Annotated in this window: 56 protein-coding genes and 1 tRNA gene (1 of these 57 running past the window's edge); 18 read left to right on the forward strand and 39 right to left on the reverse strand. The window is 64.7% G+C overall.

Annotated features, from left to right (window positions below; translation table 11 throughout):
* Positions 1 to 95 precede the first annotated feature (95 nt).
* A tRNA-Tyr gene (locus MUG94_RS14125) sits at positions 96 to 177 on the reverse strand.
* A gap of 123 nt (positions 178 to 300) precedes the next feature.
* Entirely contained in the window at positions 301 to 657 is a 357-nt protein-coding gene (locus tag MUG94_RS14130) for a hypothetical protein (protein WP_227906711.1), read from the reverse strand.
* Between the two features lie 128 nt (positions 658 to 785).
* Between MUG94_RS14130 and MUG94_RS14135 the strand changes: the two genes are divergently transcribed.
* A complete protein-coding gene (locus MUG94_RS14135) occupies positions 786 to 1277 on the forward strand; it encodes a YajQ family cyclic di-GMP-binding protein (protein WP_104101679.1) in 492 nt (163 codons plus the stop codon).
* 31 nt (positions 1278 to 1308) lie between these two features.
* Here the strand turns inward: MUG94_RS14135 and MUG94_RS14140 are convergent, their stop codons facing one another.
* The 4 genes from MUG94_RS14140 to MUG94_RS14155 form a co-directional block, all read right to left on the reverse strand.
* Positions 1309 to 2430, reverse strand: a complete 1122-nt coding sequence (locus MUG94_RS14140) for a tyrosine-type recombinase/integrase (RefSeq protein ID WP_227906712.1) — start codon at positions 2428 to 2430, stop codon at positions 1309 to 1311.
* Positions 2431 to 2478: 48 nt separating this feature from the next.
* Positions 2479 to 2928, reverse strand: a complete 450-nt coding sequence (locus MUG94_RS14145) for a hypothetical protein (RefSeq protein ID WP_227906715.1) — start codon at positions 2926 to 2928, stop codon at positions 2479 to 2481.
* Positions 2925 to 3350, reverse strand: coding sequence for a helix-turn-helix domain-containing protein (locus tag MUG94_RS14150; RefSeq protein ID WP_227906717.1), 426 nt, complete (start codon positions 3348 to 3350; stop codon positions 2925 to 2927). The genes MUG94_RS14145 and MUG94_RS14150 overlap by 4 nt, the downstream gene beginning before the upstream one ends.
* 544 nt (positions 3351 to 3894) lie before the next feature.
* A complete protein-coding gene (locus MUG94_RS14155) occupies positions 3895 to 4752 on the reverse strand; it encodes a hypothetical protein (RefSeq protein ID WP_227906719.1) in 858 nt (285 codons plus the stop codon).
* 380 nt (positions 4753 to 5132) lie between these two features.
* On the opposite strand from MUG94_RS14155, the gene MUG94_RS14160 reads away from it, so the two are divergent.
* The gene (locus MUG94_RS14160) at positions 5133 to 5801 is read left to right on the forward strand and encodes a DUF3800 domain-containing protein (RefSeq protein ID WP_227906721.1); all 669 of its coding nucleotides are present in this window, start codon (positions 5133 to 5135) and stop codon (positions 5799 to 5801) included.
* Between the two features lie 625 nt (positions 5802 to 6426).
* Here the strand turns inward: MUG94_RS14160 and MUG94_RS14165 are convergent.
* From MUG94_RS14165 to MUG94_RS14175, 3 genes are all read right to left on the reverse strand, one after another.
* On the reverse strand, positions 6427 to 7119 hold the full coding sequence (locus MUG94_RS14165; protein WP_227906723.1) for a histidine phosphatase family protein: 693 nt from the start codon (positions 7117 to 7119) through the stop codon (positions 6427 to 6429).
* A 63-nt stretch (positions 7120 to 7182) separates the two neighbouring features.
* Positions 7183 to 8055 (reverse strand): zinc metalloprotease HtpX, encoded by an 873-nt coding sequence (htpX, locus tag MUG94_RS14170; protein WP_104101682.1) that lies wholly within the window; start codon positions 8053 to 8055, stop codon positions 7183 to 7185.
* 76 nt (positions 8056 to 8131) lie between these two features.
* The gene (locus MUG94_RS14175) at positions 8132 to 9403 is read right to left on the reverse strand and encodes an MFS transporter (RefSeq protein WP_227906724.1); all 1272 of its coding nucleotides are present in this window, start codon (positions 9401 to 9403) and stop codon (positions 8132 to 8134) included.
* Positions 9404 to 9521: 118 nt separating this feature from the next.
* On the opposite strand from MUG94_RS14175, the gene MUG94_RS14180 reads away from it, so the two are divergent.
* The gene (locus MUG94_RS14180; RefSeq protein WP_227906727.1) at positions 9522 to 10265 is read left to right on the forward strand and encodes an MBL fold metallo-hydrolase; all 744 of its coding nucleotides are present in this window, start codon (positions 9522 to 9524) and stop codon (positions 10263 to 10265) included.
* On the opposite strand, the gene MUG94_RS14185 is transcribed toward MUG94_RS14180, so the two are convergent.
* A complete protein-coding gene (locus MUG94_RS14185) occupies positions 10262 to 10963 on the reverse strand; it encodes an esterase/lipase family protein (protein ID WP_227906729.1) in 702 nt (233 codons plus the stop codon). The genes MUG94_RS14180 and MUG94_RS14185 overlap by 4 nt on opposite strands.
* Positions 10963 to 11718: an alpha/beta fold hydrolase gene (locus MUG94_RS14190; protein WP_227906730.1), complete on the reverse strand. Its 756-nt coding sequence runs from the start codon at positions 11716 to 11718 to the stop codon at positions 10963 to 10965. The genes MUG94_RS14185 and MUG94_RS14190 overlap by 1 nt, the downstream gene beginning before the upstream one ends.
* Positions 11719 to 11824: 106 nt before the next feature.
* On the opposite strand from MUG94_RS14190, the gene MUG94_RS14195 reads away from it, so the two are divergent.
* Together MUG94_RS14195 and MUG94_RS14200 are read left to right on the forward strand one after the other, a co-directional pair.
* Positions 11825 to 12274 carry a Fur family transcriptional regulator gene (locus MUG94_RS14195; RefSeq protein WP_227890364.1) on the forward strand — a complete coding sequence of 150 codons (450 nt, stop codon included), beginning with the start codon at positions 11825 to 11827 and terminating at the stop codon, positions 12272 to 12274.
* 32 nt (positions 12275 to 12306) lie between these two features.
* On the forward strand, positions 12307 to 13797 hold the full coding sequence (locus tag MUG94_RS14200; RefSeq protein WP_227906732.1) for a catalase: 1491 nt from the start codon (positions 12307 to 12309) through the stop codon (positions 13795 to 13797).
* 308 nt (positions 13798 to 14105) lie between these two features.
* Here the strand turns inward: MUG94_RS14200 and MUG94_RS14205 are convergent, their stop codons facing one another.
* From MUG94_RS14205 to MUG94_RS14230, 6 genes are read right to left on the reverse strand one after another with little or no spacing between them, the layout of a single operon-like run.
* Complete coding sequence (locus tag MUG94_RS14205; RefSeq protein ID WP_227890365.1) at positions 14106 to 14993, reverse strand: prenyltransferase; 888 nt, start codon at positions 14991 to 14993, stop codon at positions 14106 to 14108.
* Entirely contained in the window at positions 14990 to 15355 is a 366-nt protein-coding gene (locus MUG94_RS14210) for a lycopene cyclase domain-containing protein (protein ID WP_227906734.1), read from the reverse strand. The genes MUG94_RS14205 and MUG94_RS14210 overlap by 4 nt, the downstream gene beginning before the upstream one ends.
* A complete protein-coding gene (locus tag MUG94_RS14215; protein ID WP_227906736.1) occupies positions 15352 to 15702 on the reverse strand; it encodes a lycopene cyclase domain-containing protein in 351 nt (116 codons plus the stop codon). Before MUG94_RS14215 ends, MUG94_RS14210 begins: the two co-directional genes overlap by 4 nt.
* A complete protein-coding gene (gene crtI / locus MUG94_RS14220) occupies positions 15702 to 17360 on the reverse strand; it encodes a phytoene desaturase family protein (RefSeq protein ID WP_227906739.1) in 1659 nt (552 codons plus the stop codon). The genes MUG94_RS14215 and crtI overlap by 1 nt, the downstream gene beginning before the upstream one ends.
* The gene (locus MUG94_RS14225; protein ID WP_227906741.1) at positions 17357 to 18250 is read right to left on the reverse strand and encodes a phytoene/squalene synthase family protein; all 894 of its coding nucleotides are present in this window, start codon (positions 18248 to 18250) and stop codon (positions 17357 to 17359) included. The genes crtI and MUG94_RS14225 overlap by 4 nt, the downstream gene beginning before the upstream one ends.
* A 21-nt stretch (positions 18251 to 18271) precedes the next feature.
* On the reverse strand, positions 18272 to 19339 hold the full coding sequence (locus MUG94_RS14230; protein WP_227890370.1) for a polyprenyl synthetase family protein: 1068 nt from the start codon (positions 19337 to 19339) through the stop codon (positions 18272 to 18274).
* 36 nt (positions 19340 to 19375) lie between these two features.
* Between MUG94_RS14230 and idi the strand changes: the two genes are divergently transcribed.
* On the forward strand, positions 19376 to 19939 hold the full coding sequence (idi, locus tag MUG94_RS14235) for an isopentenyl-diphosphate Delta-isomerase (protein ID WP_227890371.1): 564 nt from the start codon (positions 19376 to 19378) through the stop codon (positions 19937 to 19939).
* Here the strand turns inward: idi and MUG94_RS14240 are convergent.
* On the reverse strand, positions 19894 to 20679 hold the full coding sequence (locus MUG94_RS14240) for a glycosyltransferase family 2 protein (RefSeq protein ID WP_227906743.1): 786 nt from the start codon (positions 20677 to 20679) through the stop codon (positions 19894 to 19896). The genes idi and MUG94_RS14240 overlap by 46 nt on opposite strands.
* Before the next feature lie 100 nt (positions 20680 to 20779).
* Here MUG94_RS14240 and MUG94_RS14245 point away from each other — a divergent pair, with 100 nt between their 5' ends.
* Positions 20780 to 21418 carry a DUF2238 domain-containing protein gene (locus MUG94_RS14245; RefSeq protein WP_227906745.1) on the forward strand — a complete coding sequence of 213 codons (639 nt, stop codon included), beginning with the start codon at positions 20780 to 20782 and terminating at the stop codon, positions 21416 to 21418.
* Here MUG94_RS14245 and MUG94_RS14250 read toward each other — a convergent pair.
* The 11 genes from MUG94_RS14250 to exaC form a co-directional block, all read right to left on the reverse strand.
* Positions 21377 to 22159 (reverse strand): ABC transporter permease, encoded by a 783-nt coding sequence (locus MUG94_RS14250; protein ID WP_227906747.1) that lies wholly within the window; start codon positions 22157 to 22159, stop codon positions 21377 to 21379. The two genes, MUG94_RS14245 and MUG94_RS14250, sit on opposite strands and share 42 nt — an antisense overlap.
* On the reverse strand, positions 22159 to 22977 hold the full coding sequence (locus MUG94_RS14255; protein WP_227890375.1) for an ABC transporter permease: 819 nt from the start codon (positions 22975 to 22977) through the stop codon (positions 22159 to 22161). Before MUG94_RS14255 ends, MUG94_RS14250 begins: the two co-directional genes overlap by 1 nt.
* A complete protein-coding gene (locus tag MUG94_RS14260) occupies positions 22974 to 23825 on the reverse strand; it encodes an ABC transporter ATP-binding protein (RefSeq protein WP_227906749.1) in 852 nt (283 codons plus the stop codon). Before MUG94_RS14260 ends, MUG94_RS14255 begins: the two co-directional genes overlap by 4 nt.
* Positions 23826 to 24896 carry an ABC transporter substrate-binding protein gene (locus MUG94_RS14265; protein WP_227890377.1) on the reverse strand — a complete coding sequence of 357 codons (1071 nt, stop codon included), beginning with the start codon at positions 24894 to 24896 and terminating at the stop codon, positions 23826 to 23828.
* Between the two features lie 169 nt (positions 24897 to 25065).
* Positions 25066 to 26253, reverse strand: coding sequence for a TerC family protein (locus MUG94_RS14270; protein ID WP_227890378.1), 1188 nt, complete (start codon positions 26251 to 26253; stop codon positions 25066 to 25068).
* 143 nt (positions 26254 to 26396) lie between these two features.
* Positions 26397 to 27056 carry a nucleotidyltransferase family protein gene (locus MUG94_RS14275; RefSeq protein ID WP_227906755.1) on the reverse strand — a complete coding sequence of 220 codons (660 nt, stop codon included), beginning with the start codon at positions 27054 to 27056 and terminating at the stop codon, positions 26397 to 26399.
* Positions 27057 to 27060: 4 nt separating this feature from the next.
* Positions 27061 to 27366 (reverse strand): DUF4193 domain-containing protein, encoded by a 306-nt coding sequence (locus tag MUG94_RS14280; RefSeq protein WP_227890380.1) that lies wholly within the window; start codon positions 27364 to 27366, stop codon positions 27061 to 27063.
* Between the two features lie 199 nt (positions 27367 to 27565).
* Entirely contained in the window at positions 27566 to 27979 is a 414-nt protein-coding gene (locus MUG94_RS14285; protein WP_227906757.1) for a YtxH domain-containing protein, read from the reverse strand.
* Between the two features lie 137 nt (positions 27980 to 28116).
* Positions 28117 to 28551: a DUF779 domain-containing protein gene (locus MUG94_RS14290; protein ID WP_227906758.1), complete on the reverse strand. Its 435-nt coding sequence runs from the start codon at positions 28549 to 28551 to the stop codon at positions 28117 to 28119.
* Positions 28551 to 29561, reverse strand: coding sequence for an alcohol dehydrogenase AdhP (adhP, locus tag MUG94_RS14295; protein WP_227890515.1), 1011 nt, complete (start codon positions 29559 to 29561; stop codon positions 28551 to 28553). Before adhP ends, MUG94_RS14290 begins: the two co-directional genes overlap by 1 nt.
* Before the next feature lie 70 nt (positions 29562 to 29631).
* Positions 29632 to 31155 (reverse strand): acetaldehyde dehydrogenase ExaC, encoded by a 1524-nt coding sequence (gene exaC, locus MUG94_RS14300; RefSeq protein ID WP_227906759.1) that lies wholly within the window; start codon positions 31153 to 31155, stop codon positions 29632 to 29634.
* Positions 31156 to 31329: 174 nt separating this feature from the next.
* Here exaC and MUG94_RS14305 point away from each other — a divergent pair, with 174 nt between their 5' ends.
* Complete coding sequence (locus tag MUG94_RS14305; protein WP_227906762.1) at positions 31330 to 32997, forward strand: DHA2 family efflux MFS transporter permease subunit; 1668 nt, start codon at positions 31330 to 31332, stop codon at positions 32995 to 32997.
* Between the two features lie 17 nt (positions 32998 to 33014).
* Here the strand turns inward: MUG94_RS14305 and MUG94_RS14310 are convergent, their stop codons facing one another.
* Together MUG94_RS14310 and MUG94_RS14315 are read right to left on the reverse strand one after the other, a co-directional pair.
* Positions 33015 to 34364 (reverse strand): GAF domain-containing protein, encoded by a 1350-nt coding sequence (locus MUG94_RS14310; RefSeq protein WP_227906764.1) that lies wholly within the window; start codon positions 34362 to 34364, stop codon positions 33015 to 33017.
* A 145-nt stretch (positions 34365 to 34509) separates the two neighbouring features.
* Positions 34510 to 35931 carry an FAD-dependent oxidoreductase gene (locus MUG94_RS14315; protein WP_227906765.1) on the reverse strand — a complete coding sequence of 474 codons (1422 nt, stop codon included), beginning with the start codon at positions 35929 to 35931 and terminating at the stop codon, positions 34510 to 34512.
* A 176-nt stretch (positions 35932 to 36107) separates the two neighbouring features.
* Here MUG94_RS14315 and rarD point away from each other — a divergent pair, with 176 nt between their 5' ends.
* Positions 36108 to 37175, forward strand: coding sequence for an EamA family transporter RarD (rarD, locus tag MUG94_RS14320; RefSeq protein WP_423724274.1), 1068 nt, complete (start codon positions 36108 to 36110; stop codon positions 37173 to 37175).
* Positions 37176 to 37265: 90 nt separating this feature from the next.
* Here the strand turns inward: rarD and MUG94_RS14325 are convergent, their stop codons facing one another.
* The 3 genes from MUG94_RS14325 to MUG94_RS14335 all read right to left on the reverse strand — a co-directional run bounded on the left by MUG94_RS14325 (position 37266) and on the right by MUG94_RS14335 (position 42192).
* The gene (locus tag MUG94_RS14325) at positions 37266 to 38960 is read right to left on the reverse strand and encodes a CAP domain-containing protein (protein WP_227906767.1); all 1695 of its coding nucleotides are present in this window, start codon (positions 38958 to 38960) and stop codon (positions 37266 to 37268) included.
* Positions 38961 to 39335: 375 nt separating this feature from the next.
* Complete coding sequence (gene gabT, locus MUG94_RS14330) at positions 39336 to 40691, reverse strand: 4-aminobutyrate--2-oxoglutarate transaminase (protein ID WP_227906769.1); 1356 nt, start codon at positions 40689 to 40691, stop codon at positions 39336 to 39338.
* 70 nt (positions 40692 to 40761) lie between these two features.
* Positions 40762 to 42192, reverse strand: coding sequence for a gamma-aminobutyraldehyde dehydrogenase (locus MUG94_RS14335; RefSeq protein ID WP_227906771.1), 1431 nt, complete (start codon positions 42190 to 42192; stop codon positions 40762 to 40764).
* A 158-nt stretch (positions 42193 to 42350) separates the two neighbouring features.
* On the opposite strand from MUG94_RS14335, the gene MUG94_RS14340 reads away from it, so the two are divergent.
* The 4 genes from MUG94_RS14340 to MUG94_RS14355 all read left to right on the forward strand — a co-directional run bounded on the left by MUG94_RS14340 (position 42351) and on the right by MUG94_RS14355 (position 45480).
* On the forward strand, positions 42351 to 43811 hold the full coding sequence (locus tag MUG94_RS14340; protein WP_227906773.1) for a PucR family transcriptional regulator: 1461 nt from the start codon (positions 42351 to 42353) through the stop codon (positions 43809 to 43811).
* A 15-nt stretch (positions 43812 to 43826) separates the two neighbouring features.
* On the forward strand, positions 43827 to 44459 hold the full coding sequence (locus MUG94_RS14345) for a putative glycolipid-binding domain-containing protein (RefSeq protein ID WP_227906775.1): 633 nt from the start codon (positions 43827 to 43829) through the stop codon (positions 44457 to 44459).
* A gap of 80 nt (positions 44460 to 44539) precedes the next feature.
* Complete coding sequence (locus MUG94_RS14350) at positions 44540 to 44965, forward strand: hypothetical protein (RefSeq protein WP_227890392.1); 426 nt, start codon at positions 44540 to 44542, stop codon at positions 44963 to 44965.
* A gap of 23 nt (positions 44966 to 44988) precedes the next feature.
* Positions 44989 to 45480 carry an HIT family protein gene (locus tag MUG94_RS14355; RefSeq protein ID WP_227890393.1) on the forward strand — a complete coding sequence of 164 codons (492 nt, stop codon included), beginning with the start codon at positions 44989 to 44991 and terminating at the stop codon, positions 45478 to 45480.
* A 53-nt stretch (positions 45481 to 45533) separates the two neighbouring features.
* On the opposite strand, the gene MUG94_RS14360 is transcribed toward MUG94_RS14355, so the two are convergent.
* The 4 genes from MUG94_RS14360 to MUG94_RS14375 form a co-directional block, all read right to left on the reverse strand.
* On the reverse strand, positions 45534 to 46520 hold the full coding sequence (locus MUG94_RS14360) for a hypothetical protein (protein ID WP_227906777.1): 987 nt from the start codon (positions 46518 to 46520) through the stop codon (positions 45534 to 45536).
* A 141-nt stretch (positions 46521 to 46661) separates the two neighbouring features.
* Complete coding sequence (locus MUG94_RS14365) at positions 46662 to 47723, reverse strand: polyprenyl synthetase family protein (RefSeq protein ID WP_227906779.1); 1062 nt, start codon at positions 47721 to 47723, stop codon at positions 46662 to 46664.
* Positions 47716 to 49065 (reverse strand): geranylgeranyl reductase family protein, encoded by a 1350-nt coding sequence (locus MUG94_RS14370; RefSeq protein ID WP_227890396.1) that lies wholly within the window; start codon positions 49063 to 49065, stop codon positions 47716 to 47718. Before MUG94_RS14370 ends, MUG94_RS14365 begins: the two co-directional genes overlap by 8 nt.
* Positions 49066 to 49773 carry a demethylmenaquinone methyltransferase gene (locus MUG94_RS14375; protein ID WP_227906781.1) on the reverse strand — a complete coding sequence of 236 codons (708 nt, stop codon included), beginning with the start codon at positions 49771 to 49773 and terminating at the stop codon, positions 49066 to 49068.
* A 143-nt stretch (positions 49774 to 49916) separates the two neighbouring features.
* Here MUG94_RS14375 and MUG94_RS14380 point away from each other — a divergent pair, with 143 nt between their 5' ends.
* The 5 genes from MUG94_RS14380 (at position 49917) to MUG94_RS14400 (ending at position 54808) form a co-directional block, all read left to right on the forward strand.
* Positions 49917 to 51242: an isochorismate synthase gene (locus tag MUG94_RS14380; RefSeq protein WP_231704833.1), complete on the forward strand. Its 1326-nt coding sequence runs from the start codon at positions 49917 to 49919 to the stop codon at positions 51240 to 51242.
* A 188-nt stretch (positions 51243 to 51430) separates the two neighbouring features.
* Positions 51431 to 52222 (forward strand): basic amino acid ABC transporter substrate-binding protein, encoded by a 792-nt coding sequence (locus MUG94_RS14385; protein WP_227906782.1) that lies wholly within the window; start codon positions 51431 to 51433, stop codon positions 52220 to 52222.
* A 144-nt stretch (positions 52223 to 52366) separates the two neighbouring features.
* Entirely contained in the window at positions 52367 to 53155 is a 789-nt protein-coding gene (locus MUG94_RS14390) for a transporter substrate-binding domain-containing protein (RefSeq protein WP_227890399.1), read from the forward strand.
* Between the two features lie 88 nt (positions 53156 to 53243).
* Entirely contained in the window at positions 53244 to 54029 is a 786-nt protein-coding gene (locus MUG94_RS14395) for an amino acid ABC transporter permease (protein ID WP_227890400.1), read from the forward strand.
* A 5-nt stretch (positions 54030 to 54034) separates the two neighbouring features.
* Positions 54035 to 54808 carry an amino acid ABC transporter ATP-binding protein gene (locus MUG94_RS14400; RefSeq protein ID WP_227890401.1) on the forward strand — a complete coding sequence of 258 codons (774 nt, stop codon included), beginning with the start codon at positions 54035 to 54037 and terminating at the stop codon, positions 54806 to 54808.
* 79 nt (positions 54809 to 54887) lie between these two features.
* Here the strand turns inward: MUG94_RS14400 and menD are convergent, their stop codons facing one another.
* A protein-coding gene (gene menD / locus MUG94_RS14405; RefSeq protein WP_227906784.1) for a 2-succinyl-5-enolpyruvyl-6-hydroxy-3-cyclohexene-1-carboxylic-acid synthase crosses the window boundary here: on the reverse strand, positions 54888 to 56548 show its 3' portion. Its footprint extends 88 nt past the window's final position; 1661 of the gene's 1749 nt are visible here — the last part of the coding sequence; its start codon lies off the right edge, out of view; it ends in the stop codon at positions 54888 to 54890.

A 56548-nucleotide genomic window follows, 5' to 3' on the forward strand; every position in this document is an offset into this window, starting at 1 on the left:
CTCTGCGGTGAAGGCGGCCGCGCCCCGACCGGTCTCAGGGCAAGAAAAAACCCGCTCCGTCCAGTTTCCTGGTGGAGCGGGCTCTTCCTGTTCGGTGGCAGATACTGGATTCGAACCAGTGAAGGCGTTGCCAGCTGATTTACAGTCAGCCCCCTTTGGCCGCTCGGGTAATCTGCCGAACATCTTCGTGATGAAGACTGCCGCAAGCGACTGCGGCTCAAACAACTTTACAGAACTTTTGCCCAAGATACGAATCGGCGCCGTGAATTGATCCCGGCCCCGGTCGAACAGCCGCCAGGGCTAGAGTCCGCGGGCAATGCGCGACTGCATTTGGGCGTAAAAACCATCAGCCTGCGCCTGCGTCACGGAGCCCCAGGCGACAGCGTTGGCCAGGTCCTCCCGGATGCCCAGCAGACGCCGCTCAGGCGTAGTCCGGGGAGCAGCCCCGGAATCCTCTGCGCCGGCTGCGGCGGTGTCCAGTCCTTGAAGCGGCGCCAGGAAGGAGCGCAGCTCCGATGCCTGCGCCGGGCCCGCCGCAGCCCCCACGCCCGTGATGGAAACCGCGGCCAGAACGGATCCTGCCGCAGCGGTGCGGAGTTTGCTCATGGAGGTACGGCGGTGGCGGATTTCTGCCGGAGGGTTTGCTGTGTTGCTCACCCCAATACTGTCGCCCGGCAAGATGGGACCATTCCCGGTGTTGGCTGGGTGCAGCCTGTGAGGGCTGCCACGGATGCCCGGACCTACTAGGCTGGATGCAGGAGAAATAACTACGGCAAGGAGCGCCCATGGCCAGCGAGTCATCATTTGATGTTGTAAGCAAGATCGACAAACAGGAAGTTGCCAACGCCCTGAACCAGGCGCAGAAGGAACTGTCCCAGCGGTACGACTTCAAGGGCGTAGGCGCCGAGGTGGATTTCAGCGGGGAGAAAATCCTCATGAAGGCCAACTCGGAGGAGCGGGTCATGGCGGTCCTGGACGTTCTGCAGTCCAAGCTGGTCCGTCGCGGCATTTCCCTGAAGTCCCTGGACGCCGGCGAGCCGTTCGCTTCGGGCAAGGAGTACCGGATTGAAGCCTCCATGAAGGAAGGCATCGCCCAGGACCAGGCCAAGAAGATCAACAAGATCATCCGCGATGAAGGCCCCAAGGGCGTGAACTCCCGGATCCAGGGCGACGAGCTGCGCGTGACGTCCAAGTCCCGCGACGACCTGCAGGCGACGATGGCACTGCTCAAGGGTGCCGACGTGGACGTGGACCTGCAGTTCATCAACTTCCGCTAGGTCACATACATATGGCCTAGTCAGACCGGAATCAGTTGTACTGAGTCCGCACTGAGTCCGCAGGATTATCGAGGACCGCAGCCATCAGACCATCGGCTGCGGTCCTCGTCTTGTCCTCAGCAGTCGGCCAGAGGTGGCTGTAAGTGTTCAGCGTGATCGTTGCCTGGGCATGACCCAGCGCCCGCTGCACGGTCACGACGGCGCAGCCAGAGGCGATCAGAGCAGAGGCGTAGAAGTGCCGGAGGCCATGCAGCGTGAAGTCATCAAGCCCGCAGGCTGCCCGGGCCTCGCGCCAGTAATAGCCGGCCATCCCCCGGTTCCACAGATGCCCACCAGTGGAGAACAGCCACGCCTCGTCACCATGGACGCCGACCTGCTCCACGTGGCGGGCGATCATTTCCGTGAGGCGGGCCGGGATGTATACGACGCGCTCAGAGCCATGCTTGGGCCCTACGACTTCCGCGTTCTTCCGGTTCTCACCCTGCACCTGCCTATTGATCGTAAGGGTACGGCGAAGGAAGTCGACATCCCCCACCTGCAGGCCGGACGCCTCACCGAGCCTGAGGCCCGCAAATGCGCAGACTCCGATATAGGCCTCGAACCACTCCGGTGCCGCCGCCAGAGCGGCCGCCACCTGCGCTGTCGTCGGGATGGTCATGGCCGCTTCGCTGCGGCGCTCCCTGGGTAGCTCGATGTTGTCGGAGGGATCCAGAGGGATGACCCGATCCGCCACTGCGGCCTTGAAAGCCGAGCGCACGATGTTATAGCGGACCTTCACCGTCGAGGGAGCCAGACCCGTCTGCCGCGTCTCCGCCGGCAGCGTCATGGTCTTGACCCATGACTGCAGGTGCGACGGCATGATCCGCTTCATTTGAACGTCGGCAAATGTCGTTGACTGCAGCGCTTGGGCAGCCGAGATCTTGGTTCCACGGGCCCATATCTGCCGCTCTTCCCACTGCGTGAACCATTGGGCGAACGTGATGGTTCCAGCGCGAGGGTCCACATAGGTGCCGTTGGTGACGGACGTCGTCACCTCGTTGAGCCACCTCTGCGCGTCGATCTTCCGCGGGAAGTGCCGGGCGTGTTCCTTGCCGGCGTCATCCCGGTATCGAGCTCGCCAGGAGCCGTTATCTCTCTTCTGGCGAAGGCTCAACCTTGGAAGGTTGAGCCTTCGTCTACACATGCAGGGGCACCTGAGCTACTAGTCAGATGGTGATACTTCACTAGCCTCGTCAGAGTCCGTCTCTTCGCCTTCATCCTTGAATGCGGAGACTTCAGCGTCCGGAGCTGCGGACGGGAGGTCCAACTCGATTCGCAGCATGCCCATAAGCGTGCGCGCATGCATTCGAACCACATCGTATAGGGTCTCCAGGGCCAGCGAGCTTCCTACAATGTTCGCTAATTCCTCGTCCCGTGCAGCTAAGGCGCTCCGGCTAGAAGCGACGAACACGGAGCCGGCCGTGATGGTCAGTTCCGCATCTTCATCACTCACATAGAGCGTGGCCACCACGAGTCGTGATCGGTTTTTCGGCTCCTCTTCATACGTGGCGTGCCACATGATGTGGTAATCGTCCGGTGCCGGCCGCCTCGTAGCCGTGACATCGAATATCTTTGGGTCCGCGAGTGAGAAGCGCAGATCCGGCCCCTTCATCGAAGCGCCACAAAGGAGGGTCGGCCAAACTGAGCACGAACCGTGCGGTGGAAGGCGCCCATATTTGGGGTAGCAGCATCGTGACGAGATCTTTCATCGGCTCCGGGCCGCGTCCGCTCGACCATCTCAAATACAACGTCCTGCCGATCCTCCGGCTTGTAGACGGTGTGTCGGACATGGGCTCGGATGGCGAGGGCATACCGGCGTATCGCTGAGAGTCTAGGGTCGGAATCGTACCGTTCGAAAGCGGCCACACTCGGCCTGCTGATCTGCAACCGATCTGCTACTTCTTGTTGTGTCATTGTCTCGCGACGGATCTGTACCAGATCGGCCAGCAGATCGTCATCCTCCCGTAGGAGTTCTCGTGCAAGCCGCTGGACAGGGTCATCCGTCTTAATCCCGAGAAGATCATCGAGATCCATCGTTCCCCCTAATTTGTCAGTCTCTGACTACATTTTTGACTATAAAAGACAGTACATCACTTCACTCGGGCTTGAGTCCATGCCAGGTAACGCTCGCCCGCCTCGTCGATGTGTGTGTCTTGGACCTCCAACCCAAGCTCCGTTGCGGGGGCCTTGCCGAACTTGAGTCCCAGGAGCAGCCTCATCTCCACCGTTGGCTCAGCGAAATATAAGCGAAACTTGTGCCCTACGCCGTCAGGACCGAATGCCCGATGCCCTAGGCGAAGCTCGAGCATGTCGGGCTCCCTGAAGATTTCCCTCACATCCTCACTTTCCCCGAAACGTAATGTTCCTTCCGCAGCCTTTGACAAGCCGAGACGAAGCTCTTCCTTGAGCATCACGTTCTCCACAGACGTCTCAGGGGTCGTCAGTGCAAAGATCTCTAGCGAACAAACGGCGCTCCCTTCAGCATCCCGGTACAGCTGCCAGTAACCACCGTCTCGTGTTGCTCGGCATCCTCGATAATGCCCCTGCATCGACCTGCCACTCAATACGTTCCCCAACTTCATGAATTCACGACATAGTCATGTGGTACCGGGCTAATCAGACAAGAGCATCGTACACATATAGTCAAGAAGGGCCCGCCGACGGGCCTTCCTTCACCTGCCGCGGCCCAGCGGACCGGTTCTCCGCGCCGTTTGTGCCAGGGGATGAACGGATAGTCAAGCTTCCGACGCAGGCGCTTGGCGTCCCGCTCCCTGCCCGCCTTTTCCAAGACCGTGAGAGCCTCATTCATGAGGCCGGCTAGGCGGGCGTTATCGCCGCGGAGGTAGAGTATTTCGTCCCATTTTCCGAGCGCTTCCTCTCCGCACCACTGTCGGATTTGGTTGAGGTAGCGCCGCCGCTCTTCATCGAATTCTCTCGACTGATCCAGGCCAAGAGGTTGGGGGAAGCCATCAAGGGCGGTCAGCTGACGGAACTGAGAGTCTGACTCGGCCAGCTCGACTGCGTCACGCTCTACGTACTCGAGGAGGACCTGCGGGACGGCACGCGCTTGGATCTGAGCTACTGAGCGCATTGCCGGCCATGGGAGGTATGAGACCCCGCCCTCTTCAAAAGCACCCGGGCTGTGCGGATCTGGAAGAGGGACCTGTACCAGCTGCTCGAGCGCCGACCGATCATGGACACCCAGGAGCCCGTAGCTGTAAGGACCTGCAATGGCAGCGTCGATGGATTCGTCAAGAATGATCTGGGCGGCGGTGAGTTCACTGTCAGAGATGGGCTTCCCCCAATTCCGCGCCGCCTCCCATAGGCGCTCGTGCTCCAGGAGAGCTTCCCCCTGATCCCAGGAGACCTTGAGCATGCGCCGGAAAACCCACTCGGCTTGACCCTCGAACTCGCCATCCTCGAACTGGATCCTCACGCGAGAATTACCGCTCTGGGAGGTCACCTTCAAAATCGTGACCTCTTGGAGTGGGCCCCCTTCGCCTGCCTGTAGGCCCACCGTTCACCCTCAGCTATTGGAAGCATCGCCATTCCGGCATCCTACCCGCGGCCCCTGTCTGGGTGGCCCTCATCAGTAATGAGGGACGACACTCTTCAAGGGTGTCGGTAACACCGACACCCTTGAGAGCTACCAATTGGCGCCTGCACCTTTGTCCTCTAACTCCACCGGGGCGCCGGGTCCAGCCCGCGTGTATAGACCTCAGCAAGTCTCCAGACGGAGCCGGAGGTGTATGTCGTAGGAGATTCATCACGACCTGCTCTATCTTGGCATGATGGGCAAACGAATGATGGTGACTGGTGGCTGATATTTATCTCTACGCCGATGAAACGGGCAACCTTGACTACGCAGGTCAAGGCAAGAACGGCGCCTCAACTTATTTCGGCTTCGGTACGGCGGTTTTTACGGGGAACCATGGGGACGCACTTTTTGGCGGGATGAACCTGCGGGCGCAGCTTTCCGCTGATGGCTTGCATCTGCCAGAGGGGTTTCACGCGGTGAACGACAAAATCGCTACGAAAAACCGCGTCTTCCAGCTCATACGGGAGCAGGCTCCTCGCTTCGACAGCACCTTTCTGTACAAAGCAGGGGCTTACTCGAGCGTCCGAAGCAAGGGCGAAATGTATCTGTACAAGATGGCTTGGTTCCTGCATTTCAAAGAGATAGCCAAGCAAGTTTCAACACCCGACGATACGCTCTACGTCATCGCAGGGACATTTGGAACCGCAGCCCGCCAGACAGCTGCCAAAGTGGCACTGGAGGATGTGTGCAACCAAATAGACCGCAACATCGTCCTTTGCGTGTGGAAGTCGTCGTCATCTTGGGGACTGCAGGTCGCAGACTATGGCCTTTGGGCCATTCAGAGGGAGTTGGAGAACAAGACCTGCACGTGGCTTAGCCCCTGCGTACAGCCGACTTTGTCTACTCAGTTCCACCCGTGGGGGAGGGCACCACGGGCAGTTGAGTGAAGCTGGGGCCAGCTATCCGGTTGGAAGACTTCCCTGGGATGTCTTATCGCTGGCAGTACCAATACACCTTAGTTGGGTGTCTGCTGTCAAGACGACTTGATAAAAACGTTTCGCTGGGTGAAGTGCCTATGAGGTCGCTACTGCCGACGCCATGGGGTCGGTAGCGCCGACACCCTCAGTGCCGCCCCTGTGTCAGCGGAAGGGTGTCATTAGTAGTGACCCCCTGCTGGGGTACTCGCTCAGTGAGTACCCCAGCAGATGCAAAGGGTGTCCACACTATGTACGTCCTCACTCCGCCTCAGTGCCACTGGCCGGCATTCAGCGTCAGCCAAATCTTATGCCTGCCAGTCCGCAGAAAGTCCGCAAGAAGTCCACGAAGGGACCAATTTAGACGGACACCGGCAACCACCAAAAGCCCAAACCTCACGGCAGAATGACGCAGACAGTCCCCCACAACAAAGGGCTAGAGGTTCATCAACTTCCGCTAGGCCTTCCGCCTGGCCCACATCCGCGGTTCAGCCGGTATCTGACAGCCGGTGAGCGAAGGTATGACGACGGCGCCGCTCCCCTTCCGGGGTGCGGCGCCGTCGCTGTCTGCGGGGATCCCCGCACCCCCGGATCACGCCTAGAGCTTGACGTCCTCCCCGGAGGGACCGTCCTCGCCGTAGTCGCGCAGTGCGCGGCCGCCCACCGCCCCGCCCATCCAGGTGAGCAGGTTCCACGAACCTTGCGTGCCGTGACCGGGGGCATCGGCATCGGCATCGGCCGATTCCATTACCGCAACCCCGGTATTGCTCAGCGCGTTCTCCACGATGAAGTCAGGCTCCAAGTTTTTGGCCCGGGCCGTGCACCACGCGCGGATCATGGCGCCGTGGCTGACCACCACAGGGTTTTTCAGCCCTGCTGCGTGCAATTCGTCGATCACGGAATCAAACCGCGCAAACGTTTCGTGGCCGTCCGGCCCACCCGGCATGTGCACGCCCAAGTCCCCCTTGACCCAGCGGTAAACAGTTTTGAGGTAGGCAATGATGGCGTCGCGGTCATTGCGCATTTCCAGACTGCCCGCTGAGATTTCGCGCAGCCCGTCGCGAATGCTGACCGGAAGACCCAGTGCGGCCGCCAGGGGCGCGGCGGTTAACTGGGTGCGGACCAGGTTGGAGGCAAAGATGCCGTCGATGGGCTCATGGCCCAGGATTTCCGGCAACGCTGCTGCCTGGGCAAGGCCCAGCTCCGTCAACCCCGGGCCAGGGACATCAGTGTCGAGGAAATGGTGCTCGTTGGAGGGAGTCTGGCCGTGGCGGACAAGAATGAGTCGCATGGCTCCGAGCCTACCTTTCGTCCGCCGGCCGGCATTGGCGCCGGCCGGCGGAGAGAGCAGCGGTCAGGATCCGAGCGGACGTCCGGCCATGTTTTCCAGCCGGCGGATGCGGTCGGCCATGGGCGGGTGGGTGGCCAGCAGCCCGCGGACGCCGTTCCGGAAGGGGTTGGCGATCATCAGATGCGAGGTGTTCACCAGCCGCTGGTCGTTGTTCGGCAGCGGTGCACGCTGGGTTCCGCTTTCGAGCTTGCGCAGGGCGGAGGCGAGCGCCAGCGGATCGTCGGTGAGCTTGGCGCCGTCTTCGTCGGCGTCGTATTCCCTCGTCCGGCCAATCGCCATCTGGATCAGCGACGCGGCGAACGGGGCCAGAATAGCCATCGCGATCATGGCCAGCGGGTTGGCGTTGCGGCGGTCACCGCCGCCGAAGAACAGCAGGAACTGCCCCAGAGAGGTGATGACGCCGGCGATGGCGGCCGCCACCGAGGATGTCAGGATGTCCCGGTTGTAGACGTGCATGAGCTCGTGGCCCAGGACGCCGCGGAGTTCGCGCTCGTCGAGCAGCGTCAAAATGCCCTCGGTGCAGCAGACAGCCGCATGCTGCGGGTTGCGGCCGGTGGCAAACGCGTTGGGTGCCATGGTGGGTGAAATGTAGAGCTTGGGCATCGGCTGTCCGGCGCGGGCCGAGAGCTCCCGCACGATGCGGTACATAGCCGGAGCCTGCTGTTCGGTGACCGGCACCGCCCGCATGGCGCGGATAGCCAGCTTGTCGCTGTTCCAGTAGCTGTACGCGGTGGTGGCCAGCCCGATGAACAGGAAGATCCAGATGAACGAGGAGCTGCCGGTTCCGCTGGAAAGCAGGGCGCCAATGCCCAGCAGCACGGCGAAGAGCACACCGAACAACGCGGCGGTCTTCAGTCCGTTGAAGTGTTGATGCACTTAGGTGGTCCTTTCGTCTGTGGATTCACCGGTATCAACGTTTCACGGGGCGCGTCTGTTCCGCTAGGGCTCCCTGTTACGGCTCGGGGTGCCGGGCGTCATACCGGGCGAAACGCGGCTGGCTCCGGGCCAGCACTCCCACCAGGACCACGCAGACCAGACCGCCGATAACCGCGGCCCATCCTTCACCCAGGAAGGAGGCATCGACGCCGGCCACCAGGTCACCCAGGCGCGGCCCTCCGGCCACCACCACCACGAACACGCCCTGCAGCCGCCCGCGCATGGCGTCCGGCGTCGCGGACTGCAGGATGGTGGAGCGGAAGACTCCGCTGACTGAGTCGGCAATGCCCGCGCAGGCCATGGCGACGGCGGCCGGGATGAGCCACACGGTGGGCTCGGCGCCGTCGTTCCGTCCGGCCATCACCACCACCACACCGAACGCGGACACGGACAGACCCCACGCCACCACGGACCAAAGCACCGCCAGCCCCTGCCTGCGCACCGCGCCGAGCGGCCCGGAAAAGAGTCCGGCAAGGAAAGCACCCACGGCGGTGGCCGCCAGCAGCACCCCCACCGTTGTGGCTCCCCCGCCCAGCAGCACGGCTCCGATGGCGGGCAGCAGCGCCCGTGGCTGGGCCATGACCATGGCGGCAAGGTCCACCAGGAAGGTCATGCGGATGTTGGGCCGGGTGGCCAGGAAACGGAAGCCCTCCAGCACCGATTTCAGCCCGGCCTTTTGCACCTCGCCGATGGGCGGCATCGGATCCAGCCGGTACACCGCCCACATCGCCGCGGTGAAGGTAACGACGTCGATGGTGTAGGTCCAGCCGTAGCCCACCCGGGCAACCAGGACACCGGCCAACAAGGGGCCGATGGTCATGGCCAGGCCGAAGGTGATCATGCTCAGGGCGTTGGCGGCCGGCAGCAGTTCGGGCCGCACAAGCCGCGGAATGATGGCGCTGCGTGCCGGATGGTTCAAGCCGCCGGCCCCCGCATTGACCGCCACCAGGGCGTACAGCAGCCAAATGTTGCCCAGTCCCGCCCAGGCTTGGGCGGCAATGCCGATAGTGGACAGCCACAGCAGGACGGAGGAGAAAAGGGCTACTTTCCGGCGGTCGTACGCGTCCACCACGGAACCTCCGTAGAGACCGGCCAGCACCAGCGGAACCAGACCCACCAACCCGAGCAGACCCACGTAGAAACTCGACTCCGTCAGGGAGTAGACCTCCAGGCTGACGGCGACCAGCGTCAGCTGGGTGCCGACGGCGGAAAGCGCCGTGCCGGTCCAGAGCCGGCGGAAATCCGGACTTTCACGCAGCGGGGTCAGGTCGGCGAGGAGTTTTGGCACCCGAGCAGTCTAAGCCGGACTTCCCGGCTCCTCTCACAGGCGCCTCCGGCGGGTTTCCGGCACCGATAGACAGCACCCTTACGATGGAGGACAAGCCGCCGGCAGATTAGGAGATCACGTGTTTACTTGGAACGTCGCAGAGGGAATCCACCGCATCGAACATGCCTACGTCAACACTTACCTGGTGGAGGATGACGGCGGGTTGGCCATCATCGACGCCGGCCTGCCCGGCATGTGGCCGGAGCTGTCCCGCGCCGTCCGCGATCTGGGTTACGGCCCCGGGTCCGTAACCGCGCTGGTGCTGACCCACGCGCATTTCGACCATGTGGGCTCCGCCGCCCGGATACGGCGGGAGTTCCGGACACCCATCCTGGTGCACGACGACGACCGCTACATTGCCGCCCATCCCTACCGGTACGAGCATGAGAACAACCGGTTCCTCTATCCCGTCCGCTACCCTGCTTCGATTCCCTACCTGGGTGCGATGACGCTGGCCGGAGCGCTGAACGTCCGGGGCGTCACCGATGTGCACAGCCTCAGCGAAGGCACGGGCGCCGGCCTGCCAGGAACACCGCGCATCATTCACACGCCCGGGCACACGGCCGGACACGTGGCCCTGCACTATCCGGACCGGGACGTGCTGATCTGCGGGGATTCACTGGTCACGCTCAACCCGTATACCGGGACCAAGGGACCGCAGATCGTTTCCGGAGCGGCCACTGCCAACAGCCCGGAGGCGCTGGAGTCCCTGGAACTGCTGGCCGCGACCGGAGCCGGCACGCTGCTGACCGGCCACGGAGAGCCCTGGACCGGCGGGGCCGGAGCCGCCGTCGAGCAGGCGCTGGCGCGCGGGGCGTCCTAAGGTTCGCGCTCGACTTCCTGTTTCAGCACTGCCAGCAGCCGGGGATCGCCGATGGGCCGAAAGTGCCCCATCGTTTCCAGCTGGATATTCCGCGCCCCGGGCACGGAACTGCCGCCGGGGATGTGGGGGTCAAAGCGGCTGTACACCGAGGTGATGCGCGCGTTGACGTCGCTGCTGCCCTGGAGCTTGAGCAGCAGCTTGTCGCGCGGCGAAAAGGCCCGGATGGACGGAACCAAGAAAAAGCTCGCGTAGACGGAGCCCGAAAAGGGTGTGTTGACGGCGACCATGTGGTCCACCCGCCGGCCGCCTTCCGGCAGCAGCATCAGCTGCTTTCCGATGAGCCCGCCTTTGCTGTGGGCCACAACAATGACATCGCCAAGGTCCTCGTCCACGAGATACTGCTGGACCAGTTCCGCCATGCGGTCGATCCGGCCCCGGTTGAAGCCCAGCGGCGCCACGGTGTGAACCGGATGTCCCCAGGAAGACAGTGCCTCCGCCAGCGGGCGCAGGAACTGCCAGTTCTCGTACACCCCGGGAATCAGGACCACCGGGCGTCCCGCCGCACCGGCCTCCGGTACCAGGTACTCGGACGGATCCTTGCGGAACAGGAACCCGTTCACCTGCCAAAACCCCACATAGGCGTAGTCGGCTGCCCAGGCCCTGGCCAGCGTCGCCCAGCGGCGCATCCGCTGCGGCATCACTGCCCGTGTGCCGCGCTTCGCAACAACGCTGCGGTCTGCGCCGGCTCGGTGTACATGCACACATGCGGCTGCCCGGGCAGCTCCACGGCAACCGCACCGGGGCGCGCGGCGGCCAGTTCGCGCAGCCAGCGGGCGGGAACAATGGGGTCCTTGGCGCCGCGGACGAGGGTCACCGGAGCCTGGACCCTGCCGATGCGCTCCTCGAGCCGGTGCCGCACCATCTTCGGCATGGTGCGCAGATACCAGCGGGGACCGGCCCGCAGGTAGTCGGTGAGCAGAATCCAGTTGATCACCGGAGGTTCCCGCAGGCAGTCCTGGGCCAACCGCAGGCCCTGCAGCACGGCATGGCGTTCCCCGCTGTTGGTCGTGGGCCCCATCAGCACCACGGAGGTCACCAGGTCCGGCGCGCACAGCGCCATTTCCGTCACCACCTGGCAGCCCATGGAATGGCCAACCCACTGAGCGGGACCGATCCCGGCGGCCCGCAGGGCATCGCAGCTGATCTTGGCAAAGCCGGCCATATCCAGGCCGTGGTGCGGTGTGGATGCGGAGCCGAAACCCGGCATTTCCAGCGTATGTACCGTGGAATCCTTCGCCAGTTCGTCCACCAGCCGGGAAAAATAGCGCCCGGAGGCTCCCAGCCCGTGCACCAGCACAATGTGGCCGGCCCCGGACCCGTAGGTGCGGATGTCGACGTCGTACTCTCCCACCCGCACGCGCTTATGGGTTGGCTGTGCCTTGGTGCCTGTCAAAGGATTCCCCTGTTATTGAACGTCGGTCCGAACTCCTGAGACCACACTAGTGGGCAGGCTCGAGTCTTATTATGAATTATTCATAATAAGTGGTTAGCTAGTGGGCATGACATCGACAGCAGCCACCGCAGAGACCACCGCACGGTGGTCCGAAGCGCTGCGCACCCACGGTCGTCGGGTCACTAAGCAGCGGCTGGCGGTCCTCACCGCCGTCGAACATCACCCTCATGCTGTGGCCGACGACGTCGCCGCCGCGGTACGCGGGGAGCTTCCGGACATCAGCCTGCAGTCGGTCTATGTGGTCCTGGCGGACCTGACCGAGACCGGGCTGCTGCGGAAGATCGAGCCGCCGCACTCCCCCGCCCGGTACGAGACCCGTGTGGATGACAACCATCACCACGCGATCTGCACCGGCTGCGGGCGGATCGAGGACGTGGACTGCGCGGTGGGGCACGCGCCTTGCCTGACGCCGGAGAACACCCACGGAATGACCATCCAAATTGCGGATGTGCTCTACCGGGGGCTCTGCGCAGACTGCGCTGACCAAGCTTCCTGACGTCATCTGAACACCCTTAAGAAAGAGAGAGCATGTCCAATTTCACCACCACCCAGACCGGCACCCCGGTTGGCAGCGATGCCAACTCGCTGAGCGCCGGCCCCAACGGAGCCATCGCGCTGCACGACCGTTACCTGGTCGAGAAGCTGGCCCAGTTCAACCGCGAGCGCATCCCGGAGCGCATCGTGCACGCCAAGGGTGGCGGCGCATTCGGTGAGTTCGTTGTCACCGAAGATGTTTCCAAGTACACGCGTGCGGCTGTCTTCCAGCCGGGCACCGTGACGGAAACCGTCCAGCGCTTCTCCTCGGTGGCCGGCGAGCAGGGCTCCCCCGACACCTGGCGCGACGTCCGCGGCTTCGCGATGCGTTTCTACACCTCCGAGGGTAACTACGACATCGTGGGCAACAACACCCCGGTGTTCTTCATCCGCGACGGCATCAAGTTCCCCGACTTCATCCACTCGCAGAAGCGCCTGCCGGGTTCCGGCCTGCGTGACGCTGACATGCAGTGGGATTTCTGGACCAACTCCCCCGAGTCCGCACACCAGGTCACGTACCTGATGGGTGACCGCGGCATCCCGACGTCGTGGCGCGAAATGCCCGGCTTCGGCTCGCACACCTACCAGTGGATCAACGCCGCCGGTGAGCGCTTCTGGGTGAAGTACCACTTCACGTCCAACCAGGGCAACCACGAGATCAACGGTGCCGAGGCAGAGAAGATTGCCGGCGCCGACGCCGACTTCTACCGCCGCGACCTGTACGAGGCCATCGCCGAAGGCAACTTCCCGTCCTGGGACCTGCACGTCCAGGTCATGCCGTACGAAGATGCCAAGACGTACCGGTTCAACCCGTTCGACCTGACCAAGGTCTGGCCGCACGCGGACTACCCGCTGATCAAAGTGGGTACCCACACCCTGAACCGCAACCCGGAGAACTTCTTCGCGCAGATCGAGCAGGTTGCTCTGTCCCCCGCGAACCTGGTTCCCGGCATCGACGCCAGCCCGGACAAGATGCTGATGGCCCGCATCTTCTCCTACCCGGATGCACAGCGTTACCGCATCGGCGCCAACTACAACCAGCTGCCGGTGAACGCGCCGAAGGCTCCGGTCAACAACTACTCGCAGGACGGCGCCCTGCGCTTCTCTTACAACTCCCCGGAGACCCCGGTCTACGCGCCCAACACCCTGGGCGGCCCCGTAGCCGATGCCGCACGTGCCGGCGAGGGCTCCTGGGAGAGCGACGGCTCGCTGGTCCGCGCCGCCGCCACCCTGCACTCCGAGGACAGCGACTTCGGCCAGGCCGGCACGCTGTACCGCGAGGTGTTCGACGACGCCGCCAAGGAGCGTTTCCTGGAAACGATCACCGGTGCCGTCTCCGGCGTTCAGCGCCCGCACATCCGCGAAGCTGCGATCCAGTACTGGACCAACGTTGACGCGACCCTGGGCGAGAAGCTGCGCCTGAACCTCGCCTCCGGTGAAACCACGCCGATCGAGAAGGCTGAGTTCGTGGGCGTTGCCGAGTAACTTCGGTCAGTCCTGAACCTCCCGGTCTAACCGCCGGAACACAAGAACGGCCGGTCCCTTCGGGGGACCGGCCGCTTTTGTCTTTGCGACGGGACGGGCAGGATGGGTTCTGCTGCGTTGGGTTTTGCTGCGTTGGATTTTGCTCCGGTTCGGGGCAATCCCTCCGGTTTGGGAAATCCCTGCCACTGCGCAGTGGCAGGAATTTCCCAAAACGTAGGATCCTTCCCAAAACGGAGGAAAACGACGGCGGCGCCGTGCGCGGGGTGGCGGAAACGACGGCGGCCCCCGCTCTCAGCGCCCGCGTTGGGCTACCGGTTGGGCCAGTACCAGATGATGAGCATGGTCACGAGGAAGCCGGTAAGGAAGTTCAGTTTCAGGAACCGCTTCCAACCGGCGTTCGCCCGCTCCGAATCCGCATCGGAGATTCCCAGGAAGGGCAGCAGGTTGAGGATGTACGGCAGCGCCAGCAGTCCGCCGAGGGTGGCCGGCCAAGGGGTCAGCAACATCAGCAGTCCTCCCGCGAGGTAGGCTGCGGCGGCAATCCGGACCACGGCTTTGGCGCCGAGGACCGTAGCGATGGAGCTGATGCCTCCTTCGCGGTCCGGCACCACATCCTGCACGGCGCCGAACGCCTGGCTGGCCATGCCCCACAGGAAGAATGCGCCCAGCACCGCCCACAGCCCCGGCGTGAACACGGCTCCCGCCAGCACCAGCCCGTAGACCGCGGGTGAGACGAAGTGGGTGCTGGATGTGATGGAGTCCAGGAAGGGGCGCTCCTTGAACCGCAGCCCGGGAGCGCTGTATGCAACCACGGCAAACACGCTGACGGCCAACACCAGCCAGGACAGCGGGTTGCCCAGCAGGATCAGAGCAATCAGGAACGGAACGTTGGTGGCGACGGCGGCCCACAGGGTGATCCGGTGGAAGCCGCGGTCCAGGACTGCGCCCTCCACGCCGCCCTTGCGGGGGTTGTGCAGGTCCGATTCATAGTCGAAAACGTCATTGATGCCGTACATCGCCAGGTTGTACGGAATCAGGAAGTACAGCGTTCCCAGCACCCAGGCCAGGTCGATGCCGCCCGTGGTGATGAGGTAGGCGGCGGCAAACGGATACGCGGTGTTCACCCAGGACAGCGGCCTGGACGAGACCAGCAGCATTCGCAGCGTCGATCCCGCCGTGCGGGTGGTTGTGCTCACTGCTTCTCCCGGTGATTGATGGGGGCGTCGGGGATCTTGCCGGTTTTGCTCCGTTTTCCGAGCAGCATCCACAGCGCCGGCAGCAGCAGCACGGCCGCCACTGTGTAGGCGAAGTCTTCCAGCGGAGCGCTGCCGATGAAGGCGCCGGAGATGCGTTCCGGGTTGTACCAGAACAGTCCCGCGGCGATCATCACGTTGTCGAAAACGGCCGTAAGAATCAGCAGAACGACGGCGGTGACGCCCAGCGCGGCCAGCATGCCTCGACGGCCGCCCGCCGCCGTCGTGCTCCGCCGCGCCAGGGCGAGGCCCAGCACTGCGGCGGCCGGAACCAGGAACACTGCGTTCAATGCCCAGTACGTCACCGCTTCGCCTCCTGACGATGGCTGCGCTGCTCTCCGGCGCGGTTCAGCACCAGGGAAACCAGGCCGTACAGAACCATGGTCAGGTAACAGAGGAAGCCAAGGAAAAAGACTTCCTCCACAGGCAGGTGAGGTGCCAGGACGATGCCGAGCATGATGGGCGTTTCACCGCGGTAAAAGATGTCCAGGCCAATGCCGCCCAGGTCCCAGAGCAGGAAAAATGCCAGCCCGATTCCCGTCACCCACGCGGCGCGCCGGGCGTCGGCGAAGAAGAAGAGCCGAAACCGGTGGTCCAGGAGCACCATGCAGCCGATCGAGGCCAGCAGCAGGAACAGATAGAGGAATCCCATTAGGCGCTGCCTCCCGGAGTCCTGTGCCCGCGCCCGGATGCTGCCGGCACCGGCAGTTCCTCCGTGCTGGTGTCCCCGCGCAGACGCTTGAGCACCAGTTCAGCACTGATCAGGCACATCGGCAGTCCGATGCCCGGCAGGGTGGAGCCGCCGGCGTAGAGCAGCCCGTCGACCTTGCGGCTGGCGTTGGAGCCGCGGAAGAATGCACTCTGCTTGAGCACGTGGGCCGGGCCGAGCAGCGTTCCGCGCCAGGAGTTCAGGTCCTGCACAAAGTCCTGCGGACCCACGGTTTTCCGGACCGTGATGCGCTCGGCGAGGTCCGGGATGTCCGCCCACTGGGAGATCTGGGCGATAACGGCGTCGGCCATCCGCTCGATCCGTTCATCGCCCTCGCCGTCCATGCCGCCCGCGCCGAGGGAAGGATCGGAGGGCACCGGAACCAGGACGAAGAGGTTCTCGCAGCCGTCCGGGGCGGCATCGGGGTCGGTTGCGCTGGGGCGGCAGACATAGAGCGACGCCGGATCCGGCACCGAGGTTTCCTTGCCGAAGATTTTCCCGAAGTTCTCTTCCCAGTCTTCGGTGAAGAGCAGCGTGTGGTGTGCCAGGGACGGCAGCTCCCCGCGGACGCCCAGGTGAAGCAGCAGGCCGCCGGGGCCGGGAATGCGGTGTTTCCAGTAACTCTCCGGATAGGTCTGCAGGTTCCGGGGCAGCAGCGCGGTTTCGGTGTGGTGCAGGTCCGCGGCGGAAACCACCAGGTCAGCGTCCAGGACCAGTGCCTGTCCGGAAACGTTGGTGTATTCGACACCGGTCGCCCGCACGCCGGGGCTGCGCCGGAAACGGCTCAGCCGCCCGCCCGGCCCAGGATCCGTGGTGCGGATCCGCGTTACGGTGGCGTCCGTGCGGATCGTGACGCCCTCAGCCGCGGCAAGGTCGGCAATGACGCTGATCAGCCGGGTGAAACCGCCCATCGGATAGAGCACCCCGTCCGCCAGGTCCAGCCGGCTCATCAGATGGTACATGCTGGGCGTGGTAAACGGGGACGAGCCCAGGAACACCGCCGGATAGCCCAGGATCTGGCGGATCCGCGGGTCGGTAAACTTGCCTGCCACGAAGGAACTCAACGGCTGCAGCAGCAGCTGGGCGAGCCGCGGGCCGCGTTTGAGCACGTCGGCGCGCAGCAGCGGCAGGAAGGACGCGAAGGTGGAATACAGGAAACGCTTCTTCGCCATGTCATAGACATCGACGGCGGAATCCAGGTACTTCTCCAGCTTGTCTCCGGCGCCGGATTCGAGGGATTCGAACAGCTTCACGTTTTCGGCGCGCGTGGCGGCGATGTCAACGGGTTCAGCGGATCCTTCGAAGAAGACCCGGTAGCCGGGGTCCAGCTGGACCAGGTCCAGCTGCTCGTCGGCGGTGGTGCCCATGAGGCGGAAGAAATGGTCGAAGACCTCGGGCATCAGGTACCAGGAGGGGCCGGTGTCGAAGCTGAAGCCCGCGCTTTGCCATGTCCCGGTGCGTCCCCCCGGAACGGACTGCTGCTCCAGGACGGTGACACGGAGGCCTTCTTTGGCCAGCAGGGCCGCTGTGGCCAGGCCCGTAATGCCGCCGCCGATCACCACGGCGGTGCGGGGAGGTGCGGACGCGGTCCTGCGGGTCATGGCTGCCTTCCGGCCTTGGTGCCGCGCAGCGCCGGGCGGCGGAGGCGGTGGGTGTAGAGCGTTTGTGCTGCAATGCGCAGCTTCACCGGGTTGGGCACCCGGACGCGGCTGCTGCGAAGCTCCTGGGCGGGTGTGGCACGCAGCCGGCGTGCCAGTTCGCTGAACAGTTCCTGGGCCAGCGCCACGGCGGGTCGCGCGGCAGGCGGGAGTTCGGCGATGGACGCTCCGGAGACCAAGAGGTCTGCATCGATGTCATCCAGCAGGCGGTGCTTGTCCGCTTCGGAAAAGGACCCAACGCTTACGCCCGGAAAATAGCTGCGGCCCAGCGTGTCGAAGTCGTCCGCCAGATCCCGCAGGAAGTTGACCTTCTGGAAGGCGGCGCCGAGCCGCTGGGCGCCTTCGCGCAGCCGCTTGCCCCGGTCCTCGCTGACTTCGGTTCCCTGCAGGAAACACAACAGGCACATCAGGCCGATAACCTCGGCCGAGCCGTACACGTAGTCGTTGAAGGACTCGGCGGTGTGCTCGGTGCGAAGCAGGTCAGCACGCATCGACCGGAAGAACGGGGTGGTCAGTTCCTCGGTGATCCCGGTGGTCCGGGCGGTCAGGGCGAAGGAGTGCACCACCAGGTTCACGCTGTAGCCGGTGGCCATGGCCTGCCGGGTTTCCGATTCCAGGGCATCCAGGATGCGGCCGACGTCCCCGGGAGAAAGGTCCGCTTCCGCGGCTACGCCGTCCACGATCTCATCCGCCAGCCGCACCAGCGCGTAGATGGCCTCGATTTGCAGCCGGGTCCGAGGCTGGAGCAGCCGCGATGCCAGTCCAAAGGACGTGGAGTAGGAACGGATCACCACGGACGCCGTTTCCACTGCCACCCTGTTGTAAAGCGCCAAGCCTGTTTCCCGGATCATCTCCTAGCGGCCCCGGTTCACGGCGCCGGCCACAATGCGTTCCAGCACCTGACGCAGCGGCGCTGGAATGGAGGGACAGTCCAAGTGGGACCGGGCGCGGTCCGCGTATTCCTCTGCCAGGGCACGGGCGTAGTCACGGGCGCCGGAACTGATGAGCAGTTCACGGGCACGGTCCGCCTCTTCGGCAGTAAGGTCAGGGCAGCCAATGAGGTGGGACAGCTCATCCCAGGACTCCCCCTGGGCCGCATGCGCGATCAGAACTGTGCGTTTTCCTTCCCGGAGGTCGCTCAGGTTCGATTTCCCGGTGGCGCTCTCCTTGCCGAAAACGCCCAGCAGGTCATCGACAAGCTGATAGGCGATTCCGGTGTCCCGGCCAAAGTCGCCCAGGGTGGCGACGGCGTCGTCGTCCGCTCCGGCCAGCACGGCACCGGCCTGCAGAGGTGCTTCAAAGGAGTAGACGGCCGTCTTCAGCCGCTCCATGTCCAGGATCTCGGGGATTTGCGGTGCGCCCGGGGAAAAGGAAAAGTCGACGTCGATCAGCTCGCCTGCGGCGGAGGCAAACACGGCGTCATCCAGGATCGCCGCCAGTCGAAGGCGGGTCTGCGGATCGGTGTCCACGGTGTCCAGCATCCGGAACGCCCCGATCAGCGCCAGGTCTCCTGCGATAATTCCGGCTGACATCCCACGGTGGCGGGCTGCTTCGGCTGTCTGGCCGGCCGTCTGCGCCAGGGCACGATAGGTCCCTGATACGTTGTCCTGTCCGCGGCGCATAAAGTCCAGGTCGATGACGTCATCGTGGATGATCAGCGCGGTGTGCAGCAGTTCAAAGGCTGCGCCCACGCGGGCCGCTGCTTCCGTGTTGGTGCCACCGAGGTGCTGGTAGGCAGTCATCAGGATGCCGGGACGGACGCGTTTGCCCCCGACCGTGGATTTTTCCAGAGTGTCCCAGAGGCTAAGGTAGCTGGGACTGAGTTTGGCTGCGCGAAGCTTTGCCTGGGCGAAGAATTCACGCAGGACACCCTCCACCTGCTCATATCCGACAGCTGGGTCAAGCAGGGGTTCGGTCTCCATAGGTCCTAGTAAACACGGTGAGCATACGGAGGAGAAATGGCGCAACGCGGAGAACTGGTGGTTCTGGTAGATCCGGCGGGCACACCGGTTGGCACCCAGGAAAAATCCACGGTGCACACGACTGACACACCGCTGCATCTGGCCTTTTCCACTCACGTTTTCAACCGTGCGGGCCAGTTGCTGGTGACCCGGCGGGCTCTGAGCAAGCTGACCTGGCCGGGGGTTTGGACCAACTCGTTCTGCGGCCATCCCGGGCCCGGCGAATCCACTGAAAACGCCGTGCTGCGCCGCGCGGACCGGGAACTCGGACTGGCTCTGCCCCGGGAAGAGCTCACCCTCCGCCTGCCGGACTTCCGCTACCGTGCAGTGGACGCCTCCGGCATCGTGGAGCACGAAATCTGTCCCGTCTACACGGCGGTCACCGACGTGGACCCGGAGCCGGCACCGGACGAAGTCATGGATTGGCAGTGGGCTGACCCGATGACCCTGGCAGAGTCCGTGCGTCTGACACCGTGGGCGTTCAGCCCCTGGCTGGTCCTGCAGCTGCCCCTGCTCTATCCGCAGGTGTTTGCTGTCGGCGGTTCTTCCCTGCGCTCGTAATCCCCGGCAGCGAATCGGCGCGGCCAGCGCACCCACGGTGCCTCACCGGGCCAATGCGCCCACAGGGTATGGAAGGCGCGGCGGAAGCGACGGATGACGTTTGCGGCACCGATCAGTGCCCGCGGAGCCATGCCCACCACAAGCGTCCGATCGAAACGGCACGTGGAACGCTGCCCCAGATGAAGGCTCAGGCACACGTCGTCGTGCATTTCCGGGTCATGCCGGTGCACCTCGGAGCGGACCTTTTCCCAGGCCGAACGGCGCAGGGCGAGGTTTGAGCCAAAGAGCGGCAGGTGCGCCAGCGCCGACGCCATGGCCAGGTAGTAGGCCCCCAGATAGAGCACGCTGAGCGCCGCGCTGACCGGCCGGGGAAACCCGTAAAAGGCTCCCGGGCCGGACAGAGCTCCCAGGTCCGGATCTGCAGCGAAGGATTCTGCTATTCGCTGAACCCAATCCGCGGGCAGGAGGCAGTCAGCGTCGCACCGCGCAATGATTTCAGCCGCTGCGGCATCATAGCCTGCAGCAGCGGCGGCGGGGATTCCCGGTTCCGCTTCAAAGACCACGCGGGCTCCGTGCCGACGGGCAACGGCGGCACTGGAATCGGTGCTGTTGTTGTCCACCACCACAATTTCAAGCGGAGGCACCGACTGCGCAGCGAGGGAGAACAGGCAGGCGTCAAGCGCGGCTGCATCATTCAGGCAGGGAATCACCACACTGACTGAGGGCAGGGCGGCAGTCATGGAGGGAAGTCTACCGGCGGCATGATCCGTCCGGGACACGGCGGGCGTCCCGGACGCTGCTCGTCTGCCGCATGCAGGCACGCTGCGCTAGCGTGAAGTCATGATCGATGCACTCCTCCGCCGCCCTTCCGGTTCCGGAGAGTTCTTCGCCGACGCCGTGCGGCTTGCCTGCCTTTTCAGCCTTGCGGCAGCTCTGCTCTGGTTCGGACCGGTGGATGCGGCCCTTTTCCTGCTGGTGCTGGGGGGAACCTTGGTGTCCCGTTCCCTGGAAATCCCCCGGCTCTTCGACGGACTGTACGGCCTGACCCTGCTGGCAGCTGCCTGGAGCAGCGTGCTGGACCTGTACGCCCGGGTGAGCTGGTGGGACATTCCGGTGCACTTCGCCGCGACCGCTGTCATAGCGTCCATGACCTACTTCCTGCTCGCCCGTTTGGGCGTGGTTCCGGTTCCCGGCCGTCGTTCCACCCCCGCCGCAGCCCGCGTGGCAGTGCCGGTGCTGGTGTTGTCCCTGGGCTTGGCCGTGAGCGTGCTGTGGGAGCTGGCGGAATGGTGGGGCAACTCCTTTGTGGATGCCTCCATCAACGTGGGTTATCAGGACACCATGGGGGACCTGGCCGCCGGCGGGTTGGGCGCCCTGCTCGCCGGCGTCGTGATGGATCGGATGATCCGGCGGGATCCGGAGCCCGCAGTTCCCGCATCAGGTGCCGGTGCGCCGCTTCAGCGCCGCCTCAACCGCTGAGACGAGCGCGTACAGCACGATCGAAGCGAGAGTGACGACGACGACGCCGGCCCAGACATGGTCATACCGGGCCCGGGATACGGCTGAGACTATTCCGTAGCCTATGCCCTGACCGGTTGCCAGCCATTCCGCCAGCAGCGCTCCCGTCAGCGCCCCGGGAATCGACACCCGCAGGGCGGTGAAGAACGCCGGCGCAGCAGAGGGCAGGGCAACCTTCCGGAAGACGTCCAGCCGGCTCCCCCCGTAGACACGGACAACCTCCAGCATGGCCGGCGAGGCTGACCGGAGCCCAAACACCATCGTGACCAGGGCAGGAAAGAGCACCACAATGCCGCCCATGGCAGCCACCGCTGCCTCCTGCCGGCCAAAGATCAGGATGATCATGGGTGCCAGCGCCACCAGCGGCACCGATCTGAGCAGCATGGCCAGAGGCATCAGGGCCTGTTCCACTCCGCGGAAGACAGTGAAAAGGCAGGCGCAGACAGCGGCGGCGAGCATCCCCGCGGTGAAACCCATTCCGGCGTCGAGCAGGGTCCGGCCCAGTTGCCCCATGACCAGGGCGCGGTTCTCCGCTGACTCCGGATCCCGGAACAAGTAGCTGTAAACGTCCCAGGGACCCTTGCCGATGTAGGCAGAAACATCGAAGAAGCGCAGTAGCCCAACCCACAGGGCTCCGACGACGGCCAGGGAGAGGGCAAGGCCGAACAGCATCTTTCCGGTGGACCGGAGAACCCCGACCATCAGAGTCCTCCGGTCCGGACGCCGGCAGCCCACGGTGCAGCGAACCGGGAGAGGAGTCCCAGCAGGACGTATGCTCCCCCGGCCAGGGCGGCACAGGCAAAAGCCACGCCCCAGACCCGGGCGACTTCCAGTGTCTGCTGGGCATTGACCATGGCCGGCCCCAGCCCGCGGTCCACTCCCCCGACATACTCGCCCAGGATGGCGCCAAGCAACGCGGCCGGTGCAGCGATCTTCAAGGCCGCCAGGACCGCGGGAAGCGCCGCAATGATACGGACTTTCACGAGCTGGTGGATCCTGCGGCCGCCGAACACTGCAACGATGTCCAGGCAGGACCGGTCAGCGGCCTTTAACCCCGCGAGGGCGCTGACCATGGTGGTGAAGAAGACCGAGAGGGCGGCCAGCGCGACGGCGGTGCCTGAGGGATCACCGGAGCGCGGAGGTCCTAAGACAATGAAAATCAGCGGGCCGATGGCCACAACCGGCAGGCAGTAGCTGATGACGGCCAGCTGTGTTGCCAGGCGTTCCAGCGGCGGGACCAGCAGCACCAGGAAGGCCAGCAGCAGTGCCAGGGCGTTGCCCCAGGCGTAGCCGGCCCCTGCCTCGGCCAGTGTCACGGAGGCGTTCCGCCAGTAGAAGCCCCACCCGTCAGCTCCCATTTGGGCCAACACCTGCCAGGGAGTGGGGATGGCGCCGGTGCCGCCCCCGGCCGGGGCTCCGACGCCGCGCAGGAACGTGGCGGCGCCGATCCACCACAGCGCCAGTGCGGCACCCGCCCCGAGCAGCCCCACGCCCCAATGCGGAAGGTGAATGCGCTTCATGGGGTCTCACCGGACGCCGGACCGCTGAAAAGCAGTTCAGAAGCATGGTCATGCAGGGCATGGAATTCAGGGGTGCGCATCATGTCGGGGGTGCGCGGCCGCGGCAGGTCCACGCTGATGACCTCCTTGATCCGTCCCGGCCGGGGGCTCATGACTGCAACCGTGTCGGAGAGGAAGATGGCTTCGGAGATGCCGTGGGTGACCATCAGGGTAGTGGCGGGCTTCTCGGTCCAGATCCGCAGCAGCTCAAGGTTTAGCCGCTGCCGGGTCATGTCGTCCAGGGCGCCGAAAGGTTCATCGAGCAACAGGACCGACGGCTTCAGGATCAGGGCCCGTGCAATCGACACCCGCTGGCGCATTCCGCCGGAAAGCTGTGCCGGACGCGCCTTTTCAAACCCTTCCAGCCCCACAAGACTGATCAGCTCACGGATGTACGCGTCATCAGCCGGAAGCCCTGAGACTTCCAGCGGGAGCCGGATGTTGGAGTAGACGCTGCGCCACGGCAGCAGGGCGGAATCCTGGAAGGCGATGCCCAGCTCGTGCCCGCGGCGAAGATCCTGCGGGGACTTTCCATCCACCAGCACCTCACCGGTGGTGGGGGTTTCCAACCCGGCCAGGATTCGGAGCACAGTGGATTTTCCGCAGCCCGACGGTCCCAGCAGGGAGAGGAAGGATCCGCGTTCGGTGCTGAGGTTGGCAGCTTCCAAGGCTGTGACCTGTTGCCGGCCGGCGGTAAAGGTCTTGCCCAGGCCTGCCAGCCGGATGCCTGTTCCCGGTCCGGCCCCGGGAGGTTTCGTCTGCACCGTCGTGCCGGCGGAACCTTCGGCAGCGACGGAGTCCTGGCGCATCTACTTCAGCTCCGGATTCTCTTCGTAGACCTCCGCCAGGAGACTCATGTCGAAGACATCCTCTGCGGCGAGGTCATAACCGGCCAGCTTCAGGATCGAGAGGTTCTCTTCGATCAGGGAGTCAGAGATGGTGAAGAGGCCATTGGCTTCGGTCTCCTCGGTAACCACCAGCTTGGTGTTCTGCTCTTCCGCCTGCATCTTTTCCTTGGCCATGTCCAGGTTCAGGTCCGCGCCGTAGACCTCGACAGCCAGGCGGGCCGATTCCTCAGCGTCGCCGACTGCGTCCTTCCATCCGCGCAGGGTGGCACGCAGGAAGCTCTTGAGCTCCTCACGCCGGGTCGCGATGCTCTCGTCCGTGGTAACAAAGCTCTCCGCGACAAAAGGCAGTCCGTTGTCTGCGAAAGGCAGCACTGCAGTTGCGTGGCCGGCCAGTTCCAGGGTCAGCACCTCATTGGTCAGGTAGCCGAAGAAACCGTCTACGTCGCCGTTGACGAGGGGCTGGGGATCGTACTGGACCGGCACTTTCTCGACCGCTCCGGCATCGATGCCGTTGATTTCCAGCAGGGCGTCAAAGAGGGTCTCATTAACCCCCGCCTGCACACCGATCCGCTGGCCTTCCAGGTCTTCGGGGGCGGTGATCGGGTTGCCGTCGAGAGAGATGATTACAAACGGATTCTTCTGGTAGGTGGTGCCGATGATTTTCAGCGGCGCGTCCTCCTCCACGATGACCGGGGCCACGCCCATGGGGCTTGACGTACCCACCAGCGCCCCGCCGGAAAGAAGCATGGTTTCCGTGGACGTTCCCCCGGGTCCGCCGGCGATCAGGTTCAGCTCGCTGAAGCCCTCCTCGGTGTAGTAGCCGTTTGCGTCGGCGAAATACTCCCCGGCGAACTCCGCATTCTTGATCCAGGAAAGATTCACGTCCAGGGTGCCGTACTCAGCGTCACCGGTGCCCGCTTCGGCCTCGGAACCCGCGCAGGCGGTGACCAGGAGCAGGCTGGATGCGGTCATCGCGGCGGCGAGGAACCGGGCTGTGGTGCGTCGTCGTGTCCGCGGGGAGATGAGGCTCATTGGTATCAGGCTTTCCGTAGGCGAATAAGTCCTGAGCCTAGGAACGGATTGTTACTTCCGGCGCCCCTGGGCGTTACATCGCGGTAAACGCACGGACCCTCCCCTGCCCGGCATAACAAAGTCCGGCCGGCGCCCTGAGGCACCGGCCGGACTTTATCCTGCTGCGCGGTTACTTGCTGATGTATTTGGAGTGCGCTTCGTGCGCCCGGGCAACCTCGGCCCGGATGTCCTCGATGTCCTTGACCTTGTCACGGTACTTGCGGTCCATCTGGGAGATCTGCTGTTCCTCCTCGCAGAGGGCGGTGTAGATCCGCTCCCGTTCGCCTTCATCCGAGGTGTAGGACAGGTCCAGGTAGGCGTTCGCGTGGCGGCGGGCGTTGTTGACGGCCGTTTGCGCCTTGCCTGCCGGGCTGACCAGCGAGGCGACGATTGTGACCGCCAGGACCCCGATGATCACACCCAGGGACAGGCCGGTGCCGATCTCGACAACCTGCACGTGCTCACCGTTGTTGATGAACCACAGCGTGTTTTCATGCAGCGCGTGCAGCACAAGCTTCACGCCAATGAAGGCGAGGATGGCGGCCAGGCCGTAGGAGAGGTAGATCAGGCGGTCCAGCAGTCCGTCGATCAGGAAGTAGAGCTGGCGCAGGCCCATGAGCGAGAATGCCGTGGCGGTGAAGACAATGAAGGTGCTCTGGGTCAGGCCGAAGATTGCCGGGATGGAGTCCAGGGCGAAGAGGATGTCGGTTCCGCCGATGGCCACCATGACCAGCAGCATGGGGGTGAGGACCTTCTTGCCGTTTTCCACCGTGAGCAGCTTGTCGCCGTCGTAATGGTCGGTGGTGGGCAGCACCCGCTTGGCAATGCGGATGATGAAGTTGTTTGCCTCGTCCTTCTCACTGTTCTCGGGCTTGAGCAGGTTGCCCGCCGTGATCAGGAGGATCAGGCCGAAGAGGTAGAAGATCCAGGAGAAGGAGTTGATGAGCGCGGCGCCCAGGAAAATGAACCCGGTGCGGGCAATCAGGGCAAAGACGATGCCGAAGAGCAGGACTTTCTGCTGGTCCTCCCTGGGCACCCGGAAGCTGGCCATGATGATCAGGAAGACAAACAGGTTGTCCACTGAGAGGGCCTTCTCAGTGATGTAGCCGGCGAAGTACTCGCTGCCGGCGGTGGCTCCGCCGAAGACCAGGACAAGGACGCCGAAAACGAGCGCCAGGCCTACGTAGATCGAAGACCAAACAGCGGCTTCTTTCAGCGTGGGGATATGCGCCTTGCGGATGTGGAAGAAGTAGTCGAAGGCCAGCAGGCCAAGAATGACGGCAATCGTCACTCCCCAGATCAGGGGGGAAACAGTCATGGAAGTCCGCTTTCGTAGGGTCGTCAAAGAACCATAGGTCTCTCCGGCGCCCCTGTGAATGGGTGCCCGCTGCATCCGGCTGGGGCGTCGGTGCCCAACGTGTTGACGGATAACGGCGAGGTGGATACTCCCCTACGAAGGGTTCAGTCTAACGGGTCCGGACCGGTTGCTGCCACCTGGCCTTTGGACGTGTCGCCAAGAAGGGGCAGGTCCGCCGCAGTGTCGAGGTCCTGCCCGTCAGCCAAATCCGAGCAGTCCACAACGTCGACCAGTGACGCGTTGGCACGCAGGAACTCTCTGGCCCCGGCGTCACCTTTGGCCTGCGCCGCAGCGGCGGCGGCCAGATCCCGGGTAAAAATCAGGGGGTGTCCGCGGCGAACGGCCGTAGAACCTGCCTGCCGGTAACCGGCGGCGGTGATGCGGCCGGGCTGATGGCGCCTGATAAGCCGGGAGACGACGGCTGCGCTCAGTCCGGGCTGGTCGACCAGGGCCACCAGCAGTGCTGCCGCGTCGGGCTCGGCGGCTAACGCCGACTCTGCTCCGCGGCGGAAGGACAATCCCATCCCGGTGTTCCAGTCCGGATTGATGACGGCGCGGCAGCCTCCCAGTTCAGCTCTGGCCATCACCTCGTCTGCTTGGGCTCCCAGGACGACGGCGAGGGAAGAGCAGCCGCCGTTTCGCAGCTGCGTGAGGATGTGTTCAATCAGCGGCCGCCCTTGGAACGGCAGCAGCGCCTTGGTGCCCAGGCCCAGGCGGAGGCCTGCCCCTGCGGCCAGCACAAGGCCGGCTGTCGGGGCGGGCAAGGGCTCAGCCCTCGCAGTCGTAGCAGTACTTCATGCCGTTCTTCTCCAAGGCCACCTGGGAGCGGTGGCGGACAAGGAAGCAGGAAGCGCAGGTGAATTCATCGTCCTGGGCCGGGACTACGCGGACGAGCAGTTCCTCGCCGGAAAGGTCTGCGCCCGGGAGTTCAAAGTTTTCCGCGGCTTCGGTTTCATCGACGTCCACGGCGGTGGCGGACGGAGTCACACTGCGCTGGGCCTGCAGTTCTTCAAGCGAGGCGGTGGATGCTCCGTCGTCCTCGGTCTTGCGCGGTGCGTCGTAATCTGTCGCCATTTGTGTTGGCTCACACTCCTATTTCAGCTCATGCTTCGGATCCGGCCTCGATCGTAACGGATGGATGGCGGGAGCTCTGCCTCAGAAGGCAATAATCGGGACATATTCGCCGCAGGCCGAACACCGGTGCCGAATCCGGACAGCACAAAGGGGCGTCCCGTTGGCGGAACGCCCCTTCGGATTCTGCTGCTTTGTGCTGCTACGGCTTCTTGGGTTCGGGCTGCACTTCAGCCGGGCTCATCGAGTGATTCCCGCCCGTGGTGAAGGATCCGTTGGAGGCGGAACCCGTTCCGCTCGCTTCAGCGGGCTTCGGGGCGGATGCGCCGGTTGAACCGGATCCGGAGGAGGTGCCGGTCCCGGCGGACGAACCTGCCGAGGAGGCGGGCTTTCCCGAATCGGTTGAATGCGAGACCTTGTCCTTGGCCGTGGAAGCAACCTCGGAGACCTTTTCCTGCAGTCCGGGAGCCTTCTCCTTGGCCCACTCCGTGCCGTGGGAAACAGTTTCCTGAACCTTCGGGTCCTTCCACAGTTCCATCAGCTTTTCGCGGCCGGCCTTGGAACCGAGCAGGTAGCCAACGCCTGCGCCGGCGAGAAATACAAACTTCTTTACCATGATGCTCCTCATTCCTGCCCCCGGTGAGGGGCATAGCGAATACTGTCAGGGTGTTCATAAGCACACTACCGCCGGAAGCGGAAGAATAAACAGCAACCTTACTATGTCCGGGCCGGTTCTGTTTGCCGGTGGTGCGCCTAGCCGCCCATCAGGCGGGAACGGATGAGGAACCGCTTGCCCTCCGGAGCTTCGACAGAGAAGCCGCTCCCCCGGCCCGGGACCACATCGACCGTGAGGTGTGTGTGTTTCCAGTAGTCGAACTGCTCCAGGGACATCCAGAAGTCCAGCGGCTCCCCCGGTGCCAGTTCAAAGGTTCCCAGCAGCACATCCGCTTCTGAGGTGATGAAGTCTCCCGCCGGATAGCACATGGGTGATGAACCGTCGCAGCAGCCCCCTGACTGGTGGAACATCAGCGGTCCGTGTTGTTCGCGCAGCTGGAGCAGGAGCTCCTGCGCCGCAGGTGTCAACGCCACCCGGGAAAAGCTCTCTCCGGGCAGCGTGACGCCGGCTTCCAGCACCCCTGCCGGTGAAACGGCGGCTGGGGTCCGGTCTGTCTCCTGATTCGAAACCATCAGTACTGAACAACCACCCGTCCGTCGACCTTGCCCTGCTCCAGCTCTTCCATGACGGCGTTAATCTCATCGAGGTTCCGGGTGCTCACCTTCGGATGGATGAGGCCCCGGTCGTAGAAGTCGATGGCCTCGGCGAGGTCCTGCCGGGTGCCCACGATCGAGCCGCGGATGGTCAGTCCCTTGAGCACGATGTCGAAGATGGGTGCCGGAAAATCTCCGGGCGGCAGGCCGTTGAAAACAATGGTGCCGCCGCGCCGGGCCATGCCGATTGCCTGGCCGAATGCCGAGGGATGGACCGCCGTGACCAGCACGGCATGGGCACCGCCAATCTTGGTCTGGATTGCCTCGACGGGATCCTCGTTGCGTGCATTGACCACCACTTCGGCGCCGAATGAGGTGGCGAGCTCCAGCTTGTCGTCAGCGATGTCCACAGCGGCAACCCGCAGTCCCATGGCTTTGGCATACTGAACCGCGATATGGCCCAGCCCGCCAACGCCGGAGATCACCACCCATTGCCCGGGCCGTGCTTCGCTGACCTTCAGCCCCTTGTAGACGGTCACTCCGGCGCACAGGATCGGCGCAATCTCCACCGGGTCCGCACCCTTGGGGATGCGGGCGGCAAATTTGGCGTCAACCAGCATGTACTGACCGAAGGATCCGTCGACTGTGTAGCCGCCGTTCTGCTGCTGCTCGCACAGCGTTTCCCACCCGGTGCGGCAGAATTCACAAACACCGCAGGCAGACCACAGCCAGGCGTTGCCCACCATGTCTCCAACGGCGACGTCCGTTACGCCGTCTCCAACAGCAACAACTTCACCGACGCCTTCGTGGCCGGGAATGAAGGGCGGAGTAGGTTTCACCGGCCAGTCGCCCTGGGCGGCGTGAAGGTCAGTGTGGCAGACGCCGGTAGTAACCAGTTTTACCAGCACCTGGCCCGGTCCGGGGTCCGGGACCGCCACTTCTTCCACAGACAGTTCTTGTCCGAGCTCGTTGACTACGGCTGCTTGCATATTTGCCACTGGGTCCTCATTCCTTGATCCGCACGGGGGTGGTGTCCAGCGTAGGTTCAGGCGGCCGGGCTTAGAAGAAGCCCTGCTTGTTTTCCGCGTAGCTGACCAGCAGGTTCTTGGTCTGCTGGTAGTGGTCCAGCATCATGGCGTGGTTCTCGCGCCCGATGCCGGAGGACTTGTACCCGCCAAACGCTGCGTGTGCGGGATAGGCGTGGTAGTTGTTCACCCACACCCGGCCTGCCTGGATGTCCCGGCCTGCACGGTACGCGGTGTTGCCGTTGCGGGACCACACGCCGGCACCGAGGCCGTAGAGAGTGTCATTGGCAATGGCGAGCGCCTCGCCGTAGTCGGAGAACCGGGTCACTGACACCACCGGACCGAAAATCTCCTCCTGGAAGATGCGCATGTTGTTGGTGCCCTCAAACACCGTGGGCTGAACGTAGAAGCCGCCGGCGAGATCGCCGTCGAGCATCAGCCGCTCACCGCCGGTGAGCACCTTTGCGCCTTCCTGATGGGCAATGTCCATGTAGGAGAGGATTTTCTCCAACTGGTCATTGGACGCCTGGGCGCCGACCATGGTGTTGGTGTCCAGCGGGTTGCCCTGGATCATCTGCGCGGTGCGGGCCAGCGCATCGGACATGAAGGAGTCATAGATGGATTCCTGGACCAGTGCACGGGACGGGCAGGTGCACACTTCACCCTGGTTCAGGGCAAACATGTTGAACCCTTCCAGCGCCTTGTCGTAGAACGCGTCATCCTCCTGGGCGACGTCGGCGAAGAAAATGTTGGGGCTCTTGCCGCCCAGCTCGAGGGTGACCGGGATGAGGTTCTGGCTGGCGTACTGCATAATCAGCCGGCCGGTGGTGGTTTCACCGGTGAAGGCGATCTTGCGGATCCGTTTGGAGGATGCCAACGGCTTGCCGGCCTCCACGCCGAAGCCGTTGACCACGTTGAGCACGCCGGCGGGCAGGATGTCCGCGAGCAGCTCCATGAGCACCATGATCGAGGCCGGGGTCTGCTCGGCCGGCTTCAGGACAATGGCGTTGCCTGCGGCAAGCGCCGGAGCCAGCTTCCAGACGGCCATAAGGATGGGGAAGTTCCACGGGATGATCTGCCCCACGACGCCCAGCGGCTCGTGGAAATGGTAGGCCGTGGTGTTGTCGTCAATCTGCGAGAGCGTGCCCTCCTGCGCGCGGACCGCGCCGGCAAAGTAGCGGAAGTGGTCAACGGCCAGCGGCATGTCGGCTGCGAGCGTCTCACGGACGGGCTTGCCGTTGTCCCAGGTCTCGGCCACGGCCAGCAGCTCAAGGTTCTCTTCGATGCGGTCGGCAATGCGGTTCAGGATCTGTGCCCGTTCCGCGACGGACGTCTTGCCCCACGACGGGGCAGCCTTGTGCGCTGCGTCCAGGGCCAGCTCAATGTCCTCGGCGGTGCCGCGCGCAACTTCGCAGAACACCTTCCCGGTGATCGGTGAAACGTTCTCGAAGTATCCGCCCTTGATCGGCGGTACCCATTCTCCGCCGATCCAGTTTTCGTAACGGGGCTTGAAAGAGAGTTTGGATCCCTCGGTGCCGGGCTGTGCATAAACAGTCATGGTTGCTCCCTGAAGTCGTGACGCCGGTGTCGTTTCCGTCGGTGGCATGAGCGTAGGCCCGGCTACGTTGCATCTACGTAGCAGCCGGTATGGTGCCCGGTCCGCAGCGGATTTATTGTTGCCGTGGGCAATTTTTCCGAACCTGCCCTCGAACGAACCTGACAAGGACGGCAGATGGCTACAGAACCCAGCACCGGCGGCGGCTCCCGGAGCACCACCCGTTACGTCCGTTACCGGTGGTGGGGCCTGTTGGCGATCAGCCTCGGCGTCGCCATGATCATCATGGACGCCACCATCGTCTCCGTGGCCGTGCCCTCGATTGTGGGTGACCTGGGCATCTCCAGCACCCAGATCCAGTGGGTTCAGGAAATCTACACCCTGCTGTTCGCCGCGCTGCTCCTCACCTGGGGCCGGATTGCGGACCGGGTGGGACGACGGCGGGTGATGCTGATCGGCGTCGTCCTGTTTGTTGCGGCGAGCGTGCTGTGCGCCCTGGCCGAGTCCGGCGGTGTGCTTATCTTGGGGCGCGCCATTCAGGGACTGGGCGGATCCATGATCCTGCCCACCACGCTGGCCCTGCTCAACGCCAACTTCCAGGGACGCGAACGCGGCATCGCTTTCGCTGTCTGGGGATCAACGATCGGCGGCATGGCGGCCATCGGCCCGCTGCTGGGCGGCTGGCTCACCGAGAATGCCAGCTGGCGCTGGGCCTTTGGCATCAACATCCCCGTTGGCGTGCTGATTGTGGGCGGGCTGCTGCTGTTTGTCGCGGAGTCGTCCGAACCCGTGGTCGGCGCGGCACAGCGCTTGGACCTGGGCGGAGCCGCCCTGTCCATCATCGGCTTCGGGGCACTGGTGTTCGGCCTGATCGAAGGCCGCACCTACGGCTGGTGGAATGCGTCCGAGGACGCTGCGTTTCAGGTGGGGAACCTCTCTCCTGTTCCGCTGGCCTTCCTGCTCGCAGTGGTGGCCCTGACGTGTTTTGTTCTGCTGCAGCGCTCGCGGACGGCCGCCGGGAAGGGCGTGATCCTGGACCTGTCCCTGTTCCGGATCCCTTCCTTCGCCAACGGCAACGTGACGGCCCTCATCGTCAGCTTCGGTGAATTCGGCCTGATCCTTTCCCTGCCGCTGTGGTTCCAGAACGTGCTGGGCTTCACCGCCTTCCAGGCAGGCCTGGCCCTGCTCCCGCTGGCCGTGGGATCCTTCCTCGCCAGCGGAGGCGTTGCGGGCCTGGCCCGGAGGTTCAGCCCCATCCTGGTGGTCCGGATGGGCCTGGCCCTGGAAATCCTGAGCATCGCCGCCCTGGCCCTGCTGATCCGGCCGGACAGCACCGCCTGGCTGACCTCCCCGATCCTGCTGGTCTACGGCATTGGCGTGGGACTGGCCACCGCCCAACTCACCTCAGTGGTCCTCGCCGAAGTTCCCATAGCCAAGAGCGGCCAGGGATCGGCCACCCAGAGCACCGCACGGCAGACCGGATCCGCGCTGGGCATCGCGGTCCTGGGAACGGCGTTCTTCACCACTCTGCGCACCGGTACCGAGGACCGGGTGGCTGATATGGTCGCCGGCAATCCCCAGTTGGGCGCAGTGGTGGATTCCGTCAATGCCACCTCCGGCGGCAGCATTGCGGCCCTGGCTGCAGATCCGCAGACCGCATTTGTCGCGGACGCGGCCCGCGAAGCCATGACCGACGGGGCATCCCTTGCTGGCTGGATCGCCGCTGCCGCACTGCTGATCGGCTTCCTGACCAGCCTCCGCATCAAACCGGTCATCGGCCCGCAGGCCGGTGAGCCCGCCGGCGTGCGCGCTCCGGAAGAGGGCCCCGCCGCTTCTTCTCCGTAGCCGGCCCGCGACCGGGATCAGGCCAGTTCACGCTCAATGCGCTGGAGCCCGGCCACAATGGAGGCCCGCCGGGGAGAGCAGGCGGGAAGCAGCTCCAGCGCGCGGGACCAGGCTTCGACGTCGTCCCGTCCCTCCGGCAGAGCCAGGTACTCCAGCAGGGATTCCGGTCCCGCGTCCGAGAGCATGGCCTCCCGCAGGACCATGCTCACTTCGCTGCGGAGCGCGGTGATGGCCGGAGCATCAGAGCGCGGCAGGACCGGTCCCCGGTAGAGGCCCAAGGCCAGCCGATAAGCACCGTTTTCCAGGTATGCGAGCACCTGCCGGGCATCAATCACCACCTCATGCGGAAGCCGGTAGGGACGTGACTGCGGTACCAGCGGCGGTTCGGGGAAACCCTGGCTGTGCTTTCCCAGCAGGTTCCGCAGCCGCAGCATTTCGGCGCGCACGGTGCTGACGGAGGTGCACTCGGGGTAGACCATGACCGAGAGTTCATCGGCGGTCAGTCCTGCGGGGTGCAGCGCCAGGAGCGTGAGCAGCTCAGCATGCCTGGTGCTGAGCGTGGCGGGACGCCCGCCCACATTGACCACGGCCGGGTCGCGGCCCAGGATCTGCAGGCTGTCCTGCCGAAGCAGGCTCCGCTGTGCCGGCCGCTGTGCGGAACCCGGCAGGCGGGGCCGGCGGCGCCTGTTCCGCCCCGTTTCCTGGAGCCGCTCCACCTTGAGCTGGGATTCCGCTGCGGCCACAGTGGCTTCCACCAGCGCCAGGGTGTGGGCGGCCACTGCTTCGTCCCTGCCGGTGATGTCCACTACGCCCATGAGCGCTCCGGTGTCCGGGTCATGGACGGGCACGGCGGTGCAGCTCCAGGAATGGACCTGCCGGCTGAAGTGCTCCGCTCCGGAAATTTGAACGCTTCGGTCTGAGGCCAATGCGGTGCCGGGAGCGCTGGTTCCGATGGAACGCTCGGACCAGTCAGTGCCCGGGATGAACAGCATGCCCTCGGCCAGCCGGCGTGCGTCGTCGTCACCCTCCACCCACAGCAGCCGGCCCAGTTCATCTCCCACTGCCACGAGGAGCCCGGTGTCACTGCCCGGACGGACCAGCAGCCGCCGGATAACGGGCATGATGGCTGCGAGGGGATGCGAGCTGCGGTACTCCCCCAGCTCGGAACCGGCAAACACCAGCTGCGGAACGGCTGCGTCCGGGTCAGTGTGGTGGCGCAGGGAACGCTGCCAGGATTCACGCACCGGCGCCCGGAGCCAGCGCGTCAGACCGTCCGCGGACCCCAGGTTTTCATGGGCGCGGAAAGCATCCCGCTGCAGGGCGTCCGCGGTGCGCGGAGGTGGAACATCATAGTCCTGATTGTGCACTGCCCCGACCTATCCACACTGATAAGGAGACTGTCCTGACACCGACAACTGCGGGTGTCAGGACAGTCTACTCATGCCGCTTCCATCCCATCCATGGGAAGGACGGAAGCTTTGGTGTTTTGGGCCGGGCGTGCGGACGGCGGGGCTACTGCCCTCGGGCGATCCGCACCATCTCGGCGCGGTCCACAACCTTGACGCGCTCGCGCACCAGCTCGCCCGTGGCGGGGTCCGGATGGACGTAGGACGCCCCGAGGCTCTTTTCGTAGGCGTCGAGCTTCAGCCAGCCCTCCCACGTGGTGTATTCCACCCCGCGGTCTTCGAGCAGCTTGATAATGGATTCCTCGTCCGGTTCCTCGGCGGCCGGCAGGTTCAGCCGGTCTTCGAGCAGGAAGCCGATGGTTTCCAGGGCGTCGCCCTTGGTGTGGCCGATCAGCCCAATCGGACCGCGCTTAATCCAGCCGGTGGTGTAGATGCCCGGAACGGGCGTGCCGGATTCGTCAATGACGCGTCCGCCGTCGTTGGGGATCACGCCGCGGCGGGAGTCAAAGCCCACCTCCGGCAGCTCGGACCCGAAGTAGCCAATGGCACGGTAGACGGCCTGCACCGGGTAGTCGACAATCTCGCCGGTACCTCGGGCGTTGCCCGTTCCGTCCAGTTCGTTGCGCTCGAACTTCATGCCCGCCACCTTGCCGGGATTGGCCGGGTCCTCATAGATTTCCACCGGGCTGTGCAGGAAGTGCAGGTGCAGACGGCGGGAGGCGCCGGAATCCTGCTCCTCGACCAGCCAGTTGGTCAGCGTGTTGACCATGGTCTTGGTCTGGTTGTTGGTGCGGATCTGCTCGTCGGAGCCTTCATCGAATTCGAAGTCTTCCGGGTAGAGCACAATATCCACGTCGCGCGAGTGTGAAAGTTCGCGCAGCTCCAGCGGTGTGAACTTCACCTGAGCCGGGCCGCGGCGGCCAAAGATGTGGACATCCGTCACCGGGGACTTTTTCAGGCCCTCGTACACGTTGTCCGGGATCTCGGTGGTCAGCAGGTCATCAGCGTGCTTGGAAAGGATGCGGGCAACGTCCAGGGCCACGTTGCCGTTGCCGATGACGGCCACTTCCTTGGCATCCAGCGGCCATTCACGCGGCACGTCAGGATGTCCGTCATACCAGGACACGAAGTCGGCTCCGCCGAAGGATCCCTCCAGCTCCACGCCGGGGATGCTCATGTCAGCGTCCTTGATGGCGCCGGTGGCGAAGATGATGGCGTCATAGAAGTGCCGGAAATCGGTGAGCGTCAGGTCCTTGCCGTAGTGCACGTTCCCGAGGAAGCGGATGTCTCCGCGGTCCATCACCTTGTGCAGGGCGTTGACGATGCCCTTGATCCGGGGGTGGTCCGGAGCAACCCCGTAACGGATGAGTCCGTACGGTGCCGGGTACTTGTCGAACAGGTCAATGCTGACCTCAAAGTCCCGTTCAGCTTTGGTGAGGATATCTGCGGCATAAACACCGGCGGGGCCAGCGCCGATAATGGCGACTCGCATGGGGCGCTGCGACCGGTCCGCGGCTGAATTAGACACTGATAGTCCTTCGTCTCGGGGAAAACCTCGTGCGGAATAACGCACAGTTTCCTATTCTAAATGCCGCGTACGACGGCGTCTAAACGGTTCGGCGCTGACGCCTCCACAGATGGCTCCGGATCGGCTCCGAAGCTGCTCCGGCCGGTGGCGGGAATACCGCGCGGCGCCGGCGAGTTGTGGATCACGTGTCTTCTTCGAACGGAACCGGCGCCGAGCGCTCCGCACCCTTGTCCGCCTCTGCATCCTCTGCTGCCGGGTCCACCCCTCCCACCCAGCTGCCGGCGACGGCAACAGTGACGGCGCAACCGCAGCCGGCGCCGTCGTCCGGCGGCCGCAGCGAAAACTCGACCGGCATCCTCTTCGGTGTTGGCGCCTACGTTCTGTGGGGGCTGCTGCCCCTGTACTTCATCCTGCTGGTCCCGGCCGGTGCGGTGGAGATTGTCGCGTCCCGCATCGTGTTCTCCCTGGTGTTTTGCGCTGCACTGCTCACCGCCCTGCGGTCGTGGAAGGCCACGGCCACGGCCGCACGGAACCCGAGATTGGTGGCCACGCTAAGCGGTGCCGCCGTACTCATTGCCGTTAACTGGCTCACTTATGCGTGGGCCGTCCTGAATGAACACGCGGTGGAGGCCGCCCTGGGGTACTTCATCAACCCTCTGGTCTCCGTGCTCCTGGGCGTGGTGATCCTCAAGGAAAAACTCAGGCCGCTGCAGTGGGTGGCTATGGCAGTGGGGTTTGTTGCCGTACTGGTACTGACCTTCGCCTACGGAACAGTCCCCTGGGTCGCACTGGGGCTCGCCTTCAGCTTCGGCCTGTACGGGCTGGTGAAGAAGGGCGTGGGCGGCAAGGTTGATGCAATCTCCAGCCTCACCATCGAAACGGCAGCACTGACGCCGATCGCCGCCGGTGTCCTGATCTGGCTGTCCTTGAACGGAACAGCCACCATTCTTTCCAACGGCACCGCGCACTTCTGGCTGCTCGCCGCCTCGGGCATCATTACGGCTGTTCCGCTGATCTTCTTCGGCGCGGCAGCACGGCGCCTTCCACTCTCCACAGTGGGAATGCTGCAGTACCTGGCGCCCACCCTGCAGTTCATCATTGCCCTGGCCGTCTTCAAGGAAACCATGCCGCCGGAACGCTGGGTTGGTTTCGGATTGATCTGGATGGCTCTGGTGATCCTGACCGCTGACATGATGGGCGGCCCCAGACGGAACCGGCTGCTCCGAGCCGCTGCCGCAGCCTAGCTGGGGCGTCGCCCCACGGTGCCTGCCAACGCAGACAGCCCCCGCTGCCCGAAAGAAGGGCGGCGGGGGCTGTCTGTTTGTTGGTGCGGTTTAGCGCAGTGACGCGGCGCGCTGGCGCTGGAGTGCCACGAGGGCTGCACCGCCGGTCAGTGCCATCAGGGCTCCGATGCCGCCTATGGCCAGCTGGGCGGCGTTCAGACCGGTCGCGGCCAGCTCTGTTGTCCCGTCAGCTGCGGCCGGAACCGGCTGCGCCGCCATGACGGTAACGGCCTGCTCGACCGTGAAGGTTGTCCAGCCGGCAAGAACGCCGTCCCGGAACAGGGCCACCTTGTGTTCACCGGCGGCCAGGACTGCCGGAACAGCCGCTGCCAGCGATCCCTTGGCGTCCGCGTTGACAGCGCCCAGGTTGACTCCTGCCGACGGCAGCACAACTTCGTAGGCGGCGCCCGAAGCCAGGCCGGAAATGCGCAGCTGGCTGCCGGAGGCAACGGCGGTAACGGTTCCCCGGGCGGCTTCGGTGAGGAGCGCCTCCTGTCCGAGCGTCACCTGTTCAACGGTGGCGACGCCGGCGGCAGCCTTGGCCTTGGCCTGCTCTGCTGCGCGGCGTGTTTCTTCTTCGGCAGCAGCCTTCGCTGCGGCGGCTGCCTGGGCCGCTTCCTTTGCCGCAGCCTCATTTGCCGCAGCCTCAACTGCGGCAGCGTCGGCTTCAGCCTGCTCCCGGGCGATTGCCGCCTCGGCGGCGGCCTGCTCTTCAGCTGCCTGATGTGCCGGGTCAACGGACTGGGCTGCAGCATCTTCGGCAGCCTTTTGAGCGGCTGCTTCCTCGGCGGCTTCTGCTGCAGCGGCCTTCTCAGCCGCCGCATCTTCAGCAGCCTTTCGGGCAGCGGCTTCCTTTGCGGCAGCTTCCTCGGCGGCCTTGGCGGCCGCAGCCTTCTCAACTGCCTCCTGAGCGGCGGCTTCTTCCGCAGCCTTCCGGGCGGCGGCTTCCGCGGCTGCCTTGTCCTCGGCGGCCTTGTCCTGAGCAGCCGGCTTGGTGTCCGGTGCCGCTGCAGCCGGTTCCTTCGCAGCCTTTGCTGCCGCTTCTTCAGCAGCGGCTTTGGCTGCGGCCTCTGCAGCAGCCTGGTCGGCGGCTTCTTTCGCAGCAGCCTCCTCAGCCGCAGCCTTGGCAGCGGCGTCCTTGGCGGCGGCGTCCTTCGCAGCAGCCTCTTCGGCAGCTGCCCTCTCAGCAGCGGCCCGGGCCTCAGCTTCATCCGCCGCCTTCTTCTCTGCCTCGCGGGCATCGGCCTCGCGTGCTGCCGCCGCCTCATCCTCGGCTGAAACAGCAAACTGGCCGAACTTGGCAGTGGCCAGGTACGCGCCGCGGTTGGGACCTGCGGTCAGCTGGACCGCGCCGATGCCAATGTCCGTGTCGGCTGCCCGAAGCATGTTGGCACGGTGCGGCGGAGAGTTGACCCACCAGCTGAACGCCTGGTCCGCGCTCATGTTCCAGACAATATTCTCCGGGAAGGCATAAGACCCCGGGCTGTGCTGGAAGACGCCGGCGCCGTAGATGTTGGCCTGATCCGCTGACTGCTGCGTCCAGGACTGCGATTCGGCAGACATCTGGTCATTCCAACGCAGCGGGGCAAGTGCATGCTGTGCCCGGTAGTCGTTGATCAACACGTGCAGGCGGTTAGCGAACTGTGCATCCGCGGAGCTTGCCGCGGCGGACGGAATTGCGATGACCGCCGTCATGAGTGCGATGGCGAGGGTCGTGAAGACGCCCACCAGTTTTTTAACGCGCAAAGTGCATCCTTATGCCTCGAGACCCCGTGAAAACACCGAAGCCGGACCGTGCGCAGCTTCCCCAGAAGGCTGCGGTGCCCGGCAAAAACGTCACGGGGCAACGATGAGAATTTACCGCAGGCACCTCTAATAAACAACAGGCCCTCTAATAACACCAGTAACACCAATAACAGATGGGACACGCTGGGCTGTGGAGAATACGCGGAAACACCTACGTTCCGACCACCTTTTAGGCTCCGTTACCGGCTTCCCTTTGCGCTGCGCCCCGGCGCAGGCTCTCGCCCCGGAGACCAGCCCGATTGGTCACCGGGCTGGCCCGGGGCGCCGGACTCCGAGCGGAGTCCGGCGCAGTCTCAGCACCCGGCCTTGGATCCGCTAGAGCTGTGCGCGGACCGCTGCTTCCAGCACGTCCAGCGCGTCGGCCAGCAGGTCATCGCCGATCACCAGCGGCGGCAGCAGTCGCACCACGTTTCCGTAGGTGCCGCAGGTCAGGATGATGACGCCCTCGGCCAGGCACGCCGACGCAATGGCCTTGGTGATGTCGGCATCCGGGGTCTTGGTGCCGGGCTTGACGAATTCCAGCGCGAGCATGGCCCCGCGGCCGCGGACTTCGCCGATCACGCCGGTGTCTTCGGCGAGCTGCTTCAGCCGGGGAACGGCCAGTTCCTCGATCCGGCGGGCACGGCCGGCCAGGTTCGTGGTTTCCATGGTCTCGATCGCTGCCAGCGCCGCGGCACAGGCCACCGGATTTCCGCCGTAGGTGCCGCCCAGGCCCCCGGCGTGGACGGCGTCGAGCAGTTCCGCGCGGCCGGTGACAGCGGAGAGCGGCATGCCGCCGGCGATGCCCTTGGCCATGGTCATGAGGTCCGGAATGACGCCTTCGTGCTGCACGGCGAACCATTCACCGGTGCGGCAGAAACCGGACTGGACCTCATCGGCAATAAAAACGATTCCCTTGGACTTGGCCCACTCGGCCAGCCGGGGCAGGAAGCCTTCGGCGGGCACAATGAAGCCGCCCTCGCCCTGGATCGGTTCGATCAGGATGGCCGCTGTCTGGTCCGCGCCGATCTGCTTCTCAATGGCCAGGATCACCCGGTCGGCAGCCTCGGTGCCGGTGATTGCGGGGTTCTCTTCGCGGTACGGATAGCTCATTGGCATCCGGTAGATCTCGGAGGCAAACGGGCCGAAACCGGTTTTGTACGGCATGGCCTTGGCGGTGAGCCCCATGGTGAGGTTGGTGCGGCCGTGGTAGGCGTGGTCAAAGGCAACGACGGCGTCGCGGCCGGTGGCGGACCGCGCAATCTTGATCGCGTTCTCCACGGCTTCGGCGCCGGAGTTGAAGAGCACCGTGCGCTTCTCATGGTCGCCGGGAGTCACCTCGTGCAGCTTTTCCGCCAGCGCAATGTAGCCCTCGTACGGGGTCACCATGAAGCAGGTGTGCGTGAAATGCTCCACCTGCTCCTTCACCGCGCCGACGACGGCGGGGTCCGAGGCGCCGACGCTGGTCACGGCGATGCCGGAACCCAGGTCGATGAACGAGTTGCCGTCCACGTCACGGATGATGCCGCCGTCGGCGTCGGAAACGTACACCGGAACGGATGAGGCGACACCCTTGGCAACCACGGCTGCCCGGCGGGCGTTCAGTTCGGCGGATTTGGGGCCGGGGAAGGGCCCGCTGATGCTGCGTTTCTGCTCGAGCCGGTAGGCGGGTGAAACGGCTTGGGTGCTCATGGGGTGTGCCTTTCAAGCGATGCTGCGATTACTGCGGCGGGGTGTGCGGGACGGATGGGGGTGCAGGCGCCTAGGCGTCCAATGCTGTCATGACGTGCTTGATCCGGGTGTAGTCCTCCACGCCGTACATGGAGAGGTCCTTGCCGTAGCCGGAGCTCTTGAACCCGCCGTGCGGCATTTCGGCCGTGAGCAGGATGTGCGTGTTGATCCAGACGGCGCCGAAGTCCAGGTCCCGGGCCAGGCGCATGGCACGGCCGTGGTTCGAGGTCCAGACGCTGGATGCCAGGGCGTATTCGACGTCATTGGCCATCTCCACCGCCTCCTCCTCGGTGGTGAAGCTCTGCACCGTGATGACCGGGCCGAAGGTTTCCTTCTGCACCACGTCGTCGTCCTGGCGGGCGCCGGTGATCACGGTGGGCTCGAAAAAGAAGCCCTTGGCGCCGGCACGCTTGCCTCCGGTGGCGATGCTGCAGTGCTCGGGCAGCGAATCGATCACGGCGTTGACGGCGTTGAAGTGGTTGATGTTGTTCAGCGGGCCGAAGTAATTTTCCTCGGAATCTTCGTGTCCGGTCTGCAGGGTCTTGGTGTGTTCCACCAGGGCGGTCACGAAGTCCTCCTGCGCCGATTCTTCGACCAGGACGCGGGTGATGGCGGTGCAGTCCTGTCCGGCGTTGAAGAAGGAGAACTCTGCCACGGCCTGAGCGGTTTTCTGCAGATCGGCGTCGCCAAACACCACGGCCGGCGCCTTGCCTCCGAGCTCCAGATGCGCACGCTTGAGGCCCTTCGCGGCGCCGGAGGCCACGGCGATGCCTGCGCGGACGGAACCGGTGATGGACACCAGGCCCGGTACCGGGTGCTCCACCATGGCGGCACCCGTTTCACCGGTCCCCAGGATCACGTTCAGCACACCGGCCGGGAAAATCTCACCGGCCAGGCGGGCCAGGACGAGAGTCGATTCGGGGGTGGTGTCCGAGGGCTTGAGCACCACGGTGTTGCCGGCGGCGAGCGCGGGGCCGATCTTCCAGACCGCCATCAGCAGCGGGTAGTTCCAGGGGGCAACCTGCGCAACGACGCCGATTGGCTCGCGGCGAATGAAGGAGGTATGGCCTTCCATATACTCCCCGGCAGCTTTACCTTCCAGGAGGCGGGCCGCGCCGGCGAAGAACCGCAGCTGGTCCGCACCCACTGCCACTTCCTCGGCGGCGATGACCGAGGGTACCTGTCCGGTGTTGCGGTGCTGGGCCTCGACCAGCTCGTCGGAGTTGGCTTCCAGGGCGTCGGCCAGCCGAAGGAGCATCAGCTGACGCTCGGACGGAGTGGTCCGCTTCCAGGTGGTGAAGGCCGCCGCAGCGGCCTCCATGGCGGCATCGACGTCGGCCTGGTTGGACACGGGGGACGAGGCCACCACTTCGCCGTTGACCGGGTTGATGATCTCCAGCTGCTCGGTTCCCCGTGCCGGGACAAACTCTCCGTTGATGAAGTTCTGCAGCGTCTGGGCCATGGCTCGCACTGTCCTTTCGGGGAAGAAGAAGCCCGGACTCCGCTGCCCGGGGTTTCTCCCAACCTATGCGGTGAAATTCCCGTTCCATAGGGACGAAAGAACAATGACGGCAGACATGTTCTGTGCAGGCGACCAAACGCTGCACCTATAGTTACTCCATGCCGATCCGCCTTTCCGACCTTTTGGCCGCCCCCGGGTTGAACCTGCGCGGGTGCGGGACTGCCGAACCCACCTCCGCTCCCCTGCAGTGGGTTGCGGTGACTGAACTCGAAGATCCGTTTCCCTTCCTGGGCGGCGGAGAGGTGGTGCTGACCACCGGGCTGCGGCACCGCAGCGGAGCCGTGCAGCGCAGTTTCGTGGACAGCGTGCATCGGTCCGGGGCGCTGGCCATCGGTTTCGGCACCGGGCTCAGCCATGCCAAGGTGCCCGCAGCCCTGCTCGAAGCGGCAACCCAGCGGGGCCTGCCCGTCTTTGAAGTCCCCTACGAGACTCCGTTCGTGGCTCTGGGCAAAATGGTGGCGGACGCCCTGGCGGCTGATCACGTTACACAGCTTCGGGATCTGCTCGCGGCTCACCAGTCCCTGGCCGCAGCACTGCTGGGCGGAAAGGGACTGCCCGGGCTGCTGCAGGAGCTTTCCGTGCTGCTGGGCAGCCCGGTGGCCCTGTACCAGTACGGCGCGCGGCTTTTCGCGACGGGCGCCCGCGCGGAGACCGGCCCCCGCGAGCGGCTTCCGATTGCCACCGGGCTCCGGGACCGGTGCACCCTGATGATCGCCCAGCCCTACCGTCGTCCGGACATCGTGGCTTATGCCCAGAGCCTGATCAGTGTGGAATTGAGCAACCAGGCCCGCCGCCGCACCCGCGAGCGTGCCGTGACGGGGCAACTGCTGGCCGACGTCGTCGCCGGCCGGCTGACCGGAGCCGATGCTTCGGTGCGGCTTCAGGGAGCCGGCATTTCCATGACCCGGCGGAACGTGACCTTCCTGGTGCAGGCCGCCTCCGGCCAGGTGCGCTCGCTGCCGGCCCTGCCGCTGCCCTCAGAGTTTGACGGCGCTTCCACCGCCGTCGTCGACGGGCTGCTGGCCATCGTGGTCCCGGAGGGTTCCCGTACTGACCTGGCCCGGATTCTTTCCGATTACCTCTATGGCAGCGGGCTGACCGCAACGATTGGCATTGGCGGCTCCTATGCCGAACCTGCCGGGCTGCGTTGGAGCTACTTCGAGGCCAAGGAATCCCTCCAGCGCGGCCAGAACCTCAACGAACCTGTCCGGCTGAGCCTGACCTCGCTGCTGATGTCCGGCACCGCCGTTCCGCTGGCCGATCTGGCGGCCGAGGCGCTGGATCCACTGACGGACTTCGACGCCGCCCATGACGCGAAGCTGCTGGAGACCTTGGAGCAGTACCTGGCCCTGAACGGATCCGTGGCCGCCGTGGCGGACGAGCTGGGACTGCACCGGAACACCGTGCGCTACCGGCTGGGGCAGATCACCGAACTGACCGGCTACGATCCCGCCGTCACGGCGGACCGGGTGCACCTGTTCCTGGCGCTCAACGTGCGTAGCCTCGGCCTCGGGACATCCGGCCGGCAAACCCCCTCGTTGCCGCCTACCACCCGGTAACCATAATGTGGGGGGATGGACATCAGCGTGCAACCCGCCCGGACCCTTCGCTGGCAGGGCTTGGAAGACTCAGCACGCCATGACACTGCAGCCGTATCTTTCCGCCCCCGCGAACTGGCTGCCGGCGGCACCTCGGTCACCGATGAGTACACCGCCTCGTGGACCCTTTCCACCGCCCCGGGCTGGGTGACCACACGCTTCTGCATTCGCGTCGATGGGCCTGGCTGGTCGCGTTCCCTGGAGCTCACCCGCTCCTGCGAAGGAAAATGGACCGCCGAAACGCAGGTATCAGGGAACTCCGGCCTGCCTGCTCCGGGCATCGAGGACGCCGCGGCACTGGACAACGCCCAGGACGTGGATCTTGCCCTGTGTCCCCTGACGAACACCATGCCCATCCTCCGCTTGGACCTGCTGAACGCATCGGCTCCCGCAGATGACACCAGGCTCACCGTGGCCTGGGTGGAGATGCCGAGCCTGCGGGTGCTCCCCAGCAAACAGGTCTATTCCCAGGTTTCGGCGTACGACGAGGACCGCGGCTACGGCGTGGTCCTCTACAGTTCCACCACCCGCGGGTTCACCGCCGAGCTGTCCGTGGATGCTGACGGCGCCGTCATCGACTATCCCGGCCTGGCCAGCCGGCTGCCCTGACCCCGGCCGCTGGGTGCACCGGACCGGGTCCGCCCGCGGCTAGGATTGAAGTACACCATCCGCAATTTTGGAGACCCCCATTGAGTGAAATGTTCCTGGACAAATTCAAAGCCCTGGTCCCCAAGTACCTTGAGGACGACTGGCGCGAAGAAGAAGACGGCATCCCCGCTGAAATCCTCAACGAGATGCTCGACGCCCATGACTTCACCATCCCCCTGGTGCTCCGGGAGTTCTACCTGGCCCTGGGCAACAGCGAAGACCTCATGGAGGCGTACCACTTCTTCTGGGATCCGGACGAGCTGGAAATCGAAGACGGCTATCTGCTCTTCCTCGAAGACGAGGACGAGAAGTTTGTCTGGGGCTTCCGCGTGGACCAGCTCGATGTTCCGGACCCGATCGTGTGGCGGCGGAACAACGCCCGCGGCGACTGGCAGAGCGAAGAGGGCACCTTCAGCGAATACGTCTTTGACATGTTCGAGTGGGTCTTCGAGGAAGATCCCAACTAACCCTTCCCGGAAGGAGCCTGTGAATGCAGCAGCCCGGCACCGTCGATGAGGTGTGGCCCAGCCACGCGCCGGAAAACTATCAGTGCCCGTTCTGCGACATGGCGTCCGGGGACTTCGCGTTCCCGGACAACCTCTGCGAGCCCGGGGACCTGGTGTACTCCGATGACCTGGTGCTGGCGTTCATCGCCTCCCACGGCTTCGACCCGGAGCCGGGGCACGTCCTGGTGACGCCCCGGGAGCACTTTGAGCTGCTGTATCAACTGCCCGACGACGTCGCCGCCCGCCTCATGATTGTCACCCGCGACATTGCGGTGGCCATCAAGAAGGCGTGGCGGCCCGACGGCGTCACCACCCGGCAGCACAACGAGCCCGCCGGCAGCCAGCACGTCTGGCACTACCATCAGCATGTACTTCCCCGCTGGGACAATGACGGGCTCTATTTCACGCCCAAGCGCCCGATCGTGGACCCCGCCGTCCGGGCCCGGAAGGCCGCCGAACTTCGCGCCGTCCTATAGGGCGGAGCGACCCGGCATTGATGCTGCGCCGCGGGGTATTGCCGGCCCCGGCCCTACGGCCGTGACCTGTCAGTCTTGGGTTCACGGTCCGGGCTCCAGGCATGGGAGTAAAGGCCAAGCGCGGCTTCCTCCTGAGGAGCAATGCCAAACCGGTTGATTAACCTTCGGCTTTGATAAAGGGTCAGGAACTCCGCGCTGCGGCTGATGCGGGCCTTATCCGCCTGGTATAGGTAAGAATCCATGGCGCGGCCCCAGCGCTTACGCCAGGTGTCGACGGACGGCTCGGCAGCGATGGCGGACATAATATTGAGTGCGGGAACGATCTGCGCAGCCGTCCGCAATGTCAGGGCTTGGCGTGCGCGTTCTGCCTGGGGTCCAAAAGACTCCGTGCAGCTGCGCAGATGCCTCGTCCAGTAGTAGTCCCAGCTAAGCGCCCGGCGATCCGGCCAGAGTGACGAACGGGGTCCGCGCATCATGGCGTAAGCCGTGTCGTGGAGAAGCAGGGCTGCAAAGGCCGAGCGGGTGCCGGCGGCGGGAAAACGGCCCAGCCCCCAAGCCGCGAGGTCCGAGGAGAGTTCCGCCACCTCGCAGGTGAGCGCAATACCCTTGATACCTCCGAAGGAAGCCATGACAGCCTCGATGTGGGGCGTGGCAGGCGCGCCCTGAGGTGGCGGGTATTCGCCGCGGTGCATCTCGAAAAGATCCAGCTCCCCCAGCTGGGGCGAGCACTGGAGCACGAGAGCCTGCGCAAAGCGCTTCAGCCGGCCCGCGATCTCGCCTCGGACCAAAGAATGCACCTGCACGTTCGGTTCCCTGGCATCCAGACGCCGTAAGTAGAAACTCCGCTCGGCGCCCAAGAATCTGGCCTGGGCCATCAGTGGCGTGACCACATGCCTAACGACGGCGTCACACACCTCCGCTCGCGCCGGCTGCACCGTCAGCACCCACCAGCCCGTCACATCAGCCTTCTGCGGCAAGGATCTGGCCGGCACCGCCCCCACCTGCTGCACTTCTCGGCGCGTGGCCACAACCTGGCTCATGATCTCTCCCTCTGGCATCCACTACAACGTAGTGGATGCCAGCGTTGCAGAGACCCGGAAGGTACCTTCTGACCTGCAGAAAACTATAGTAAGTATGCTTATGACGATTGCCGGGGGTGGCCTCGTCCGCTAGAGTGCGCCCTAGACGTCCCGTTCCACCACGGCCACGGCAAAGCTGGCCAGCGCCTGCTTGACCACGGTGTCCGGCAGCGGTTCCAGCGCGGCAACGGCTTCATCGGACCACTGCCGGGCAACCGCCCAGGCCTCCGCCGTGGCCCGGTTCTCCCGCAGTGCCTGCACGGCTGCAGCCAGAGCTGCATCGGAACTCAGGTCCCCGTCCACCAGCTCAAGTACGGCCGCAGCATCGGCGTCGCCCGCAGCAGCGTTGCGGCGCAGCAGCAGCACAGGCAGGGTTGGCACGCCTTCACGCAAGTCAGTACCCGGTGTCTTGCCGGACTTGGCCTCGAGTCCGGTGACGTCGATGACGTCGTCGGCCAGCTGGAACGCGGCGCCCACCTTCTCGCCGTACTCCACCATGACGTCGACGGCCCGGCGGTCCGCGCCGGAGAAGAGCGAGCCGAACTCGCCGGCGGCGGCGATCAGCGAAGCTGTCTTGCCGGAAATAACGGACAGGTAGTGTTCCAGCGGATCCTGTCCCTCGCGCGGTCCCACCGTTTCATGCAGCTGACCCATGCAGAGGCGTTCAAAGGTGCGGGCCTGAATACCCAGGGCTTCGCCGCCGAGCTCGGACACCAGCGAGGAGGCACGGGCAAAAATCAGGTCTCCGGTCAGCACCGCCACCGAGTTTCCCCACACCTCGTGGGCCGTGGGCGCACCGCGGCGCAGGGGTGCGGAGTCCATGACGTCGTCGTGGTAGAGCGTGGCCAGATGCGTCAGTTCAACGACGACGGCGGCCTGGATGACGTCGTCGTTGACCGGCTCGGGGCCCAGATGAGAGGCCAGCAGTGCCAGCAGGGGCCGGATTCGCTTGCCGCCGGCCTGGGCCAGATGGCGCGAGGTGGCGTTGGCAAAGGGATCCGAGTTGGAGATCGCTTCAAGGAGCCGGGCTTCCACCAGTTCCAGGGAAGCAGCAATTGAAGGGCCCAGCTGGGGGTCTTCGGCGATAAGCGCGAATCCTGCCGGCAGTGCGGGCGCGGCGTCGTCAGCGGCAGTATCCGGGCTGGTGTTCGAGGATTCAGTCACGGTGTGAACTAACTTTTCGTCGGAGCGGGTTGGACAGCGGGCGGGATGGATCGTCTTGGTTCGAGGCTGCCGGGACGAGGGCTTCCAGCACGGCAATAACTCTATCCTCCAAACCCTTGTTGCTGCGGTCCGTGAGGTTGGCCAGCATCCGCACCACAAACTTCATCAGCACGGGCAGCGGCATTCCGGTGCGCAGCGCGAGCTTCATGATGGCGGGTTTGCCGATGAGTCCGGCGAAGATCCGGCCCAGAGTGAAATGGCTTCCCCACTCTGCACGGATATGGTCGGCGTACCCCGAGAGCCGGTAATCAAAGGCTGCCGGAGCCGACAGAATTCCCGGAGTGCGTGCCTCGGCTTCGGCTGCCACGATGAAGTCCGCGGCAAACCGCGCGGATTCCATGGCATAGGAAATGCCCTCGCCGTTGAACGGAGAGACCATGCCGCCGGCGTCGCCCAGCAGCAGGAGCCCCGGCGCATAGTGCGGGGTGCGGTTGAAGCCCATGGGCAGGGCCGCCCCGCGGATCTCCCCCATCTGGTTCTCCGGAGTGAACCCCCATTCGGCGGGCATGCCGGCGGTCCAGTCCCGCAGGACCTTGCGGTAGTCCAGCTTGCCGAATTCCTTGGAGGAGTTCAGGATGCCCAGTCCCACATTGGACGTTCCGTCGCCAACACCGAAGACCCAGCCGTAGCCGGGCAGCGGATTTCCGGCGGCGTCGGGAAGTTCCAACCAGCCTTCCATCCAGTCATCGTTGCTGCGCGGGCTTTCGAAGTAGGTGCGAACGGCCACGCCCAGCGGCCGGTCGTCGCGCTTTTCGATGCCCAGGCTCAGGGCGGTGCGGCTGGAGTTGCCGTCAGCAGCGAGCACCACGTCGGCGAAGAATTCGCGGGTCTCACCGGTGCGCCGGCCGGCGTCGTCGAGCACATTGGCCGTTACCCCGGTAACCCGGCCGTCATCGCTGCGCAGCGCGGAGGTGACCGAGTGCCGCTCCAGAATGAGCGCCCCGGCCGCCTGCGCGTGGCGGGCCAGCGCCTCGTCAAAGCCCAGGCGGGTGCGGATCAGTCCGTAGTCGGGGAAATCGGAGAGTACTGGCCAGGGAAGTTCAACGGTGCGGCCCGCGGCAATGAGGCGAAGGCCCTTGTTGCGGCGCCAGCCCTCTGATTCTTCATGGGGCAGGCCGAGGAGCTGGATCTCGCGGACGGCGCGGGGCGTCAGCCCGTCGCCGCAGACCTTCTCCCGGGGGAAGGATGTCTTTTCCAGGACGGTAACGTCCACTCCGGCGCGGGCCAGATAGTAGGCAGCGGTTGAACCGGCCGGACCGGCACCGACAATGAGAACCTTCACTTAGATGGCTGTTCTCCCCGGCTTTACAGCACGGTGGATGGCCACAATGCCGCCGGTGAGGTTGCGGTAGGCCACGTCTTCCCAGCCGGTTTCCGAAATCCAGGCTGCCAGTCCGTCCTGGTTGGGCCAGGCGCGGATGGACTCGGCGAGGTAGACGTACGCGTCGGGGTTGGACGCAACCTTGCGGGCAATCGGGGGAAGTGCACGCATCAGGTATTCGGTGTACATGGTCCGCCACACCGGAACGGTGGGCGAGGAGAACTCTGCGATGACCAGGCGGCCGCCCGGCTTGGTAACCCGCAGCATTTCGGAGAGCGCCTTTTTCGGCTCATTCACGTTACGCAGGCCAAAGGAGATGGTGGAGGCGTCAAAGGAGTTGTCCTCGAACGGGAGGTTGGTGGCGTCTCCGGCCACGAAGTCGATGTCCGGGCGGCGCCGCTTGCCCACCTTGAGCATCCCCAGGGAGAAGTCGCAGGCAACAACGTTGATGCCGGCGTCGGCGTAGGGTTCACTCGAAGTGCCGGTGCCTGCGGCCAGGTCAAGGACCCGCTGGCCGGGCTCGGCGCCGACGGCGTCCACCACCAGACGGCGCCAACGGCGCGTTTGTCCCAGGGACAACACGTCATTCACGACGTCGTATTTCGGTGCCACGTCGTCAAACATGGCAGCGACTTCATCAGGGCGTTTTTCCAACGATGCGCGCTTCACCTCATCATTGTCTCAAAGAATGTCCACGGGACCGAACACGAGGACGCAGCTGTCTTCTGCCTCACCGAGCAGGGTCCCGGCGCCTGCGGCGTCACGGAACACCGCCCGTGGCACATCCGTGCGAGGAGTAGGCTGGACTCATTATGACCACCCTGCGTTCCCTGACCGTGCCCATTGGTGAGCTGTCCGCCACAATCGGGCTGCTGGAGTATCTGGTCCTCAATGACCAGCTTGCCTGGATCCGCAGCGGAGAAGGACTGGTGGGATTCGGCGAAAGCGCCCGCTTCACCTCCAGTGGGCCCGAACGCTTCGCAGACGCACAGCAGTGGTGGCTGAAGCTGGCGGACGACGCCGAGATCGACAATCCGCTGTCCGTCCCGGGGAGCGGCCTGGCGGCCTTCGGCTCCTTTGGTTTTTCCAAGCGCTCTCCCTTTGAATCCCGGCTCATTGTGCCGGAGATCGTGGTGGGTTCACGCGACGGCGTTACCTGGATCACGCAGACCACGACAGATCCCGAGGCCGAACTGAGCCCGGCCTCCGCCCAGTCGGCCCTGGCCCTGTATCTGGATGCGGTTCCGGTTGCCCGTGAGCCGGACCCCGAGGACCGCATCCTGCCCGGCATCCTCAGCGAAGCCGAGTGGAAGAACGCCGTGGCCCGCTCCGTGGCGCACATCAACGCCGGGGACCTCAGCAAAATTGTCCTGGCCCGCGACATCGTGGCATCCCTCGGCTCACCGCTGTCCGCGGCACAGGTGCTGCGCGAACTGGCCCTGCGCTACCGCAGCTGCTGGACCTATTCGGTGGACGGCCTGATCGGCTCCACGCCGGAAATGCTGATCAAGGTGGAGAACGGCGTCGCCCGCGCCCGGGTCCTGGCCGGAACGCTGGACCGCGCGTCGGCTCCTGCGGATGATCCGGAGTATCCGCAGCGCATGCTGGCCGGCTCCGACAAGCAGCGGCATGAGCACCAGATTGCCATCGATTCCCTGACCCGCCATTTGGAACCGTTCACCTCCTCGATGACTTCCCACACCGAGCCGTTTGTGCTGGAACTGCCCAATGTGTGGCATCTGGCCTCCGACGTCGCCGCGGAACTGGCACCCGGAGCCGACGGCGGAATCCCCACAACCCTGGCGCTCGTGGAGGCGCTGCATCCCACCGCCGCCGTATGCGGCTTCCCCACCAGCGTCGCCGGTGAGCTGATCAGTGAACTTGAGCACATGGACCGGGGCCCGTATGCCGGCCCTGTGGGCTGGATGGACGCGGAGGGTAACGGTGAATGGGGCATCGCCCTGCGCGGAGCCGTCATCGAGGATCCCCGCACGGTGCGGCTGTATGCAGGCTGCGGCATTGTGGCGGGCTCCAATCCGGCCGCCGAATTGGCGGAAACGTGGAGCAAGTTCCGCCCAATGCTGGAAGCGCTGGATCTGGACCGCGCCCGCGGTGCCGTGACCGGATCCCGGTCTTAGAGATCCACCCCCTGCGCCCCTAAACTTAAAACACCTCCCTTGACGGCGTGACGAAGGTTGTGTAACGCGCCCTCCCGGAGTGCGTATAATTGAGTGGTCGTGCATATTTATGCATAACTCATCAGGCAACAGCACCGGCTCGCCGAAGCCGGTCCCCGTCCCTTTCCGATTTCGAGGTTGTAACTCCCATGCTGCACAAAACACGCACCGCCCTGGCCGCCATCCTGGCCGTCGGCGCCCTGACCACTACTGCCTGCAGCGGCGGCAGCGGTTCTGCGGAAACGGAATCCGGGATTCCGATAGTGAACGACGGCGCACTGACGGTTTGCTCCAACGTTCCGTTTGAGCCCTTCGAATTTGTAGGCGAGGACGGCGAGTACACCGGCTTCGACATGGACCTCAGCCGTGAGATTGCCGCCGGCATGGGCTTGGAGTTGGAAGTGCAGAACGCCAGTTTCGACGGCCTCCAGAGCGGCACCGTCCTGGCCGCCAACCAGTGCGACGTGATCGCCGCGGCCATGACCATCACCCCGGAGCGCGAAGCAAACCTCGCATTCTCCGATCCGTACTACGACTCGCTGCAGTCACTGCTGGTTCCTGCCGACTCTCCGGCCAAGTCGCTGGAAGACATGTCCGGCAAGAGAATCGGCATTCAGCAGGGCACCACCGGCGAAACCTATGCCCGTGACAATGCACCTTCCGACACCGAGGTTATCGCCTACCAGACGGACGCAGATCTGTTCCAGGCGCTGCAGGCCGGCAACATTGACGGCGTCTTCCAGGACCTGCCGGTAAACCTCAAGCACGCGGATGACAAGAATTTCAGCCTCGCCGGAACTTATTCCACGGGTGAATCCTATGGTCTGGCGGCAAAGAAGGACGGCAGCGAAAAGCTGATCACTGAGATCAACGCCCAGCTCGCCGAGATGCACAGCAACGGCAAGTACCAGGAGATTTACGACAAATACTTCACCGAATAACGCGTAGGCGGAGCCCAATACGCGAACGGCGCCGTCGTGTTCAGTACCCCGATGAAATGTGACATGCGTAGAATCTAGAGTGCTTTCATCTGTTTACGAAGGGGCAATCGCCACTGGCTCCGTCCACGAAAAGGTTGTAAATCCATGCTGAACAACGCACGCAGAACCGCCCTCGCCGCAGTGGCCCTAAGCGCCTTGGCACTGACCGCCTGCGGCGGTGACGATTCATCCGCCGACGGTGCCGCTGATTCGGGACTCGGCCTGGTTTCGGAAGGAACCCTGAAGGTCTGCTCCGAAATCCCCTACGTACCGTTCGAATATGTCGAGGACGGAGAATATACCGGCTTTGATATTGATTTGATCCGGGAAATCGCCGCCGGCATGGGTTTGGAAACAGAGATTCAGCAGTCGGCCTTTGAAGCGATTCAGGGCGGTACGGCCGTCAGTGCGGGAATGTGCGACCTCAGCGCCAGCGCAGTCACCATTACGCCTGAACGTTCGGAGAATCTGCTCTTCAGTGATCCGTACTATGACTCGCTGCAGACGCTCATGGTTCCCGAAGGTTCGGACATTACGGGCATCGACGATCTGGCCGGCAAGCGCGTAGGCGTGCAGCAGTCCACCACCGGTGCCGCTTATGCGCAGGAAAACGTCGAGGGCGCCGAGATCCTTGAGTATCCCGGCGACGGCGAACTGTTTCAGGCCATTCAGGCCGGGAGCATCGACGCCATCCTCCAGGACATCGCCGTGAACACGAACCACACCAAGGACGGCGGTTTTGACATCGTCGAGGAATACCAGACTGACGAGTCCTACGGCTTCGCCACCAAAAAGGAAAACACTGCCCTGATCGAAGAGGTCAACGCCCAGTTGGCCGACCTCCGGGAGAACGGCAAATACACCGAAATTTACGACAAGTACTTTGCCGAATAACCCCTGACAAGCACTGAACGTTCCGCCGTCCCGGTTTGTGACCCACTCCGGGACGGCGCCACACATATCTTCCGCGGAAGGCTCCACCTTGAAACCCTCCACCCGCAGACGCCTCTTCCGGGGCGTCCTGTACGTCGTCTTCATCCTGGCCGTTTTGGCCATAGTCCTGCTTGCGGACTGGAAAGCTATCGGGGTGAACTTCTTTGACGTCGAAGTGGCCAAGAAGGCTTTCCCGACGATCATCACCGTGGCCGTCAAGAACACCATTATCTACACCGCCATCGCCTTTGCCGGCGGCCTGGCACTGGGCCTGATCCTGGCCCTGATGAAGCTCTCCCCCGTGGCACCCTACCGCTGGGCCGCGACGGCCTACATTGAACTGTTCCGCGGGCTCCCGGCTCTGCTGGTCATCTTCGCGTTTGCCTTCGCCGTGCCGATCGCTTTCTCCTGGCAGTGGCCCGGAGGAAATGCCGGAGGCGGCCTCATTGCCCTGATCGTGGTCTCGGCCGCGTATATTGCCGAGACCATCCGCGCGGGCATACAGGCGGTTCCGCAGGGCCAGATCGAAGCGGCCCGTTCCCTGGGCATGGGCCCGGCCTGGACCATGGTGTCCGTGACCCTGCCGCAGGCGTTCCGCATCATCACCCCGCCGCTGACCAACGAACTCGTCATCCTGATCAAGGACACCTCGCTGCTGTTCATTGCCGGAATGGCGCTGGCGGACCGGGAACTGACAACGTTCGCCCGCGACGCAGTGTCCCAAAACGCCAATTCCACTCCGCTGGTGCTGGCTGCCCTGATGTACCTCATCATCACGCTGCCGCTGACGCAGCTGGTAGCCAAGCTTGAGCGCCATAACCAGAGAGGCCGGTGACTGCCATGAGTACAGCAGCATCCAGCTCCCCCGCCGCCGCCAGCAAAGCGGTTCCCGCCATCCAGGTTCGGAACCTGCACAAGAGCTTCGGTTCCAAAGAGGTGCTCAAGGGCATCGACTTCCATGTGGACCAGGGCGAGGTGGTGTGCGTGATCGGCCCGTCCGGTTCCGGCAAATCCACCCTGCTGCGCTGCGTCAACCGTCTGGAGGAGCCCACCAGCGGCACCATCCTGGTGGAAGGCGTGGACATCACCGATCCGGAAACGGATCTGGACAAGGTCCGCACCCGGATCGGTATCGTCTTCCAGCAGTTCAACCTCTTCCCGCACCTGAACGTGTTGAAGAACCTCACCCTGGCCCAGCGCCGCGCCAAGAAGCGCGGCAAAGTCCAGGCTGAGGAAATCGCCAGGGCGAACCTGGCCAAGGTTGGCCTGGCCGACCGCGGGGACGCGTTCCCCGCCCAGCTTTCCGGCGGACAGCAGCAGCGGGTGGCCATCGCCCGGGCGTTGTCCATGGATCCGGACATGATGCTCTTTGACGAGCCCACCTCAGCCCTGGACCCCGAGCTGGTCGGAGACGTGCTCACGGTCATGCGGAAGCTGGCCGAAGAAGGCATGACCATGATGGTGGTGACCCACGAGATCGGTTTTGCCCGCGAGGTTGGTGACCGCGTGGTGTTCATGGACGGCGGCGTCGTCGTCGAGCAGGGACGCCCGGCCGATGTGCTGGACAACCCGCAGCACCCCCGCACCCGCGAGTTCCTGTCCAAGGTGCTCTAGCCGGTTCGTTTCTTCAACGCAGCAGCCCTCCCGCATGTCATTTGCGGGAGGGCTGCTGTTCTTGTCTCAGCGCCCGAATCTAGGCGAGCACCGCCTGCACCGCGTTCTTCACCCGGGCATGCAGATTCCGCAACGATGAGCGGTGCACCTGAACCTCGATGACGGAGCGGCCGGACACCGGGTTGTCCAGTGCGGCATCGAGCTCGTCGGCAGTGCGGATCAGCTGGTGCGGAACCCCGTAGCCGGCCGCCAGGGCTGCGATATTGGCGGTGTGCGGGGTGCCGAAAAAGCGTTCGACCACGGCGGCATACTCCTCGCGCTCCCCCAGCGCCCCGTGCTCCAGCAGCGTGAAGATGCCGCCGCCGGAATCGTTGAGCACCACAATCTGCAGGTCCGGCTCCGGTTCGCCGGTTCCCAGCAGGAGGGCGCCGGCATCGTGCAGGAAGGTCAGGTCGCCCAGCAGGAGCCGCGTGGGAATGCCGTTGGCCAGTGCGATGCCTGAGGCGGTGGAGATGGTGCCGTCAATCCCGGCCAGCCCGCGGTTGGCGTACACATCCAGCGGATGCCAGTCCGGAGCTGCCACCAGGTCCATGTCTCGTATGGCGTTGGACGAGCCGAGCACCAGGTTCCCGTCCGCGTGGTCCCAGACCAGGTCCGCGACGTGAAGCCCCGTCAGTTCGTCGTCCTCCCCGAGCAGGGAAGACACTGCGGCCATCGCCGCACTGGAGGCGTCCTGCCAGCGCTGCAGCCAGCCAGGTTCACCCGCTCCGGCAAAGTCGAAGAGCCCGGCCAGATCCGTGATGACGGTTTCCGGGCGGCGGCCCGGTGTGAACCAGTTGACCGGCCGCGGCACGTAGATCGCCCTGTCCACGTCGCTGCGGGCCAACAGCGCGGCCACGGGACGCGAGAGCGTGGGCCTGCCGAAGACCACCACCCGTTCGATCTCGGGGCCGAGTTCTTCGAGCAGCAGCCGGTACGCACCAATCGCGTTGGGTCCGAAGCGGGCGTTCGAGGACGGTTCGGCCAGCAGCGGCAGCCCTGCACGCCGGGCGAACAGGGCGGCGATCTCCCCGGCACCGTCACCGGCAACCACGACGGTGCGGTGCGTGCCGGAGCGCGCAAGGCCTGTCGCTTCCCGCCCGGTGGCTGCCGGTCCGGCGAGGCGGGCAGGCAGCTCGGCATCCTCGCCGTCGTCGTCATTGATTCCGGCTGCTTCCACGGTGTCGGAATCCTGCGGGACCAGCGGGTCACGGAACTGCAGGTTGATGTGGATCGGTCCGGCCGGAGTGTCCGCTGCTCCCACCTTGTCAAAGGCGGCGGCTATGGCCCCGGCAGGATCTTCGCCTGCACCGATGTCGGCGGTGGAAGCAGGGAACTGAGCGAAGATGCCGGGCTGGACGGTGGTCTGGTTGGCACCGGTGCCGTGCAGTTCCGCGGGGCGGTCGGCGGACAGCACCACCAGCGGCACGCCCGCGTGGTGCGCTTCCATTACGGCGGGAACCAGCTCGCCCACCGCCGTTCCGGAGGTGGTGACGACGGCCGCCGGGCGGTGTCCGCCGCGGGCCAGGCCCAGGGCCGTGAACCCGGCAACCCGCTCATCGATCCGCACGTGCACCCGCACCCGCCCCTGCACTTCGGCCTCGGCCAGTGCATAGGCCAGCGGAGCGCTGCGGGAGCCGGGGGCGACGACGACGTCCGTCACCCCCGCCGCGGTCAGCGCGGAGACGGCGGAGCGGGCCG

It is taken from the genome of Arthrobacter gengyunqii (genome assembly GCF_023022985.1).
Lineage (GTDB): Bacteria > Actinomycetota > Actinomycetes > Actinomycetales > Micrococcaceae > Arthrobacter_B > Arthrobacter_B gengyunqii.

Bases quoted from the DNA above. Each gene is read 5' to 3' on its own strand.
- MUG94_RS14135 (WP_104101679.1), top strand. From the start codon at position 786: ATGGCCAGCGAGTCATCATTTGATGTTGTAAGCAAGATCGACAAACAG.
- MUG94_RS14145 (WP_227906715.1), bottom strand. From the start codon at position 2,928: ATGAAGGGGCCGGATCTGCGCTTCTCACTCGCGGACCCAAAGATATTC.
- MUG94_RS14150 (WP_227906717.1), bottom strand. From the start codon at position 3,350: ATGGATCTCGATGATCTTCTCGGGATTAAGACGGATGACCCTGTCCAG.
- MUG94_RS14165 (WP_227906723.1), bottom strand. From the start codon at position 7,119: ATGCGACTCATTCTTGTCCGCCACGGCCAGACTCCCTCCAACGAGCAC.
- MUG94_RS14185 (WP_227906729.1), bottom strand. From the start codon at position 10,963: ATGCCGCAGCGGATGCGCCGCTGGGCGACGCTGGCCAGGGCCTGGGCA.
- MUG94_RS14195 (WP_227890364.1), top strand. From the start codon at position 11,825: ATGACATCGACAGCAGCCACCGCAGAGACCACCGCACGGTGGTCCGAA.
- MUG94_RS14200 (WP_227906732.1), top strand. From the start codon at position 12,307: ATGTCCAATTTCACCACCACCCAGACCGGCACCCCGGTTGGCAGCGAT.
- MUG94_RS14215 (WP_227906736.1), bottom strand. From the start codon at position 15,702: ATGGGATTCCTCTATCTGTTCCTGCTGCTGGCCTCGATCGGCTGCATG.
- crtI (WP_227906739.1), bottom strand. From the start codon at position 17,360: ATGACCCGCAGGACCGCGTCCGCACCTCCCCGCACCGCCGTGGTGATC.
- MUG94_RS14230 (WP_227890370.1), bottom strand. From the start codon at position 19,339: ATGGAGACCGAACCCCTGCTTGACCCAGCTGTCGGATATGAGCAGGTG.
- idi (WP_227890371.1), top strand. From the start codon at position 19,376: ATGGCGCAACGCGGAGAACTGGTGGTTCTGGTAGATCCGGCGGGCACA.
- MUG94_RS14240 (WP_227906743.1), bottom strand. From the start codon at position 20,679: ATGACTGCCGCCCTGCCCTCAGTCAGTGTGGTGATTCCCTGCCTGAAT.
- MUG94_RS14245 (WP_227906745.1), top strand. From the start codon at position 20,780: ATGATCGATGCACTCCTCCGCCGCCCTTCCGGTTCCGGAGAGTTCTTC.
- MUG94_RS14250 (WP_227906747.1), bottom strand. From the start codon at position 22,159: ATGGTCGGGGTTCTCCGGTCCACCGGAAAGATGCTGTTCGGCCTTGCC.
- MUG94_RS14255 (WP_227890375.1), bottom strand. From the start codon at position 22,977: ATGAAGCGCATTCACCTTCCGCATTGGGGCGTGGGGCTGCTCGGGGCG.
- MUG94_RS14260 (WP_227906749.1), bottom strand. From the start codon at position 23,825: ATGCGCCAGGACTCCGTCGCTGCCGAAGGTTCCGCCGGCACGACGGTG.
- MUG94_RS14265 (WP_227890377.1), bottom strand. From the start codon at position 24,896: ATGAGCCTCATCTCCCCGCGGACACGACGACGCACCACAGCCCGGTTC.
- MUG94_RS14270 (WP_227890378.1), bottom strand. From the start codon at position 26,253: ATGACTGTTTCCCCCCTGATCTGGGGAGTGACGATTGCCGTCATTCTT.
- MUG94_RS14280 (WP_227890380.1), bottom strand. From the start codon at position 27,366: ATGGCGACAGATTACGACGCACCGCGCAAGACCGAGGACGACGGAGCA.
- MUG94_RS14285 (WP_227906757.1), bottom strand. From the start codon at position 27,979: ATGGTAAAGAAGTTTGTATTTCTCGCCGGCGCAGGCGTTGGCTACCTG.
- MUG94_RS14290 (WP_227906758.1), bottom strand. From the start codon at position 28,551: ATGGTTTCGAATCAGGAGACAGACCGGACCCCAGCCGCCGTTTCACCG.
- adhP (WP_227890515.1), bottom strand. From the start codon at position 29,561: ATGCAAGCAGCCGTAGTCAACGAGCTCGGACAAGAACTGTCTGTGGAA.
- exaC (WP_227906759.1), bottom strand. From the start codon at position 31,155: ATGACTGTTTATGCACAGCCCGGCACCGAGGGATCCAAACTCTCTTTC.
- MUG94_RS14305 (WP_227906762.1), top strand. From the start codon at position 31,330: ATGGCTACAGAACCCAGCACCGGCGGCGGCTCCCGGAGCACCACCCGT.
- gabT (WP_227906769.1), bottom strand. From the start codon at position 40,691: ATGAGCACCCAAGCCGTTTCACCCGCCTACCGGCTCGAGCAGAAACGC.
- MUG94_RS14335 (WP_227906771.1), bottom strand. From the start codon at position 42,192: ATGGCCCAGACGCTGCAGAACTTCATCAACGGAGAGTTTGTCCCGGCA.
- MUG94_RS14340 (WP_227906773.1), top strand. From the start codon at position 42,351: ATGCCGATCCGCCTTTCCGACCTTTTGGCCGCCCCCGGGTTGAACCTG.
- MUG94_RS14345 (WP_227906775.1), top strand. From the start codon at position 43,827: ATGGACATCAGCGTGCAACCCGCCCGGACCCTTCGCTGGCAGGGCTTG.
- MUG94_RS14355 (WP_227890393.1), top strand. From the start codon at position 44,989: ATGCAGCAGCCCGGCACCGTCGATGAGGTGTGGCCCAGCCACGCGCCG.
- MUG94_RS14360 (WP_227906777.1), bottom strand. From the start codon at position 46,520: ATGAGCCAGGTTGTGGCCACGCGCCGAGAAGTGCAGCAGGTGGGGGCG.
- MUG94_RS14380 (WP_231704833.1), top strand. From the start codon at position 49,917: ATGACCACCCTGCGTTCCCTGACCGTGCCCATTGGTGAGCTGTCCGCC.
- MUG94_RS14385 (WP_227906782.1), top strand. From the start codon at position 51,431: ATGCTGCACAAAACACGCACCGCCCTGGCCGCCATCCTGGCCGTCGGC.
- MUG94_RS14390 (WP_227890399.1), top strand. From the start codon at position 52,367: ATGCTGAACAACGCACGCAGAACCGCCCTCGCCGCAGTGGCCCTAAGC.
- MUG94_RS14400 (WP_227890401.1), top strand. From the start codon at position 54,035: ATGAGTACAGCAGCATCCAGCTCCCCCGCCGCCGCCAGCAAAGCGGTT.